The organism is Streptomyces sp. cg35 (assembly GCF_050410835.1).
In the GTDB taxonomy this organism is placed as follows: Bacteria; Actinomycetota; Actinomycetes; order Streptomycetales; family Streptomycetaceae; genus Streptomyces.
Genome location: NZ_CP191268.1, coordinates 3,458,884 through 3,514,784, shown reverse-complemented (window position 1 = coordinate 3,514,784; position 55,901 = coordinate 3,458,884). Strand labels below are relative to the sequence as shown.

The following is a 55,901-nucleotide window of genomic DNA, read 5'->3' as shown; positions in this document are numbered from 1 at the left end:
CCAGCGAGCGCAGTTCGTCAGGCAGTCCTGGCTCGTCATCGCGACGCCCGCCCATGCTTGTCACCTCCCTCCCTCAGCCGCTGTGCCGGTACCGATGCGGAATCCTGCCGTGCGGGAAGCAGCTGGCCGAGCTTGCGCAGCGCGCGATTGAGCCGGGATTTGACCGTGCCGCGCGGCCAGCCGAGCGCCTGCGCCGTCTCCGCCTCGTCCATCTCCAACAGATAGCGGTAGGTGACGACGAGCCGATGCTCCTCGCTCAGCAGCTCCAGCGCGGCGAGCAGCTCGGACCGGCGCTCTATCTCGATCGCCGCCACCGCGGGATCAGCCGATTCCGGTATCAGCGGCTCGGCCTCGACCATCGCGGCTTCCCGGCCGATGGCGGAGCGCTGCCGCCCTGCCGATCTCACTGTGTTCCTCGTCTCATTGGCGACGATCTTGAGCAGCCACGGCCTGAACGCCGAGCCGTCCTTGAACCGCCCCAAGCTGCGATACGCCTTGAAGAAGGACTGCTGCACCACATCTTCCGCGTCCGCGCCCGCGCCCAGTGCCACCGCTGCCCGCAGCGCGATCCCGGTGAAGGCGCGGACCAACTCCGCGTACGCCTCCGGCTCCCCGGCGCGCACGCGTGCGATCACCGCACCCTCGTCGACGACGCGGCCCCCCTCCAGGACTTCCCCCTGTGCCCTCACACCTTTGATACACCGGCCGACAGCGATCGGTTCCCACCCGTCACGCACGAGTTCTCACAGTCCGTCACGTCTCGGCCTGTGCCCGCGCGCACGTTCTTTTTTCACAGAGCGTGTCCGCGTGGTGCACCTGGGCCCGAGCAATGAGAGACACCTGAGAGAATGAGGGGCATGGCCTCTGATAGTCCCCGCGTGCTCTCCGGTATCCAGCCCACCGCAGGCTCGTTCCACCTCGGCAACTACCTCGGCGCCGTCCGCCAGTGGGTGGCGCTGCAGGAGTCTCACGACGCCTTCTACATGGTGGTGGACCTGCATGCGATCACCGTTCCGCAGGACCCGAAGGAACTGCGTGCGAACACTCGACTCGCCGCAGCCCAGCTCCTGGCCGCCGGCCTCGACCCGGACCGCTGCACGCTGTTCGTCCAGAGCCATGTCCCCGAGCACGCTCAGCTCGGCTGGGTCATGAACTGCCTCACGGGATTCGGCGAGGCGAGCCGCATGACGCAGTTCAAGGACAAGTCCGCCAAGCAGGGCGCCGACCGCGCCACGGTGGGCCTCTTCACGTACCCGATCCTTCAGGTCGCGGACATCCTCCTGTACCAGGCCAACCAGGTTCCGGTGGGCGAGGACCAGCGCCAGCACATCGAGCTCACGCGTGACCTGGCCGAGCGCTTCAACGGCCGTTTCGGGGAGACCTTCACGATCCCGGCGCCGTACATCCTGAAGGAGACGGCCAAGATCTACGATCTTCAGGACCCGTCGATCAAGATGAGCAAGTCGGCATCGACCCCCAAGGGCCTCATCAACCTCCTCGACGAGCCGAAGGTCACCGCGAAGAAGGTCAAGAGCGCGGTCACCGACACCGACACCGTGATCCGCTACGACGCGGAGAACAAGCCGGGCGTGAGCAACCTCCTCACCATCTACTCCACCCTCACCGGCACCGGTATTCCGGAACTGGAGCAGAAGTACGAGGGCAAGATGTACGGTGCGCTCAAGACGGACCTGGCTGAGGTCATGGTGGACTTCGTGACGCCGTTCCGGACCCGCACCCAGGAGTACCTGGACGACCCGGAGACGCTCGACTCGATCCTGGCCAAGGGCGCGGAGAAGGCGCGAACCGTCGCCGCCGAGACCCTTTCCCAGGCGTACGAGAAGGTCGGCTTCCTGCCCGCCAAGCACTGAGACCGGACCGGCCGCACCTCGCGCCCGCACGCCCACCACACGACGACAGGAGTATGACGTGGGGACCGTAACGATCGGTGTTTCGATCGCGGTCCCGGAGCCTCATGGCAGCCTGCTCCAGGAGCGGCGTGCGGGCTTCGGTGACCCCGCGGCGCACGGCATTCCCACGCACATCACCCTGCTTCCGCCCACCGAGGTGGAAGCAGGGGACCTGCCGGCGATCGAGGTGCACCTGACGGAGGTCGCGGGCTCCGGCCGTCCCTTCGCGATGCGCCTCTCGGGGACGGGAACGTTCCGTCCGCTGTCACCCGTTGTGTTCGTGCAGGTCGTCGAGGGCGCGGAGGCCTGCACCTGGCTGCAGAAGCAGGTGCGCGACGCGTCAGGGCCCGTCGCGCGTGAGCTGCAGTTCCCGTACCACCCGCATGTCACCGTGGCGCACGGCATCGCCGAGGAGGCGATGGACCAAGCCTTCGACGAACTCGCCGACTACGAAGCGGCGTGGCCGTGCAACGGCTTCGCTCTCTACGAGCAGGGTGCGGACGGCATCTGGCGGAAGCTGCGGGACTTCACGTTCGGTAAGCCCAAGCTCCCTGCCCAGGCACCGGACCGCTCGACGCGCGGACGCCGTCTGCCCGCGCGCTGATCGGGCCCGGCCACCGCGTCAGGCGGCGGCACCGACCTTGATCTCAGGGAGCACCGCCTCCCGACGCAGGTCTCACCGGAACTGCACCGCTCAGCGCGTCCCGCGCGGGAGCGTCAGACCGGGAGCCTGCGGAACACCGGCCTCGGCACGTGGCGCAGCGCCGACATGACCACCCGCAGCGTCCCCGGCACCCACACCATCTCCGACCTGCGCCGCAGCCCTGTCTCGATGGCCTGGGCCACGGCCTCCGGAGTCGTGGCCAGCGGAGCTTCGGCCAGGCCCGCCGTCATCTTCGACCGTACAAATCCGGGGCGCACCACCATGACGTGGACCCCCGTGCCGTGCAGCGCGTCACCCAGCCCCTGCGCGAAGGCGTCGAGACCCGCCTTGCTCGACCCGTAGATGAAATTGGCGCGGCGGGCCCGCTCGCCCGCGACCGACGACAGCACGACCAACGAACCATGGCCCTGCGCCTGCAACGCCCGAGCACAGACCAGGCCGGCCGAGACGGCGCCGGTGTAGTTGGTCTGGGCGACGCGTACCGCCGACATCGGCTCGCCCTCGTCGCGGGCCTGGTCGCCGAGAACTCCGAAAGCCAGCAGCACCATGTCGATGTCGCCGTCGGCGAAGACCTTGCCGAGAGTCTCCTCGTGGGACTCCGAGTCCAGGGCGTCGAAGGGGACGGTGCGGGCGTCGGCACCCATGTCGCGCAGCTGCTTCGCAGCACTGTCGAGCGCAGGGGACGGCCGGCCCGCGAGCCACACCGTGCGAGTGCGCCGGGCGACGAGCCGGCGCGCTGTCGCGAGCGCGATCTCGGACGTGCCGCCGAGGATGAGCAGGGACTGGGGGGCGCCGAAAGCGTCCTTCATGAAAACCGAACTCCAATGGGGCGGGGCTGGTTGGCGGTGTGCCGGGCGGGAGTGAGCCGATCAGGTGCCGGGTGCCGGGTGCCGGGTGCCGGATACGGAAATCGGGGATCGAGATCGGGAACCCGGTCGGCTCGAGCGGTGTATCAAAAGTGACGAGGGCGCGGAGAGCCGCGCAGGGAACGGAGCAAAGGGGGAAACGACGGTGCGAGTGGGTGAGTCGAGCGAAGCGCAAGCGGTCCGAATGACGGAATGGAGCGGAGAGCCGCGCCGACGCGCTCGCGTGTGGATAGGGGGAGCGGCCCGTGTTGCTTCTGAGCGCTCAGAGATCCAGCCGCCGCGAAAGATCCGAGCGGAATACGCCTCGCGGGTCCAATCGCGCCCGCAGGGAGCGGAATTCCTCCAGCTGCGGATACATGGTGGAGAGGAGTTCGGGGCGCAGTCGGGAGTCTTTGGCGAGGTAGATGCGCCCGTCGGCAGCGGCCACCTCCTCATCGAGTTCATCGAGGAACGCGCCGAGTTCCGGAAGGTTCGCGGGGATGTCGAGCGCCAGGGTCCAGCCCGGCATGGGAAAGGACAGCCAGCCGGGATCCCCTTCACCGAAGCGCTTGAGCACGGCCAGGAAGGACGGGCAGCCGCGCTCCGAGATGCGCTGCACAATCCGGCGCAGCGCTTCTTCCTTCCCATATCCGACGACGAATTGGTACTGCACGAAGCCGCTGCGGCCATAAATGCGGTTCCAGTGCGGGACACCGTCGAGGGGGTGGAAGAACGTCGACAGTTTCTGAATCTCGCCGACGCGGGAGCGAGGCGCTTTGCGATACCAGAGCTCGTTGAAGAGGCCGACGGTGGTCCGGCCCAGTAGGCCTTCGGGCAGGAAGGAAGGGGCGGAGGGCAGCCGGCCCGGGCGGAAGGCCAGCGGAGCCCGGCGTGCGCGGACGGGCAGCGCGTCCAAGGGAGCGTGGTCTCCACGGGTGAGAACTGAGCGGCCCATCGCGGCACCACGGGCCAGCAGATCGATCCAGGCGACCGAGTAGCGGTAGCGGTGATCGGTGGCGGTGAGGCGGGCCATCAAGTCATCGAGATCCACGGCGCGTTCGGTGTCGACGGACATCAGCGAGGTCTCGACGCGCTGCAGTTGGACGGTGGCCGTGAGGATGATCCCTGTCAGTCCCATGCCGCCGGCCGTGGCGTCGAAGAGCTCGGTGCCGCGCTCGACCATACGGACTTCGCCGTCGGCCGTGAGGAGTTCCAGCGCGAGGACGTGGCGGGCGAAGGACCCGGAGACGTGGTGGTTCTTGCCGTGGATGTCGGCACCGATCGCGCCGCCGACCGTGACATAGCGCGTGCCCGGGGTCACCGGGACGAACCAGCCGAGAGGAAGGAGGACTTCCATCAGCCGATGCAGGGAGACGCCCGCGTCGCACAGCACGGTGCCGCCGTTGGCATCGAAGGCGTGGATCCGGTTCAGACCGGTCATGTCCAGCACGGCGCCGCCCGCGTTCTGTGCCGCGTCGCCATAGGCCCGTCCCAGGCCACGGGCGATGCCGCCCCGGCGGCCGGGGGCAGCGCATTCCCGCACCGCCGCCACCGCCTCCTCGTAGGAACGGGGGCGAACCAGATGCGCGGACGTGGGAGCCGTGCGGCCCCAGCCGGTGACGGGCACGGTGTCGTAACCCGGGGCAGTCGGGTGCGGTGATGCACTGGGTGAGGAGCCGGCAGCAGATGCGGAGGACTCCTGTGCTGGAGCGGGAGTTGGCGCCGAGTTCGAGGGTGAGGCCGGAGGAGTCGCAGTCGTGGCCGTGGACTCGCGTGCGGATGCGGAGGTGGGGCCGGACAAGGGGGCGGCGACAGGTGTGGGTACGGAAGTGGGGGTGGAGACAGGGTCGGCAGCCATGTGCGCGACCGTATCGCCCGACAAAGGGGGCTTTGCACCAAATATAGCGATCTCTCACCGAAATGGGTGATTGAGGGAGTTTCACGCTAAATTGCGCAAGCTGTGCGTCTTGTGGCATTCAGAGTGAGCCACATGGACGACATGGACCGCCGACTGCTGTCGGCACTGCGCGACTGTGGCACCGACCGGCGCATTGCCACGGCTGCGCGTGCGCTGTCCTGGGCCGGTGAGCACGGGGCGTTGTGGCTGGCCGCAGGCCTCGCCGGGGCTGCGGTCGACCGTGAGCGGCGCACAGCGTGGCTGCGCGGTACGGCTCTCACCGCTGGGGCCCATCTGGCCAGCATGGGGGTGAAGCGGGTGGTGCGCAGGCCCAGGCCCAGCGCGGAGACGGGCGTCGAGCCACTGGTGCGGACCGCGGGGAAGCACTCGTTCCCCAGCTCGCATGCGACATCGGCGGCAGCCGCAGCCGTCGCCTACGGGGCGCTGAGGCCGGTGGGCGCGCGTCTGGTGCCGCCCGTGGCCGCTGCGATGTGTGTCTCGCGGATGGTTGTCGGCGTGCACTACCCCTCCGATGTCGCGGCGGGAGCGGTCTTGGGTGCGCTGACGGCGAGGCTGGGGGCGCGCTGGATGAACGGGGGTGAGGTGCGGTGACAGAGCGCATGGAGAGGGCGGAACAGCAGCGCGGGGGAGTGGACGGCGCAGGCGAGGCAGGCGAGTTGGGTGTTCGCGGGGTGCTCGGCGACGGACCGGACGGACGGGGTGGGCTCGATGGTCATCGAGGGCAAGGGGGTGAGGAAGAGATGGTGAGCGGGAGCGGAGCTCGGCTCGTCGGGTCGGCACGGGGCGGCGGCGCTGCCACGGCGGTGCTGGAGCGGCCACGCGAACCGATGTCGATGGCGAAGGCGGTGACACCACTCGGGTTGCCCGCAGGGCTGTTGCGGACGGCGCGGCCCAGACAGTGGGTGAAGAACGTCCTGGTGGTGGCCGCGCCTGCGGCGGCGGGAGTGTTGTTCTCGCGGCATGCGCTGGTTCAACTGGCGCTTGTCTTCATCCTGTTCACGGCGGCCGCCTCGGCGGTGTACTTGATCAATGACGCGCGGGACGCCGAAGCGGATCGGGCGCACCCGGTGAAGCGGAACCGGCCCGTGGCGGCCGGGCTCGTTCCCGTACCGGTCGCCTATGCCGTCGGGGGGACGCTGGCCGTGCTCGCGCCGGCTGCGGCGGCGGTGCTGTGCAATCCGGCGACCGCGGCGCTGCTGACCGCCTATGTCGGCATGCAGTTGGCGTACTGCGTCAGCCTCAAGCACGTCTTGGTCGTCGACCTGGTCGTGGTGACCACCGGCTTCTTGATGCGGGCGATGATCGGCGGGCTGGCGCTCGGGATTCCGCTCTCGCGATGGTTCCTGATCACGACGGGATTCGGCGCGCTGTTCATGGTCTCGGCCAAGCGGTACTCCGAGGCGGTGCAGATGGCTGGCAAGGCGGGCGCCACGCGGGCTCTCCTGAACGAGTACACGACGGGATATCTGCGGTTCGTCTGGCAGCTGGCGGCGGGGGTGGCCGTGCTCGCGTACTGCCTATGGGCGATGGAGGAGGGGGGTGTCGCGCGCAGCAGTCTGTTGCCGTGGCGGCAGTTGTCGATGGTGGCGTTCATTCTCGCGGTCCTCAGATATGCGGTGTTCGCCGACCGGGGCACGGCGGGTGAGCCGGAGGACGTGGTGTTGAGGGATCGCGCGTTGGCGGTGATCGGGCTCGTGTGGCTGGCGATGTACGGGCTCGCGGTCGCGGACTGGTGAGAAGCAGGGGCAGGGGCGACGCGGGAAGAGCGGCGGAAGGCGCCGAGGGAGCGGGAGGCGACGTGGGGGAAGCAGCGGGGGCTCGGCGTGGAGTGGGCGCGCGGGTAAGGGAGTTGGGGCCCGAGTTGGTGGGTTTTGCGGTGGCCGGGTTGTGCGCGTACGCCGTCGACCTGGGGCTGTTCGTCTGGCTGCGGGGGACGGTCGGGCTGGATCCGATCTCCGCGAAGGCATTGTCGTTCGTGGCCGGTTGCTCGGTGGCCTACCTGGGGAACACGCTGGGGACGTACCGCAGGAGAGCGGCCGGGGTGTCGCGACTGCGGCAGTACGGGGTGTTCTTCGCGGTGAACGTGGCGGGGGCACTGGTCCAGCTGATGTGCATCGTGGTGTCCCACTATGCGTTGGGATTCACCTCGCCTCGGGCGGACACGATCTCGGGCGCAGGGGTGGGGATGGCCTTGGCCACGGTGTTGCGGTTCTGGGGTACCCGGACTCTGGTATTCGGTGCGAGGCCGAGTCGGAGGTCGGTCGGCGAGAGATCGGTCGGAGCAAGACCGGTCGAACCGGTCAACTAGGGCAGGCTGAGATCATGGACTGGCTGAAGAAACTACCCGTTGTCGGGCCGTTGGTCGCTTGGTTGATGCGCACCCATGCCTGGCAGGCGTACGAACGGCTCGACGAGGTGGTGTGGGCGCGGCTCGCGGCAGCGATGACGTTCATCAGCTTCCTGGCGTTGTTCCCGCTGCTCACCGTGGCGGCGGCGATCGCGGCCGGCACGCTCGGCGCCGATCAGCAGAAGACACTCGAGTCCAAGATCAGCGATCAGGTTCCCGGGATCGCCGATCAGCTGGATCTCGGAGCGCTGATCGACAATGCAGGCACGGTCGGGCTGGTGGCCGGAGCGTTGCTGCTGTTCACCGGTGTCGGGTGGGTCGGGTCGATGCGGGACTGTCTGCGGACCGTGTGGGAGCTGCCGGACACCGAGGAGAACCCGGTCCTGCGCAAGCTCAAGGACGCCGGGGTGCTGGTGGGGCTCGGGGGTGCGGGGCTCGCATCGTTGGTGGCGTCGACGGTGGCGTCCACGGCGGTGGGGTGGACCGCGGATCAGCTGGGACTCGACCGGGCGGGATGGGGCGGGGCGCTGTTGCAGGCCCTGGCATTCGGGATCGCGGTCCTGGCGGACTTCCTGTTGCTGTTGTACGTGCTGACGTTGCTGCCCGGGGTGCAGCCGCCGCGGCGGGACCTGATCACGGCGGCGTTGATCGGAGCGGCCGGGTTCGAGCTGCTGAAGCTGCTGCTCGGCGGCTATATGAAAGGCGTCGCGGCGAAGAGCATGTACGGGGCGTTCGGTACGCCCGTCGCGTTGCTGCTGTGGATCAACTTCACGGCGAAGCTGCTGCTGTTCTGTGCGGCGTGGACCGCGACGGGGCGGGCCACGGCGGAAGCGCAGGAGGAGGGGGATGCAGAGTCTGGTGAGGTCGGGGCGGACAGGGCCGACGGGTCGACTGGTGTCGGTGCCGGAGAAGCCGCTTCAGGTGGGGCTATTGCGGGTGGATCCACTGTCGCGGGGGCTGCGGGCGGGGATGCCGGGCCTGTGGCCGAGGCTGACAGGCCCTCTGGGAAGGGGAGTTGACGGGCTGCGCCGGTTGCTCGCCGGGGTGCGGGGCGGCGGACGGGCACCGTCCCCGGGAGCATCGGGCTGACAGGCCTGAGCAGCTGGTGCGAGCGCGGATCCAGTCGGGCAGCCCCTGCTGGTAACTCGGCGATAGCCCCGGCTCGGCGGCTCGGGTAGCCCCGACACGGCGACTCGGGGTAGCCCTGGCTTGGCGGCTCGGGCAGTCTCGCCGCGGGACTCAGCGGCAGCCCCCGCCCGGCAATTCGGCGGTAGCCCTGGCTCGGCGGCTCGGGCAACCCTCGCCCGGTAACTCGGCGATAGCCCCGTCTCTGCGGCTCGGGTAGCCCCAGCCCGGCAGCTCGGCGGCAGCCCCGGATCGGCGACGCGGGGAGTCCCAGCCTGGGACTCAGCCGCAGACCCGGCCCGACGGCTCGGGTAGCCGCAGGACAGCTCAGCCCCGTCCGGCGCGGGGCATCGCAGGACAGCTCAACCCCGTCCGGCACGAGGCGGCGCAGGAAAGCTCAGCTCGTTGCGGCTCCGGCCGGCCCGCGACAGTTGGGCCGGCCCGCGTCGCGGTTCAGCCCTTCGTACGGAGGGGCCACTTCTTGCGGACGGCGAAGGCCGCGGCGGCGAGGACGACCAGGACGCCGCCGGTGATGGCGAGGGCGATGCCCATGCCGCTGGAGCCGCTCGTGGAGACCGCGGCGTGGGCGGCGGGCTTGGCGGGACCGGCGTCGCCCTGGGGGCTGGCCGCGCCGGAGGCGTCGGAGCCGGGGGAGGCGGCGCTCTTCGGAGGGACGAGCGTGCCGACGGGGGTGACCTTGCCGTCGGCCTGGAAGCCCCAGTCGAGGAGGCGGGCGGTCTCCTTGTAGACCGCGTGGCTCTCCTTCGAGTCGGGGTTCATGACGGTGACGAGGAGGACTCTGTTGTTGCGTTCGGCGACGCCGGTGAAGGTGGCGCCGGCGTTGGTGGTGTTGCCGTTCTTGACGCCCGCGATGCCCTTGTAGGCGTCGAGGCCCACGTCACCGGTGAGGAGGCGGTTGGTGTTCTGGATCGCGAAGCGTTCGGTGGTCTTCCCCTTCTTCTGCTTCATGGGGAACTTGGCGGTGGCCGTGGCGGCGTACTCGCGGAAGTCGCTCTTCTGCAGGCCGGAGCGGGCGAAGAGGGTGAGGTCGTAGGCGGAGGAGTGCTGGCCGGGGGCGTCGTATCCGTCGGGGCTGACGACGTTCGTGTCGTAGGCCTGGAGTTCCTGGGCGTGGGCCTGCATGTCCTTGACGGTCTGCGGGACGCCGTGGTTCATCGCGGACAGGACGTGCACCGCGTCGTTGCCGGAGCGCAGGAAGACGCCGAGCCACAGGTCGTGGACGGTGTAGGTGAAGTTCTCCTTGACGCCGACGAGGCTGGAGCCCGCGCCCATGCCGGCGAGGTCGGAGGGGACGACCTTGTGTGTCGTGGTCTTGGGGAACTTGGGGAGGAGGGTGTCCGCGAAGAGCATCTTGAGGGTGCTGGCGGGGGGCAGTTTCCAGTGCGCGTTGTGCGAGGCGAGTACGTCGCCCGACTCGGCGTCCGTGACGATCCAGGACTTGGCGGTCAGGTCCTTCGGCAGGACGGGGGCGCCGGCCCCCAGATTCACCTGGGTGCCCGACTTCCCGAGGAGGGGGCCGCCGATCTTCGACATGTCGGCCGGGGGCTCGGCCTTGTTGGCGGCGCTCTTGGTCGGCTTGTTGTCCGGCTTGTCCGCGGCGGACGCGGGGAGCGCGGCCGTCAGGGACAGAGCGGAGGCCGTGAGCAGGACCACGGAAGTCGTGAGCAGCGTGGAGCGCAGCGGGCCGGTCGCGCGCGCGGACTGTGTGGACTTCTTCTCGTACGACATGTACGACGCAGGGGAGGCAGACACGGTCGAGAACGTACATGTACCCGGCCCGTAAGTCTCCGCCGAGGTGTTCTGTGTCTCTCCGGCCCCACCCCGGCGGCGGTGCGTGAAGGCGCTTGGCGATACTGAACGCATGAAGCTCAGCCGCCCCGTCTCCTGGTTCCTGCTCGCCTTCGGGGTGTGGAGCTGGATCATCTGGATCACTTTCGTCAAGAACCTGTGGAAGGACGGCAGCGGCCTCGCCTTCGACGACGCCGAGGATCCGACGGCGTACTTCTGGGTGCACCTGACGCTCGCCGTCGTCTCCTTTGTCTTGGGGACGGTGGTCGGAGGCATCGGGTTCCGCGGAGTACGTGCTCTGCGGCGGACTTCATAAGCGGAATCCGTAGGCGGAATCCGTAGGCGGAATCCATAGTCAGAACGGGCGAACGGGCGTACGGGGTCATGGTCGTTGTCTTTGTGCTGATCGCCCTGGCCGTGCTCGCGGCCCTCGCGGGGCTGCATTACTACGCGTGGCGCCGTCTCGTGCGGGACACGACGGCGGGGCCGGGGTGGCCGAGACGCGTGGGCACGGTGGTGTTCGTGGCGGGCCCGGTGCTGATGTTCGCGGCGGTGGCCGCGGAGCGGGCCGGGGCGCCGTTCCTGGTGCAGCGGATCCTGGCGTGGCCGGGGTTCCTGTGGATGGCGTTCGCGCTCTATCTGGTGCTCGCGTTGCTGGTGGGGGAGGTCGTGCGGCCGCTGCTGCGGCGGGTGCTGGACCGAAAGGCGGTCCCGAGCCCGGCCGCTGCCGAAGCCCCTGGCAGCGCTGTCGACCCTGCCAGCGCTGCCGGCGCTGCCGCCCCCGCTGAGACCACGGCCAGTACCCGAGCCTCCGCCCCAGCAGACCCCGCAGCACCCATCTCACCCCAAGAGACCTCACCCCAAGAGACCTCACCCCAAGAGACCTCACCCCAAGAGACCCCACCCCAAGAGACCTCACCCCAAGAGACCTCATCCCAGGACCCGGCACCCCAGAACACCGCCCCCACCCGCCGTCTCCTCCTCGCCCGCACTGTCGGGGTCGCCGCCATCGTCGCCGCCGCGGGCATCGTGGGCCATGGTGCGTACGGGGTGTTGCGGGGGCCGAAGGTGAAGCGGGTGACCGTTCCGCTGGCCAGGCTTCCGCGCGCGGCCCATGGGTTCAGGATCGCCGTGGTCAGCGACATCCACCTCGGCCCTGTGCTCGGGCGGGGCTTCGCCGAGCGCGTCGTCGACACGATCAACGCCACGCAGCCCGACCTGATCGCGGTCGTCGGTGACCTGGTCGACGGGAGCGTGGAGGACCTCGCTCCCGCGGTCGCCCCGCTCGCCCGGCTCCGCGCCCGGCACGGCACGTTCTTCGTCACCGGCAACCACGAGTACTTCTCCGGCGCGGACCCGTGGGTCGCGCACGTCCGCGAGATCGGTCTGCGCCCGCTGGAGAACGCCCGCGTCGAGATGGGCGCCTTTGACCTCGCGGGTGTCAACGACATCAGCGGGGAGAACTACGGCGAGGGGCCCGACTACGCGAAGGCGCTCGGCGACCGGGACCGGTCCCGCGCTGCCGTCCTCCTCGCCCACCAGCCGGTGATGATCCACGAGGCGGTGCGGCACGGCGTGGATCTCCAGCTGTCCGGGCACACCCACGGCGGCCAGTTGTGGCCCGGGAACTTCATCGCCGATGCGGCCAATCCGACCCTCGCGGGCCTGGAGCGTTACGGCGACACCCAGCTCTACGTCAGCCGGGGCGCGGGCGCCTGGGGCCCGCCGGTCCGGGTGGGCGCGCCGTCCGACATCACGGTGGTCGAGCTGGCCTCGAAGCAGGCCTGAACCCCTCCGTGCCCGCCCTGGTCCACCCGGGGCGGGTCCGCGCCGCGCGACGGCTCGTCTCACGCCTCGGATACCTCACGGACCTCTCTTCCCACGGCTCAAACTCCTGTGGTTCAGTGACCTTCGTCACTGGGGAGTGACGTGGGGAGGGACGCCGAATGCGCACGGTTCGCATACGGATCATCGCGACGCTCATGGTGCTCGTCGCGGCGGGGGTCGGCGGCTGGCAGCTGCTGCCGCAGAAGGACGACCCGGGGCGCACGGTCACGGTCGGCACGACGGACGTCATCACCTCGCTCGATCCGGCGGGGGCGTACGACGCGGGGTCATGGGCGCTGTACAGCAATGTGTTCCAGTCGCTGCTGACCTTCGAGCCGGGCAGCACCACGCCCGTGCCGGACGCGGCGCGCGGCTGCCGCTTCCTGGACGCGGGGCTGCGCACGTACCGCTGCGAGGTGCGCGCGGGCATCCGGTTCCCCAGTGGCCGGGCGATGACCGCGCAGGATGTGAAGTACTCCTTCGACCGGGTCAGGGAGATCCACGCGCGGGTCGGCCCGTCCTCGCTGTTCGACACGCTCCGCACCGTCGAGGCGCGCGGCCGCACGGTCACTTTCCACCTCTCCTCGCCCGATGCCACCTTCCCGTTCAAGGTCGCCACGGGCGCGGGTTCCATCGTCGACCGCAACGTCTACCCGGCGGACACGCTGCGCGCCGGCGGCAGCGCGAGTGCGGGCGACAGCGGCGTGGACGGCACGGGCCCGTACACGCTGAAGGTGTACAAGCCCGGCAGTCAGGCCGCGCTGGTCCCCAACTCCCGTTACAAGGGCGCCGCGAAGGTCCCCGACCACCCCACGACCCTGCGCTACTACAAGGACTCCGCCGCGCTGGAGACGGCCTGGAAGCGGCACGCCGTCGATGTCGCGGCGCGCCAGCTGCCGCCGTCGCTCCTCGCGACGCTGTCCACGAGCGACCCCGATCAGCGGCTGACGGAGGTCGACGGGGCGGAGACCCGCAACCTCGTCCTGAACGTTCGCGACGGCAAACCGCTGCATGATCGACGGGTGCGGCAGGCGCTCGCGTCGTTGATCGACCGGGACGAACTGGTCGAGTCGGCGTACCGGGGGACGGTCGACTCGCTGTTCTCCCTCGTTCCGCGCGGCATCACCGGGCACACGACCGCGTTCTTCGACGCGTATCCGAAGCCGGACCCGGCGCGGGCGCGCGAGTTGCTGCGCGGGGCCGGGGTGAAGGTGCCGGTCAGGTTCGAGTTCGCGTACTCGCGCGGGGCCGCGTCCAAGGCCGAGGCGGCGGAGATCGAGCGGCAGTTGGAGCGGTCGAAACTGTTCGAGGTGACGACCAAGTACTACGACTGGGAGGAGTTCCAGGAGCGGTACGCGGCGGGGAAGCTGGACGCGTACGCGGTGGGGTGGCTGCCCGACTTCCCGGATCCGGACACGTTCACCGCGCAGCTCGTACGTACCGGCTCCGGGATGCACAACGGGTACAGCAGCAAATCCGTGGACCAGTTGATCATGGCGAGTCAACAGTACGAGGATCGCAGCCGCACACTTAAGGACTTTCGCAGGCTGCAGGAGCTCGTGGCCCGTGACGTGCCGATCGTGCCGCTGTGGCAGCGCAAGGAGTACGTGCTCGGCACGGAGGACATCACGGGCGGCCAGTATTTGTCCGACGGGACCGGTGTGTTCCGGCTCTGGGAACTCGACTGGATCTGACCGGATTGCGGCGGGGGGACAGTGTTCGCAGTGACACACAGAGTGGCCGTAGCGCTACATCATGTGTCGAATCTGTGTTCATGAAGGTGGGGGAGGTGGCTACGTGTGTTGCGGCGCAGTGCGTTCAGACTGCCCCGACACCCGGCCTCGGTGGGGGTGGCGCGGCTGCGCGTGCGCGATCACCTGGCTGTCTGGGGTCACACGGGACCGGCCGACGCGCTCGACACCGCCGTCCTGCTCGTCTCCGAGCTGGCGACCAACGCGGTGCGGCACGGTCCGGCACGTGAGCGGGAGTTCGAGATCGCGGTGACGGTCCTGGCGGACGGCTCGTGCTTCATCGAGGTGTCCGACGAGTCGACGGCCGACCCCGAGATGAGACCTCCTCGCACGACCAACGACGAGAACGGACGCGGTCTGCACCTGGTCGACGCGCTCGCCGAGGCGTGGGGGGTGTGGCACCGGGGTCGCTACGGCAAAACGGTCTGGGCGTTGGTGCGTTCCTGATCCCGACCCTGATCTTGCCCTTGCCCTTGCCCCCGCCCCACCGAGCCGGGCCCTGCCCCCGCCCTCTCCGACTCCGACTCCGACTCCGGCTCCGGCTCCGGCTCCGACTCCGCGGACGATGCCTTCGTGGACGGCCCCCGCGTGGACAGCCCCCGCGTCGACGACCCCTCCGCGCACGAGTCCTCCAAGCCCACGGCCCTCCCCGCGCGGGCCGTCGGCTGATCCACCGGCGGACTCACCGGCGGATCCGTCGGTGGATCCACCGGCAGAGCCACCGTCACGGTCAGCCCCGCCCCCGGCCGGGTCCGCACCGACACCTCGCCCCCGTGGGCCGTCACCACCCCTTGCACGATGGCCAGGCCGAGCCCGCTGCCCGCGCCCCCGCCGGCGCGGAAGAAGCGGTCGAAGGCGCGGGCCGCGTCCTGGGGCGCGAGCCCGGGCCCCTCGTCGGCGACGGCGAGCCGCACCACCCCCGCCGCACGCGTCACGGACAGCGCGACCGGCGCGTCGCCGGGCGTGTGGACGCGTACGTTGCCGAGGAGGTTGCCCAGCACCTGCCGCAGCCCGGACTCGTCGGCGCGGACCAGGACCGCCCCGTCGGCGGCCACCGTCACCGGCCGTTCGGGCTGCTGCACCCGCAGATCGTCCGCCGCGTCGCGGACCAGGCGGCTCAGGTCGACGTTGCGCAGCCGCAGTTCGGGCCGCTGGTCCAGGCGGGCCAGGGTGAGAAGCTCGTCGACGAGCCGCTGCATGCGGTCGGCCTCGGCGTTCACCCGCTGCCAGGCGCGGGCCCGTTCGTCCGGGTCGCGCAGCATCCCCTTGTCGTAGAGCTGGAGGTAGCCGCGGATCGCCGACAGAGGGGTGCGTAGTTCGTGGGAGGCGTCGGCGACGAACCGGCGGAGCTGGGACGCGCTGCGCTCGCGTGTCTCGAAGGCCGACTCGACCTGGTGGAGCATCGAGTTGAGGGCGAGGCGCAGCTGCTCGGTCTCCTGGACGGGCGCGCGGCGCGAGGGCACACGCCGGGTCAGATCACCCTCGGCGATCGCGGACGCCGTCTCCACCATGTCCTCCAGGGGACGCAGACGGTGGTGGGTGCCGAGCATCGTGACGACGGCGAGCAGCAGCAACAGTCCGATACCGAGCGCCAGATCGAGCCGGAGCGCCTTGCGGATGCCGGACTGCACGGCGCTGGTGGAGGTCGCCATCAGGATGGTGGTGTCGTCGGCGAGGCGGGCGCCGACCAGGCGGTACGGGTCGCCGCCGACCGTCAGGTCGTGGACGGACGTGGCGCGTGCGAGGGCGGCCGGATCGTCGACGGCGGCGGCCAGTTCGCGCTGCCGTCCGGTCGGCCGCAGTGTGCCGACGGCGACCGGCTCACCGTTCTCGCCGACGGCGACGAACACCGACTCGGACCGCGGCAGCGACCCCACGTGCCCGGCTCCGCCCGGCGACATCTTGTCGAGGGCGATCCCCAGCTGGCTGAGCGCCTGCACCTGTTTGAGGGTGATCCCGGTGCGCTGGATGGAGGTGCGGGAGGCGCGCAGCTCCTGGTCGATGTTGTCGAGGAGGTAGTGCCGCATACCGATCAGGCTGACCGCGGTGGCGGCGGCGATGCCGAGGGCGAGCAGCGCCACGTTCGCGAGGGTCAGCTTGGCGCGCAGCGAACTCATGCCGCGCCGACGCCGCTTCATATCGCCGCCAGCCCGTATCCGACCCCGCGCCGCGTCATGATCAGCGGCGGTCCCAGCGCGTCGAGCTTGCGCCGCAGGTAGCTGATGTAGGTCTCGACGACGGTCGACTCGGCGGTGTGCTCGTACTGCCACACATGGCGCAGGAGCTGCTCCTTGGGCACGATCCGCCCGCCGTTGCGCACGAGGAACCGCAGCAGCGCGTACTCGGTCGGTGTCAACTGCACGGCGGTGCCTGCCCGGTGCGCCGTGTACGTCGCCTCGTCCAGTTCCAGGTCGCCGTACGTCAGCGGGGGCCGCTGCGGCAGGACGTCCTGGGGGCGAGTGCGGCGCAGTACGGCGTGGAGCCGGGCGACGACCTCGTCGATGTTGAACGGCTTGGTGATGTAGTCGTCGCCGAAGCCGAGGGCGCCGACGACCTCGGCGGGCGCGTCCCGCGCGGTCAGGAAGACCAGCGCCAGCTCGGGCCGGCGCACGCGCAGTTCACGGCCCAGGCTGCGGCCGTCGCCGTCCGGCAGCATGATGTCGAGCAGCGCCGCGTCCGGCCTGGTCCGCTCGGTGAGGGCGAGGGCCTGGCGCACGGTGCCGGCCGTCATCACCTCGAAGTGGTGGTAGCGCAGTGCGATCGCGAGGACGTCGGCGATGCTCGGCTCGTCCTCGACGACGAGCACCGTCGCGGGACTTCCGCCGTTGACAGTCATGGCCCCAGTATCGGCGCGCGCCCCGTGGCAACGGCCGCGGGACTTCTTGGAGTTCCTTGAGAGTCATGGCCGCGTCGCGGAAATCGGGCGGCCCGCCGTCGGATGCTCGGAGCCCGGGGGACGACCACCGGCGCGAGAGGAGCACCGGCGCGAGAGACGCACCGGCGCAGGAGACGCACCGACGGCGGCGACGCATCGACAAGGAGCGAGCACGTGACGGCATTGGCACGGTGGTGCTATCGGCACCGTCTTGTGGTCCTCGTGCTGTGGCTGGGGGCGCTGTTCGGCCTCGGGGCCGCGGGCACGACGGCGGGCACCGACTACGCGAACGTCTTCTCCCTCCCGGACACCGACTCCAAGACCGCCCACGACCAGCTGACGAAGGCGTTCCCGGAGCGCTCGGGCGACACCGACACCGTGGTCTGGAAGACGGACGAGGGGTCCGTACGGGACCCGGCGGTCCGGTCCCGGATCGAACCCGCGCTGAAGGACATCGCCGCGATGAAGGGCGTCGGCGCGGTCACCGGCCCCTACGGCGGCGGCGCGCAGGGCGGGATCAGCGAGGACGGCACCATCGCCTACGCCCAGGTGACCTTCACCGCGCAGGCCAACGAGGTGCCGAAGCAGCTCGTCCAGGACGTCGTCGACCGCGCGCAGGACGCCGGGCGGAGCGGGCTCCGGGTCGACCTGGGCGGTCAGGCCATCACCCGGATCCAGGAGCCGCCGCAGGGCCTGTCCGAGGCCGTCGGTGTCGCGGCCGCCGCGGTCGTCCTGTTCCTGGCGTTCGGCTCGCTGTTCGCGATGGCGCTGCCGATCGTCGTCGCGATCATGGGCGTGGGCACGGGCCTGATGTCGACGGCGCTGCTCAGCCATGTCACCGACGTGCCCGAAGTGGCGCCGCTGCTCGGCTCGTTGATCGGACTCGGCGTCGGCATCGACTACGCCCTGTTCATCGTCACCCGGCACCGCAGGGGCATCCAACGCGGCCTGAAGCCCGAGGAGTCGGCCGTCCAAGCGCTCAACACCTCGGGCCGCGCGGTGCTGTTCGCGGGCGGCACCGTGTGCATCGCCCTCGCCGGGATGCTGGTGATGAACATGCGCTTCCTCGACGGCGTCGTCATCGCCACGTCCCTGACCGTCGTGCTCTCCGTCCTCGCCGCGATCACCCTGCTGCCCGCGCTGCTCGGCCTCCTCGGCCCGCGCGTGCTCAGCAGCCGCCAGCGCCGCCGGCTCGCCGCGCAGGGCCCCGACCCGGCCGAACCGAGCGGGCTCGCGGCGCGCTGGGCGTCGTACGTGCAGAAGCGGCCGCGCACGATCGGCGCGGCGGCGGTCGTCGTCATGCTGGTCCTCGCGATCCCGGTGCTCTCGCTGCGCCTGGGCGCCACCGACCAGGGCAACCACAAGGAGTCGACGACCACCCGGCAGGCCTACGACCTGCTCGCCGAGGGCTTCGGACCCGGCTTCAACGGACCGCTGCAGGTGGTGGTGCCGGGCGGCGCCGACGCGACGGACCTGGTGGCGAGGATCCGGACGACCGAGGGCGTCGCGCAGGTCGCGGCGGCGCCGCCCGCGCACGGCGTCTCCGTCGTCCAGGTGGTCCCGACGACCTCGCCGCAGTCGGTGCGGACGGACGAGCTGATCGACCGGCTGCGCGACGACGTGATCCCCCGGTCCGGGGTCACGGCCCATGTCGGCGGCGTGACCGCGGTCTTCAAGGACTTCGCGTCGGTGACGGGCGACCGGCTCCCGTACTTCGTCGGCACGATCATCGCCCTCGGCTTCCTGCTGCTGCTCATCGCGTTCCGCTCGCTGGTCGTGCCGCTGACGGCGGCGCTGATGAACCTGATCGCCGCCGCGGCCTCCTTCGGCGTCCTCGTCGCGATCTTCCAGTGGGGCTGGGGCGCGGAGGCGCTCGGCCTCGGCAAGGAGGGGCCCATCACGGCCTTCCTCCCCGTCATCATGCTGTCGCTCCTCTTCGGCCTGTCCATGGACTACCAGGTGTTCCTCGTGAGCCGGATGCACGAGGAGTGGGTGCACACGAAGGACAACGCGCGGGCCGTGCGCGTCGGACTCGCCGAGACCAGCCGGGTCATCAACTGCGCGGCGCTGATCATGGTGTGCGTGTTCTCGGCGTTCGTCCTCAGCGGCGACATGGAGGGCGCGATGGCGGGCATCGGGCTCGCGGCGGCGGTCGCCCTCGACGCGTTCGTGCTGCGTACGGCGCTGGTGCCGGCGGCGATGCATCTGCTCGGCCGCGCCAACTGGTGGCTGCCGGCCGGCCTGGAGCGCAGGCTGCCGCACCTCGCGGTGGAGCCGCATGAGGCCCCGCCAACAGCGGAGCCGGTGGCGAAGGTGCCGGTGGCGAAGGTGCCGGAGCAGTCCGGCGGGGCCACGGTGGTCCACGGCTTCCTGCGCACCCCGGACGGCGACCCGCCGGCCGAGGCCACGGTCACGCTGATCTCGCGGGGCGGCCGCCAGCTGGACCGGGTCCGGTCGCTCGCCGACGGGGCGTACATCGTGTCGGCCCCCGCGCCCGGGTCGTACGTCCTCGTGGTGACGGACCGCCGACTGGCCCCGCTGGCCCGGCACATCACGGTGGGGGACCGGCCCCTGGTGTACGACGTCGAGCTGCCGGACGACGTGGATGCGGCGCCTCGGGGAGGGGGCTGAGCCGCCGGCCCCTCAGGCGCGCCGCCTCCCGGTCGGCCTCGCCCGGCGCCGCAGGGCCAGCAGGCCGCCGCCCGCCACCGCCGCCACCGCGGCGGAACCGCCCAGCGCCCAGCCCTCGCCGTGCCGGGCGGTGCCCGAGGAGACGACGGCCGGGGCGCCCGCCGCCGGGGACGCCGACTTCTTCGGCTGCTCGCTCAGCGGCGTGACCAGCTCGCCGACCGCGCTCACGGTGGAACCCGCCGCGAACCCCCAGTCCAGCAGCGCGGCCGTCTCCTCGTACACCGCCTCGTAGCCGGACGCGGGGTGCATCACGGTGACCAGGAGGGTGCGGCCCTTCCTGGTCGCGGCGCCGGTGAAGGTGTTCCCGGCGTGCGAGGTGTAGCCGTTCTTCACGCCGATGAGGCCCTGGTACGCGGCGACGCCCTGCCCGGTGAGCAGGCGGTCGGTGTTCTGGATCTGGAACGTCTTGCCGCCGCCCGCCGGGAAGTCGGCGACCTTCGTGGCGCAGTAGCCGCGGAAGTCGTCGTTCTTCAGGCCCGCCCGGGCGAAGAGCGTCAGGTCGTACGCCGACGAGACCTGCCCCTTGTGGTCGAAGCCGTCCGGGCTGACCACATGGGTGTCGCCGGCCTGGAGGTCCTCGGCGCGGGCCTGCATCGCCGCGACCGCCTTGTCGACACCGCCGTACATCGAGGCGAGCACGTGCACCGCGTCGTTCCCGGAGCGCAGGAAGACGCCCTGCCACAGCTGATGGACGGTGTACGTCGTCCCGGCCTGGATGCCGACGAGGCTGGAGCCCGCCGGGATCCCGGCCAGGTCCTCGGCCGTCACCTTGTGCTCCAGGCCGTGCGCGAACTCCGGCAGCACCGTGTCCGCGAACAGCATCTTCAGCGTCGAGGCGGGCGGCAGCGCGCGATGCGCGTCGAACGAGGCGAGCACCTCGCCGCTGTCGTGATCGGCGACCAGCCAGGCCTTCGCGTTCAGCTTCGGCAGCTTCGGCGCCCCCGCGCCGCGCGCCACCTGCACCCCGGGCGCCGCGAGCCGGGCGCCGCCGACGGCCGTCGCGGCGGACGCGCGCTGCGCGGGCAGGGCGAGGGCGGCCGCGGCGCCGAGGCCCATGCCGAGGGCGGTGCGGCGGCTGAACTGGGGGGACGGCGAGGGTGTGGGGTTCCCGGGCATCCCGTGACCGTACCGGTCCGATCTGAGGCCGAGGTAAGAGGGGCCCACGCCAGCCCCTACGGCCTGGACCGCGTCATCCCCGGCAGGAAGTCGATGAACAGCTCGTGCACCTCGAGCACCAGCGGCCGCAGCACCCGGAACCGGGCGAGTGCCACGCCCCGTGTGGTCAGCCGGGCCCCGCGGTCGGCGAGCCGCCGGCTGCGCTCCCGCCCCTCCGAGCTGTCGAAGACCCAGTACAGGACGAGCCCCATCTGGGACAGCCACATCAACTCGGGCAGGATCTGGGCCAGTTCGGCCGGGACCTTCGCCTTCGACCCTGCGAGCACCTCGCGGTGCAGATTGATCGCGGCCTCCCGGGCCCGTTCCGACTCGGCGGAGAACGGGCTGAGCGGCGAGTCCGGGTCGGCCGCGTTCTTGAAGAACTGGGCCGCGAACTCGTGGTACGGCTCGGCGATCTCCAGCCACGCCCGCAGCACGCCCGCGAGCCGCGCCTGGAGATCGGTCTCCGTGTCGAGGACGGACCGGACCGCCGCCTCGTGCTCGGCGGTGATCCGGTCGTAGAACCCCTGGATGAGGTGTTCCTTGCCCGCGAAGTAGTAGTACGCGTTGCCGACGGAGACGCCGGCCTCCTGCGCGATGGCCCGCATCGTGGTCCTGTCGTAGCCCCGCTCCCGGAACAGCCGCATCGCGGTCTCCAGGATCAGCGCCCGCGTCTGCTCGCTCTTGGCGGGCTTCTCGGCGGGTTTCCCGGCGGACGTGTCCGCGCTGCTCTTCTTCACGGCTTTCTCTGCTGCCACGGTCCCCGAGCCTAATCGGCCGCGCAGCGTCCGCTGTCACAGGACGGCGGCCCGCCCCCGTATCCGTACGCCTCCTGGAACCAGCCGCTCCCGGGGTCGTACGTCCACCCGTCCTTCGGGTCGTACCGCCAGCCGTCCTGCCGCCGGTACGCCCCGCCGCCGGCCTGCCGCCGCTGGTAGAGCTCCCGGTACTTGGCGGCGCCGAGCACCACCTGCTTGGCGACCTTCATCCCGGCGGGGGTGGCCATCCGGTGGGCGGTCGGCCGGTGCTCGCGCAGCGCCCACATGCACACGATCCAGGCGGCGGACCCGCGGTAGATCTGGCCGCTGTCGCCGATCACCGTGATGTCGCCGAGCGTCGCCGCGTGGTCGAGGTCCGGGAAGAGGGCCCGGGCCCGGGAGTGCCCCGCCGGCACCAGGTCGAGCGGCACCAGCTGGCGCTGCTTCACCAGCCAGTTCCGTACGAAGGTGCACAGCGGGCACTCCGCGTCGTACAGCACGGTGAGCCGGCGGACCGGGACGTCCCCCCGGGCGTCCCGGTCCACGGCCTTCCCCGTGCTTCCCACCGCTGTCACGCCCCGGCCACCGGAGCGGCCCACCCCTGCGGCGGGACCGGCGGCTGCTGTTCGCGCTCCATGACGCCGCGCCGCCGGATCTTGTTGAGGACGAAGACGTTGCCCAGGTGCATCACGCCGAGCACGAGCAGCACCACGCCGAGCTTGGTCGACAGGGCCTCGAAGACCTCGCGGGCGGTCCCGATGGTCTCGTCGCCGCTCAGGTAGAGGGCGACGAAGCCGAGGTTCACGAGGTAGAAGCCGACCACCAGGAGGTGGTTGACGGCGTCGGCCAGCTTCTCGTTCCCGTGCAGCACGTCGGAGAGGAAGACCCGTCCGTTACGGCTCAGGGTGCGCGCCACCCAGATGGTCAGCCCGATGCTGACGACGAGGTAGACGATGTAGGCGACAACTGTGAGGTCCATGCCCCACCCTCCTTGAACGCGTTCAAAAACGCTGACAGGCATGAATGTAGACCTGTTTTTGAACACGTTCAAGCGAGAGTTGTCGGACGTGACGCGGGTCTCAGGCGGTGCCTCGGGAGGCGGCCCGGGAGGGCCCGGGCGGAACGCTCAATTCCGCGCCAGCTCGGGGCGCTTGAGGTAGTCGGTGAACCCGATGACGTTGCCCCACGGGTCGGCGATCTCGACGACGTACCCGGTGGAGGTGGAGAAGGGCGGGTCGAGCGGCTCGATGCCCTCGGCGGTCAGCGCCCGGGCCGCGGCCCGGGCGTCGGGCACCTCCAGCCACAGCCGCGCCGCGGGCCACGGCGCCGGGCGGTGCCCGAAGCCGTCCTCGGCGCGCAGCAGCAGGCCGGGCGTCTCCTTGCCGACGGCGAGCAGCGCGATGCCGGCCTCGTCGAGGCGGAACTTCACGGGGAATCCGGCGCGCTCGTAGAAGGCGACGGCCTCGGGCAGGTCGCCGACGGGGAGCAGGGCGTTGTCGAACCCGAGGATCTGCAGGCCAGCTTCTTGTGACATACCGTCAGATTAGCCATGGATCGGGCAAATGCCGCTGAAGTGCTCAGCGGCGGATCCGTGGCGCCCCGGTCACGGCGGTCATCAGGGAGTACGCCGACGTCGAACCGGATGTTGTCGAACCGGCCGAGCCCCTCTCCCGCCTCGGCGAACACCTTGCCGTCGGAGAGGGTCCCGTCGTCGCGCACCTCGAAGACGCGCAGGGCGCCGCCGCGGGTGTCGGACACGTACAGCCGCGTCTCGTCGAGCGAGAAGACGAGCCCGTTCGGCGCGCCGAACCCGTCGGCCACGAGCCGCGCCTCACCGCTGTCGGGGTCGATCCGGTAGACGTTGTCCGCGCCGATCTCGGACTCGGCGCGGAACCTCCTCGTAGTCGCTGGTGATCCCGAAGTCCGGGTCGGAGAACCACACCGAGCCGTCCGAGCGCACCACCGCGTCGTTCGGACTGTTGAGCCGCTTGCCCTGCCAGCGGTCGGCGAGGACGGTGATCCGGCCGTCGTGCTCGGTCCGGGTCACCCGCCGGTTGCCCTGCTCGCAGCTGATGAGGCGGCCCTCACGGTCCAGCGTGTTGCCGTTGCTGTGTCCGGCGGTGGAGCGAAAGACGACGGAGCAACTCCAGTACGTACTGCGGCGGTTGTACGCGATCGAGGGCGTGAGCGGGACGCAGGCGACGGTCGCGCTGGAGACGTTCTTCGAGCGGCCGGTGGCCGTCGTGACGGACTGATTGTCAGTGGTGCCTCGTAGCGTTCCTGGGCATGGGAACGGTGACGTTCGTCGACGAGACGACATCAGGGGACAGGGGCGCGGCCTTCGGGCTGGAGATCGCCGAGGAGCGGCTCACCGTACGTGAGTTGATCAGCCGGCGGGTCTTCCAGGAGGTCGCGGAGCACAACGCGCGGTCCGCCCCGCGCGTGTTCCAGGGGCTGGTGCAGCCGAAGGACACGGAGCGCGTGCTGAACGGGTACGCGCTGCGCACCCCGCGCCGCATCGACCCCGAGGCCCAGACGGAGCGCGCGCTGGCCGCGTTCGCGGGGAACGGGTTCCTGGTGCTGGTCGGCGACCGCCAGATCACCGAGCCGGACGAGGAGATAGAGCTGGCGCTCGGCGCCGAGGTCACCTTCCTGAAGCTCGTGCCGCTGGTGGGTGGCTGATGGTGCATCTGCAGAGCCACATCGACAAGCTGCGCAACCATGTGGTGGCGCGGGACCCGCACCGCCTGGCGCGCGAGGCGCTCAAGTCGGCCGTGGGCAACGACGGTTACCGGGGCCCCGGCCGGGACCGGATCATCGGGACGCTCCGGGAGCTCGACCCCGCCCTGCGCGCGCGGGTCGCGGACGAGCTGGCCCGGCAGTACGCGGAGCTGGACGCCGACGCGCCCGCCCGGCTGAACGTCCTGGTGCTGCTCGTCGTCGTCGGCGCGGACCTGCCCGGCGACCCGCTGGCCGCCGAGCGCGCGGCGGAGCTGGCCAAGCTCGGCCGGGAGTCCTCGGTCTGGCGCGGCAGTTACGCGCAGGTCGTCGTGGAGGCCGAGCGGGCGGCGGGCCGTCCGCTGCCCGCCCCGGTCGTCGCGTTCTTCCGCAGATGCGCCCTGGAGGCGTACCGCGACCCGGAGTCGGTCGCCCTGGCCAAGACGATGCGGGAGCCCGTGCTGAACGTCGGGGAGGAGTGGGCCGAGCGCGCCCTCGCGGCCCTCTGCGGCGACCCGGACGACCCGTGGCGCGCCCTGCTCGCGCACGCCGCGACCGCCACCTCCGCGAAGCCCTCCGCCAAGTGGGACAAGGCCGCGCACGCCCTGATCGGGGCGCTCGGCCCGGACCGGGTGCGCGAGGCCGTCCTGCCCTGGCTCGCCCTGGTCGGCCGGCCCCGCACCTTCCCCCTTCGGGTCCTGCGGTACGGGCCCGACGCCAACCTCTGCTACGACCCGTTCAACGCGAACGCGCTGCGCGGTCTGACCTGGGTGCTGTCCCTGCTGCCCGCCCACCCGGACACCGCACGCGCCCTCGGCGCCCTCGTCGAGACCTCGCTCAAGAAGGTGGCCGGCCTCGGCCCGCGCAACCCCAAGGTCGCCAACGCGGGCGTGTTCGCCCTCGCCCGCATCGACAGCGAGGCCGCCCTCGCCGAGCTGGCCCGCCTGGCCACGCGGATCACGTACAAGGCGACGGCCAAGCTGCTCGACACCGCCCTCGAAGCCCGTGCCGAGGCCCTCGGCCTCACCCGCGAGGAGATCGAGGAACTGGCCGTCCCCGCCTACGGGCTGACCGAGGTGGGCCGCGCGGAGGTCCGGCTCGGAGACATCACCGCACTGCTGGAGGTCCAGGGCGCCAGGGCCGTCCTGCGCTGGCGCGGCGCGGCCGGCAAGGAGGCCAAGTCCGTCCCCGCCGCCGTGAAGCGCGACCACCCCGACGAGCTCAAGGAACTCAAGGCCGCCGCCAAGGACATCGACAAGATGCTCGGCGCCCAGGCCGAGCGCCTCGACCGGCAGTTCCTCGCCCGCCGCACCTGGTCGTACGGCACATGGCGCGAGCGCTACCTCGACCACCCGCTCGTCGGAACCCTCGCCCGCCGCCTGCTGTGGATCGTGGACGGCACACCGGTCGGCTTCGCGGACGGCGCGCCGCGCACCCTCACCGACGACCCGGTGACCACGGGCAGCGAGGTGACGCTCTGGCACCCCGTCGACCGCGAGCCCGCCGAGGTCGTCGCCTGGCGCGACTGGCTGGAGCGGCACGCGGTCACCCAGCCGTTCAAGCAGGCCCACCGCGAGGTGTACCTGCTCACCGACGCCGAGCGGACCACGGGCACGTACTCGAACCGGTTCGCGGCGCACATCGTCCGCCAGCACCAGTTCCACTCCCTCGCCGCGGTCCGAGGCTGGCGCAACAAGCTGCGGCTGTGCGTCGACGACGAGGCGCCGCCCGCCACCCGCGAACTCCCGCAGTGGGGCCTGCGCGCCGAGTACTGGATCGAGGGCGAAGGCGAGGAGTACGGCGTCGACACCACCGAGTCGGGCAGCTATCTGCGGCTGCGCACCGACCAGGTCCGCTTCTACCCGATCGACGCCCCGGGGAACTCGGCCCACTGCCACGGCGGCGAGTACCGCATGTGGCTGAGCGACGGCGCGGACCCGGTCGAGCCGCTCCCGCTCACGGAGATACCGCCGCTGGTCCTGTCCGAAGTCCTGCGCGACGTCGACCTGTTCGTCGGCGTGGCCAGCGTCGGCAACGACCCGACGTGGCAGGACGGCGGCCCCGGCGGCCGGTTCCGCGCTTACTGGACGTCCTACGGCTTCGGCGAGCTGAACCAGAGCGCCGAGACCCGCCGCGTCCTCCTGGAGCGGCTCGTGCCGCGCCTCGCGATCGCCGACCGCTGCACCATCGAGGGCCGGTTCCTGCACGTCAAGGGCGAGCTGCGCACGTACAAGATCCACCTGGGGTCGGGGAACATCCTGATGACGCCCAACGACCAGTACCTGTGCATCGTCCCCAGGTCGAGCGCCGGCACCTCCGCGCAGACCGGCTATCTGCCCTTCGAGGGCGACCGGACCCTGGCCGTCGTGCTCAGCAAGGCGATGATGCTCGCGGACGACACGAAGATCACCGATCCGACGATCACCAGCCAGATACGCCGGTGATCTGCCGCTGAACGGCCGCGGGCCCCGCTCCCATCGAGGAAGCGGGGCCCACGGACCGGGACGACCCGGAAGATCAGTAGCGGCGCGTGATCAGCGCGCGCTTCACTTCCTGGATCGCCTTGGTGACCTCGATGCCACGCGGGCAGGCGTCCGTGCAGTTGAAGGTCGTGCGGCAACGCCACACACCGTCACGGTCGTTGAGGATCTCCAGGCGCTGCTCCCCGGCCTCGTCACGCGAGTCGAAGATGAAGCGGTGGGCGTTCACGATGGCGGCCGGACCGAAGTACTGGCCGTCGTTCCAGAACACCGGGCAGGACGACGTGCACGCGGCGCACAGGATGCACTTGGTGGTGTCGTCGAACCGCTCGCGGTCCTCGGCGGACTGCAGACGCTCACGCGTCGGCTCGTTGCCCTTGGTGACCAGGAACGGCATGACGTCCCGGTACGCCTGGAAGAACGGGTCCATGTCGACCACGAGGTCCTTCAGCACGGTGAGGCCCTTGATGGCCTCGACCGTGATCGGCTTCTCGGGGTTGATGTCCTTGATGAGCGTCTTGCAGGCAAGGCGGTTCTTGCCGTTGATGCGCATCGCGTCGGACCCGCAGATGCCGTGCGCGCAGGAGCGACGGAACGTCAGCGAACCGTCCTGCTCCCACTTGATCTTGTGGAGGGCGTCGAGGACGCGCTCCTTCGGGTCGATGTCCAGCTGGAAGTCGACCCAGTTCGACTCCGCGGAGACCTCCGGGTTGAACCGGCGGATCCGGAAGGTGACCGTGATGAGGTGCGAGCCGTTGTCCGCCTCGAGCGCCTCGAGCTTGTCCATGGTCGGAGTAGCCATCAGTACTTACGCTCCATCGGCTGGTAGCGGGTCTGGACGACCGGCTTGTAGTCGAGACGGATCGTCTCCGTGCCGTCGTCGCCGACCTCGCGGTACGCCATGGTGTGGCGCATGAAGTTGACGTCGTCGCGGTTCGGGAAGTCCTCGCGGTAGTGACCGCCGCGGGACTCCTTGCGGGCCAGCGCGGAGGTCGCCATGACCTCGGCCAGGTCGAGCAGGTTGCCCAGCTCGATGGCCTCGAGCAGGTCGGTGTTGAACCGCTTGCCCTTGTCCTGGATCGACACGTTGAGGTAGCGCTCGCGCAGCTCGGCGATCTTCTCGACGGCCGTCTTGATCGTCTGCTCGGTGCGGAACACCATCACGTTGGCGTCCATGCACTCCTGCAGCTCGTTGCGCAGGACCGCGACGCGCTCGGTGCCCGTCGAGTTCCGCAGGCGCTCGACCTGCTCCTCGACCAGCGACGCCGGGTTCTCCGGGAGCTCGACGAAGGACGCCGTGTGGGAGTACTCGGCGGCCGCGATGCCCGCACGACGCCCGAAGACGTTGATGTCGAGCAGCGAGTTCGTACCGAGGCGGTTGGCGCCGTGCACGGACACGCAGGCGACCTCACCGGCGGCGTACAGACCGGGAACGACGGTGGTGTTGTCCGCGAGGACCTCACCCTCGACGTTCGTCGGGATGCCGCCCATGGCGTAGTGCGCGGTCGGCTGGATCGGGATCGGGTCCGTGTAGGGCTCGATACCGAGGTACGTGCGCGCGAACTCGGTGATGTCCGGCAGCTTGGCGTCCAGCTGCTCCGGCGGCAGGTGCGTGAGGTCGAGGTAGACGTGGTCGCCCTCGGGACCGCAGCCGCGGCCCTCACGGATCTCCGTGTAGATGGAGCGGGACACGACGTCACGGGACGCGAGGTCCTTCATGACCGGCGCGTACTTCTCCATGAAGCGCTCGCCGTCCTTGTTGCGGAGGATGCCGCCCTCACCGCGGGCGCCCTCCGTCAGCAGGATGCCCATGCGCCAGATGCCGGTCGGGTGGAACTGGAAGAACTCCATGTCCTCCAGCGGCAGCCCGCGCCGGTAGCAGGCGGCCTGGCCGTCACCGGTCAGCGTGTGCGCGTTCGACGTCACCTTGAAGAACTTGCCGGTGCCGCCGGACGCGTAGATGACCGACTTCGCCTGGAAGACGTGGATCTCACCGGTCGCGAGCTCGTAGGCCACGACACCGGCGGACTTCTTGACGCCGTCTTCCTCGACGATCAGCTGGTCCAGGACGTAGAACTCGTTGAAGAACTCCACGCCCTCCTTCACGCAGTTCTGGTACAGCGTCTGGAGGATCATGTGGCCCGTGCGGTCCGCGGCGTAGCAGGACCGGCGCACGGGCGCCTCACCGTGGTTACGGGAGTGACCGCCGAAGCGGCGCTGGTCGATCGTGCCGTCCGGGGTGCGGTTGAACGGCAGGCCCATCTTCTCCAGGTCGAGGACCGAGTCGATGGCCTCCTTCGCCAGGATCTCGGCGGCGTCCTGGTCGACCAGGTAGTCGCCGCCCTTGATCGTGTCGAAGGTGTGCCACTCCCAGTTGTCCTCCTCCACGTTGGCCAGCGCGGCGGCCATGCCGCCCTGCGCCGCGCCCGTGTGGGAGCGGGTGGGGTAGAGCTTGGTCAGCACGGCGGTGCGGCTGCGCTTGGTCGACTCGATGGCCGCGCGCATGCCCGCGCCACCGGCGCCGACGATGACGGTGTCGTACTTGTGAATCTTCACGGGTTCGCTCGCCTCGGCTTTAACGGATGTTCGGGTCGAAGGTGAAGATCACCAGCGTGCCCAGCAGGACGGTGAAGACCGTCGCGGCGTACAGCAGGCCCTTCAGCCACAGGCGGGTCTGGGGGCGCTCGGCGTAGTCGTTGATCACGGTACGCAGGCCGTTGGCGCCGTGCAGCATCGCGAGCCACAGCATCAGCAGGTCCCAGCCCTGCCAGAACGGGGACGCCCAGCGGCCCGCGACGAACGCGAAGCCGATCTTGGAGACGCCGCCGTCGAGCACGAGCTGGATCAGCAGGTGGCCGAGGACGAGAACGACCAGGACGACGCCGGACAGACGCATGAAGAGCCACGCGGCCATCTCGAAGTTGCCGCGGCTGCCCTTGCCGGTCTTCGAGGTGCGCTTGCGCGGCGCCTCGATGTACGGCGCGGGGTTGTCGACGTCGTAGAGCGAGACGCCCTCGACGGGACCGACGCCGGACGTGCCGTCCGTCTTGGTGAGGGTGGTGTCAGACATGTCTGGCCTCAGCTCCCGAAGAGTTCACGGACGGCGTGGCCGAGGACGGGGTACAGCGCCCCGACCATCAGGACGACCCAGATGCCCACGACGGTCCAGAGCATCTGCTTCTGGTAGCGCGGGCCCTTCGACCAGAAGTCGACGGCGATGACACGCAGGCCGTTGAGCGCGTGGAAGAGGATGGCGGCGACGAGGCCGTACTCAAGGAGCGCGACGATCGGCGTCTTGTAGGTGGAAACGACGTCGTCGTACGACTCCGGGGAGACGCGGACGAGAGCGGTGTCCAGCACGTGTACGAACAGGAAGAAGAAAATGAGGACACCGGTGACTCGATGAGCCACCCACGACCACATGCCTTCCCGGCCGCGGTACAGCGTTCCAGCCGGCACGGAAGAACCCTCCGGGAGCGGGGACTAGGGGCCGGCCGGCTTCGGTGTCGGACGAGCCCGGCCGGGTACGGTCCACCGGCCGCTCGTCATCGTATCGACGAGTTGTCGGCTCGTTCGCCCGGGGGCCACTGGTGTGATCAAACAGGCAATCAAACAGGCACGTACGGGCTATTGCCGATGCTTTCCCGTCGTGTGGTGCCCGGGGTCCCGGGCCGGGCGAGCGGGAGATCCGGCAGATCCGGCAGATCGCGGACAAGACGGGCGATGCGGCCCCGGGCGAGTCGGCGCAGCTCTTCCGCGGCGACCACCCGCTCCTCCTCCTTGTCGTTGCCGAGACGGTCCCGCAGCCCGGCGAGGAGGTGGTCGAGGGCCTCGGCGGGAGCGATGTCGTCCAGGCAGATCACGAAGGCGTGCCCGAAGCGGCTCTCGTAGGCGCAGTGCGCCGCGGCGAGCGCCGTGTGCGCGGCCGTGTAGCCGGCGGCGCCCGGCACGTGCGGCAGTTCCTCGCAGGCCAGAGCCTCGGCGAGGTCGTCGCGGGCGAGGTCGTACGCCGCCTCGTCGGCCGCGGCGAGCAGCGCGTCGAGGTCCGGGTACGGGCGGTGCGCGGCGACCCGGCGCGCCCACGCGCGGCTTCCGCAGCAGACGCGCAGGGCGTCCTCGGCGGCGTGCTGCGCCAGCGCGTTGAAGTCGGTGAGGCCCCCCGATGACGCGGCCCGTGCCGGTATGGGCAGACGGCCGGGATCGTGAGGGGCGCGGTGCGCGGCCAGCGGAAGCCTCCGGCGGGGACAGGTGGGGGGCGTGCGGTGCGTGTGTTTGTGGCGTAACGCTAGCGATGGCTGATTGCGGGTGTCCGACGGATGCGCGAATTTCACCCGGACGGGAGAGTTTGAGGGCCTGGGGTGGACTCTCGCCGGGCGCCGACTCGTCGTGACCGGTCGCGCGGGTCCCCGCGCCCCTCGGGGGCGGCGGTTACGGTCGGTCGGAGACAAGATCGTGAACGGAGGCGGGCGTGGAGCGAGAGCGGAAGGCTCTGTTGGCCGGGGGCGGGATCGTCGTGGCCGGGGCCGTGGTGGTCGCGGCGGTGCTCTGGCCGGACGGCGGCGACTCCTCCGCGGGCCAGGCCCCCTCCGACGGCAGGACCGGGCAGTCGAGCGCCTCGGCCACGCCGTCGCCCAGCCGGTCGTACCCGCTGTCCACGCCCCCGCGCACGATCCCCTCGGTGCGCGACTTCACCCCGGCGCGCGGCCCCGGCTGGAAGCCGGACGGCGGCCGGGTCGTCGTGCGGGACAAGGACCTGGCCGACGAGGGAGCGCTGATCGCCGGCGAGCTGGGGCTCGACTACGGGGGCGAGGGCGCCGAGGCCGGGCCCGGGGACGTCGAGCTGGCGCTCGGCGGGGCCGGCGGCGCGCAGGCGGAGTCGTACCGGATGACCGTGCGGGACGGGCGCGTGCGCATCGTCGGGCCGAGCGACACCGGCGTGTTCTACGGCACGCGCACCCTCAAGCAGGAGGTGCACGGCGGCGCCACCGCGCCCGAGGGCGTGGTCGCCGACGAACCGGCGAAGCCGCAGCGCGGATTCATGATGGACATCGCGCGCAAGAACTTCTCCGCCGACTGGATCAAGGACCGGATCCGGGAGATCGGCGACCTGAAGTTCAATCAACTGGGGCTGCACTTCTCCGACGACCAGGCGTTCCGGATCGAGTCCGACACGCACCCGGAGATCGTGTCCGCCGAGCACCTGAGCAAGGCGCAGGTCCGGGACATCCTGGCGCTGGCCGCCGAGCGGCATGTGACGGTCGTGCCCGAGATCGACTCGCCCGGTCACCTCGGCGCCGTCATCAAGGCGCACCCCGACCTCCAGCTGCGCGATGCGGGCGGGGCGGCGACGCGCGGCGCCGTCGACATCTCCAAGCCGGGCTCCGCGAAGATCGTGGACGATCTGCTGAAGGAGTACGCGGGCCTCTTCAAGGGCGCGTACTGGCACCTGGGCGCCGACGAGTACCAGGCCCTGACGCGGAGCAACCCGGAGGCGTCGTTCCCGCAGCTGGCCGCCGCCGCGCGGCAGAAGTACGGGGCGAACGCACGGGTCAAGGACCTCGCCCAGGGCTGGCTCAACGACCGGGCGAAGACCATGGCCCCCTTCGACCGGAACCTGAAGGCCTGGAACGACGGGTTCTACACGGGCGGTGTCGTCGAGGCCGACAAGGACCTGGAGGTCGCGTACTGGACCGGCAAGGAGATCGGGGCGCGCGAGCCCGTCTCGTACCTGAGCCAGGGCCGGAAGCTGACCAACTACAACGACGAGTTCCTGTACTACGTCCTCGGCCAGCCCAACACCTTCGTCTACCCGACCGGGCAGCGGATCTACGAGAGCTGGACGCCGCTCGTCGTGCGCGGCACGACCCCCGTGCCCGCGAAGTACGACGACCAGATCCTCGGCGGCACCTTCGCCGTCTGGTGCGACCTCGCGCAGGCCCAGACCCAGGAGCAGGTCGCGCGGGGCATCCGGATGCCGCTGCGGGCGACGGTGCAGAAGCTGTGGGATCCGGACAAGCCGGAGCTGACGTGGCCGCAGTTCGTCGAGCTGGCGGGCCGGCTCAACGGCTGACCTGCGGATACGAGTGGACACTGCGGGCCGGTGGAACGTATGTTCCGCTGGCCGCGCGGCCGGGGGGCCGGAGTGTCAGCGGCGGTTCCCCGGGGAGGGCGCGCAGCCGTGCTGTGCAAGAGATGCGGGAAGAACAACGCGCTGGTCGAGGACGGGCTGTGCGCGCGCTGCGCGGACGAGGCGTTCGGGACGCTGACGGCCGCGCCGGGGCCCGACCCGGTGCCCGACGAGCCGGGGCCGCCCCGGCCGGTGCCGGGCCCGGGGTGGGGCGTGCCGTTGTCGCCGAACGGGCTCGCCGCGGCGGTGACCGTGCTGCTCGGCGTGGTGATCGCGGCCGATCTGTTCGCCGTGGTGACGGGCGTCCTGGAGTACCGGTTCGCGGCGGATCTGCTGGCGGACGGCTGGAAGGGCCGCAGCGAGGCGGATCTGGACCGGCTCGACGACCTGTACGCGCTGGCCGGCGCGGCGCAGCTGTTCACGTACGTCGCCGCGGGCATCGCGTTCGTCGTGTGGTTCTCCCGCGTGCGGCACAACGGTGAGGTCTTCGCGCCGGACGGGCACAGCAAGGCGCGGCCCTGGGTGCTCTTCGGTTTCGTGGTGCCGATCGCCAACCTGTGGTTCCCGCGGCGGATCGCACTCGACATCGCGCAGGCCAGCGCCGTGGAGGGGCGCGGGGTGCGCCGGCAGATCGAGTGCTGGTGGTTCCTGTGGCTGGCGAACCAGACCGTGACCTGGTTCATGGAGGCCTGGTACGAGAGCGCCGAGCGGCTCCCCGACATCAAGGACGCCACCGGCGCCGTGGTCCTGGCCGACCTCCTCGACATCGTCAGCGCCGTCTTCGCGATCGCCTTCGTGCGGGCCCTGACCGGGCTGCAGAACCGCAAGGTGGCTCACGCGCACGCCTAGTTCGCCTTTCCGGTGGCGAAGTCACGTATCGCTGTGGTGTATTCGGCCCGAGCCGTGAAGTACATCGGGACGGGGGCACGGGGTATGGGCTACTGGGGCTACTACGTGGTGGCCAGGAGCGAGCGTCCGCTGAAGGAACTCGAGGCCCTGAGCGGGGTGCGGGACGAGCTGACGCTGCTGGAGGAGCGGGCCGGGGCCTGGCAGGTGTGGGAGTGCCCCGGCGGGGGCGGCGAGCAGCCCAGGGACGTGGGCAGCATGAACGCCCTGGCCGCGGAGACGGGTTCGCCCGCTCTGTTCGCGTACGTCATGGACAGCCGCTGCGCCGTGGTCGAGGCGGCGGCGCCGCAGAGCGGGGCGTGGACGACGTGTCTGGGGCGCACCGCGATGACGGGGTACATCGGCGGGGACGAGCGGTCCCTGGAGGACTACTTCCTGCCGCCGCGGGACGCCGCCGAGCGGGCGGTCGCCTGGGCCGCGGAGGGCGGGCGGACGGTGGTGGCGCAGCCGCTGTCGGACGTGCTGCGGGCGGACGCGGAGCCGTCGGCGGAGGAGCTGTTCTTCCGGTTCCTGGACCGGCTCGGCGTGGCGGCGCGGTGACGCCGATGTGACGTTCCCGGCGGTCCAGGCGCAGTAAGTCCCAGTAGTCCCCAAGGGGAGCGGCGGGTCCGGGAGGCATACGTCCATGAGCCTGGTGGAACTGATCGCGCGGGCCGACGCACGGGCGCTCGCCGTGAGCGGCCTCGGCTGTCTCGACCGGTGTGTGCCGCTGCTCGGCGCCGACCCGGCCCACGACGAGGCGCTGCGGCCGCTGTGGACCTGCCTCGCGGGGGACCGCGCGGGCTGGGACGAGCGGCTCGTGGCGGCGCGGGCCGCGCTGGACGGCGGCGATGCGACGGGGGAGGCCGCGCAGGAGGTGCGGCGGATGCTGGCGACGGCGCCGCGGCAGACGGCGTCCGACGGCTGGCACGAGTGGGCCGACGCCTGCTCGGTGGCCGCGTTGCAGGCGCACCTGACGCTGGACGCGGCCGGGGCCCCGGTGACCGCCGCGGCGGCCTGGCGGGAGGGGCGTACGGAGGGCATGTCGCCGTTGCTCGCGGCCGAACTGCAACGCCAGACACGGATCTTGAGGCTGCTGGCCGAGAGCGGCGCGGGCGGGCTGCGCGAGGCGCTGGACGTGGCGACGGAGGGGCGCCGGGTGGTGCGTGCCGTGCTGTCGCGGCGGGCCCGCAGCGGCGCCTGACGTACCGGCCGGGCCGGCCCGCGGCGGACAGCCGCGGGCACGGACCCGGCCGCCCCCTCCTGCGGTCGGGGCCGTGCCCGTGGGGTGTAGTGATTAACCCAAGTTGCGTGTGTGACGCAAGCGTTGGCACAAATCGGGCGGCCTTTCGGCGCCGGGCCGTGGGGACCGAACGGCCCCCACGGCCCGGCGTGACGACCCGACCGCTACGGCGCCAGGTTGGTGCCCAGGCGGGCACCGTTCGGGGTACCGAGCGTCGCGTTGTTGAAGGTCTTCGCCGAGCTCAGACCCGGACCGCTGCTGTTGCTCGGCACGTACATCAGGGTGCCGTTGCCCGTGTCCTCGCCCGCCGTGCCGATGACCAGGTCGGCGCGGCCGTAGCCGGAGAAGTCGCCGAGGGCGACCGCCGAGCCGAGGTTGTCGTTCGTCTCGGTCGAGCCGGGAATGCCTTCGGTGTCCTGCGAGACGGCGATCGCCCCGGTGCCGGTCAGACCGGTCGACGAGCCCTTCAGGAGCAGCGACGTACCGGCGTTGGAGCGGTTCGAGGTACGGGTGATGTCCTCGTTCGGGGCGCCGGTCAGGACGTCCGCGTAGCCGTCGAGGTCGTAGTCGCCGACCGCGACCGACCAGCCCATCGCGTCGCCGGACTCGGCGGCGCCGGGCACGCCGGACGTGGACTGGCTGACCGACTTGGCGCCGGTGGCGGTCAGGCCGGTGCCGGCCACGCCCTTGACGAAGGTGACCTGGCCGCCGGCCGTCGCGCCGGACTCGGCGGTGTAGGGCTGGCCGATGGCGATGTCGTCGACGCCGTCGCCGTTGATGTCGCCGGCGCCGATGGAGCGGCCGCCCTTCACGGTCAGCGTGGCCGCCTTGCGCAGGCCGCCGGAGCCGCCCTTGTACCAGGTGACGCGGCCGATGCCGGTGGCGTCGCGGTAGTTGAGGGCGACGTCCGCGTAGCCGTCCTGGTCGAAGTCGCCGGACGCGGCGTCCGCGTAGGCCAGGTTCCCCTCGCTGCCGGTGATGGTGGAGTCGGTCTCCCAGCCCTCGCCGTAGCGGGCCGTCCAGGTGCCGCCGAGGCCGGTGGAGGCCGCGAACACGTCGGCGGTGCCGTCCGCGTTGAAGTCGCCGACGGCCACGGCCGAACCGAACCGGGCGCCGGTCAGCGCGTAGCTCGCGTCCAGGTTGATGCCGAAGCCCGAGGTGAAGTCCGGCCCGTACACGACGGTGGCGGCGCCGCGGTCCGCGTGGCCCGAGGTGTCGTCCTCGCCGGGCTGGCCGACCACGAGGTCGGTGTAGCCGTCGCCGTTGATGTCGCCGGTCGCGGTGGACGCGCCGAACTCGTCGCCGGACTCGGCCGCGCCGGGTACGTCCCCGGCCTGCGAGACGACCTTCTTGCCGGTGGCGCTCGGGCCGGACGCGGTGCCCGGCACGACGACGACCTGGCCGCCGCTCGCGCCCTTGGGCAGCCCGGTGACGATGTCCGCGGTGGCGTCGCCGACCACGTTCTGGGAAACCAGGGCGTGCGAGATGCCCGGGGTCGCGGCGAGGGTGCGGATGCGGGACAGCTTCGGGTACAGGTTCGCGCCGGGGCAGGCGGTGGCGTTGGTGTCCTTGTGGCCGAAGACGCGCGGCAGGGTCTTCGTCGTGCCCTTGGGGACGAGGTTGCCGTCGACGTTCAGGTCACCGTTGGAGGTCATCGTGACGGTGCCGGTCGGCGAGATGCCGTACTGGCCGAACTTCCAGGCGACGACCCGGGCTATCGCGTCGAGCGCGGCCTTGGTGGGCTTGGCCGTCTCGAAGTTGCCTATGTAGGAGATGCCGACGGTGTCCGTGTTGAAGCCGTAGTCGTGGGCCCCGTGCACCGGCAGGTCCACGCCACCGGTACGGCCCTCGAATATCTGGCCGCAGCGGTCGACGACGAAGTTGTAGCCGATGTCGTAGTAGCCCTTGCCGACGTGGTCCTGCTGGATCTGGCGCAGGCGCTCGGCGGACCTGGCACAGGGGACCTGGTTGTCCGCGTCGACACCGGTGTGGTGGACGACGGCGGCCTTGATCTCCGTGTCGTAGGCGGGTGTTCCGTCGTGCGAGAGTCCCGGGCCCCACACCGACTGCGGGATGATCTGCGGCTCGGCGACCGTCGACGGGAGGGGCTCGGGGACGGTCTCGGTCGGATCCGGTGTCGGGGCGGCCGTCGTGGACGTGCTGTCCGAGGGGGCCGGGGACGTGGACGCCGGGGGCGTCGCGGTGTCGGTCGCGGCGGGCGTGGGGCTGTCCGTCGCCGTCGGGCCGGGCGTCGGCGTGGCCGTGTCCTCGCGGTACGCGGCCGGCTCGGCGAGGTCCGCGGCGGAGGGGCCGGTGCCGGGGTCGATCAGCTTGACGTCCATGCCGGCGGGCAGGCCGGAGGCGGTGCCGTCGGCGGCGATCACCCGGACCTCGACGCCGTTCGAGTCGTCCTCGGTCGGCACCGACGCGGTGCCGCCGCGGATCGCGGAGTGCTCGCGCTCGGCGCCGTCGGCGTCGTTCGTCTCCTGGGGCAGCGTCGTCCAGGCGCCCCAGGTGCCGCTCTCGGCGTCGCGGGCCCGGAACTGGGCCTTGCCGTCGATCTCGGCGTCGGGGTCCTTCCAGGTCACCGACACGGCACTGAACGTCCGGGTGGACTTCTGCGGCACGACCTTGCGGTCGCCCTTCGTCTCCAGCTTCAGCGTGTGGACCGCCGCGGCCCGGTGCTCGGCGCCCTTGGCCGAGGTGACCGGATCGGCCGCCATGGCGTACGTCGCCGCACCGGCGCCGCCGAGCACGACCGCGCCGACCGTGATCCACGCCCTGCGCCGCAGACTCAGCGGCTTGTACGCGTGCGAACTGTGCGCATTCTGGTGCCTGGCGCGCGAATGTCGCGGGCTCAAATGCCCCACCCCTTGAAGAAGTTCACAGAATTCCCGCGAGTACCGCGGGCAGATGTTCTATTCAGCGAAAGACAGTCGACGAGCGTCACAGGTTGCACACGTGTGTCGTGCGTCACGGCGGGACCGGAGGCGCCGCATGTGCGCCGGCAACTCACCTTCTTCTTTTGGCCAGTTGGCGGAATCCTTCGCTCGCGGAGTCCTCCGCGACCGATGAGACGGGCGAAGGGTTGTAGGCCCGCGGCGAATCTCCTGTGTGAGAAGCGACATGTGAGAAACCTGTGACGTCTCCGTGCGTCCGGGCGCTGGGGGAGTGCGGGAAGAGCCGGAACCGCGCTCACCGCACGACCGGACCAAGGGGTGCACACCATGCCTGAGGGCGACAAACGGGCCGCTGAGATGCGGCGGTACGCGGCGGGCTTCGTCACGCGGATCGCCTCGCAGCGGCTGCCGCTCGACTACTCCGTCGCCAGCCTGCGGGTCGTCGACTTCCTCATCGACGGCCTGCGCAGGGGGAGTTCGGACCGGGCCCGGGCCGACACGGTCCTCACCGGGCTCGGCGCGTACGTCGGCGAGGTGCTCGTGCGGCGGGCCGGCGCCGTGTGGGTGGACCTGGACGAGGCGCAGCGCGCGTACTTCGGGCAGAGCGTCGGTGTGCGGATGCCGGACGGGCGGGTGTGGAACCCGCTGGGCAAGGTCGTCAACCGGTACGAGGCCGGGCCCGAGGAGTCCCTCGCGACCTTCTATCTGACCCTGCCGGGGCGGAGCCGCGCGTGCGCCGCCCTGTGATCACCGGTGTGTTCGTCGTCGCGCTCGCCGCGGGCGGCGCGGTCTTCCGGCCCGTCGTACCGTCCGCGACCGTGACGGCGCTCGCCGAACCGCCCGCGAGCACCCGCCCGGCCGCCGACGCCGACGCCACGGAAGCGCCCAGGCCGGTCGACCAGGTGCGCGGGGAGAAGCTGTTGAAGGAGTCGGGCACGCTGCTGCGGGACGCGCCCTCCGTGCGGATGGTCAGTGACGTCGCCAAGGGCACGACCCACGTGCACAGCGACATGCGCATGGACCACGACGGGAACTGCGCGGGCACCGTCGCCGTCGAATCCGGCATCCGCGCCGAGATCGTCTTCCTCGCGGGCGACGGAGACGACGGGGACGACGGAGACGACGGGGACGACGGGGACGACGGAGACGACGGGGGCAAGGGCGGTTCGGCGGCCGAGGCGTACCTGAAGTACACCGACGCCTCCCTCGACGTGCTGCGGCGCAGGGCCGAGACGCAAGGCCCTGAAGTGGCCGAGCGGATGCGGCAGTTCGCCCTCCGGGCGCGCGGCAAGTACGTGAAGGCGATGCCGGGTCCGAAGGGCGCGAAGGCGATCGGCGCGCAGTGCGGCCTCGGCCGGTCCCTGGCCACGCTGATGACGGCGAACGCCGAGGGCACCCGGGCACGGCCCGTCGTGCGGCGCGCCGGGCACCGGATGGTCCCGCTCGTTCCGCCGGCCCGCGACGGCGAGAGCGGCGCGGTGTACGTCGAGGCGGACGGCGCCCCGTACCTGCGCTCCATCAAGGGGAAGGCCGGCGGCATGGAGGTCGACGTCGCGTTCTCCGCCTACGGCGCCCCGGTGCGTGTCCAGCGCCCCGACCCCGCGCAGGTCGTGGAGCCCCCGACGGACGGCGGCGCGGTGTTCGAGGTCTGACGCGCCCACCGGTGCCTGTGACGTTTCCGTACGGGCGGGCGCTGATCGGTACAAGGGGTCGCGGGCGGACGGGGATCCGCCCTCGAGGACGATCCGTCCCCGAAGACGTACGAAGAGGAAAGCGGTTGGGCCAGGGAGGGCAGCCCCGGCGTACACAGGCGTACGACGAGGAGTTGGGCGCGGCCGTCGAGCGGGCCCAGGCAGGTGACGAGGCGGCGTTCGCCGTGGCCTACCGGCTCGTGCAGCCGGGTCTGCTCGGCTATCTGCGCGGCCTCGTCGGCGACGAGGCCGAGGACGTCGCCGCCGACGCCTGGCTGGAGATCGCCCGGGACCTGGGGCGCTTTCGCGGGGACGGGGCGGGCTTTCGCGGCTGGACCGCGACCATCGCCCGGCACCGCGCACTCGACCTGCTGCGCCGTCAGAAGGCGCGGCCGCGGCCGTCCGCGCTGGAACAGGACGTCCTCGAACTGCCCGCCGCGCACAACACCGCCGAGCAGGCCCTGGAGACCATCTCCACGGAACGCGCCTTCGCCCTCCTCGCCGCTCTCCCGCCCGACCAGGGCGAGGCGGTCCTGCTGCGGATCGTCGTCGGGCTCGACGCGGCGGCCGCCGCGCGCGTCCTCGGCAAACGGCCCGGCGCCGTGCGCACCGCCGCGTACCGGGGGCTGCGACGGCTGGCGAAACAACTCGGTGTGACGGATGACGGGCCGCACACGCTGGGGGAGTCGAGATGACTGACAACACCCCGTCACCGGTCGGCCCGGGCCCCGCCGTGCCGGTGTCACTGGGCGACCTGCTGGCCGGCGCGGTCCGGCCGGACGCGCCCGGCGCGGAGGGCGAGCGGGCGGCGCTCGCCGCGTTCCGCGCCGCGCGCGACTCCGGTGCGCACACGGCGCAGGGGCGGACCCGGCGCCGCGACGACTGGCGGCCGCGCCGCCGGGCGCGCTGGTCGCTGCGCGCCGCCGCCGGGGTCCTGCTCGCGAGCGTCGCGGTCGTCGGGGGCGTCGCGGTCGCCGGGATCGGGACGGGCGGGAGCGCACCGTCGTCGGGCGGCCCGGAGCGTGCGCCGCGGCCCGCCCCCACCGTGACGGGCCCGCCCGCGCGGACCTCGCCCCCCGCGGCGTCGCCGTCGCGGCGGACCCCGCTCCCCGCCGCGTCGCCGTCGCAGCGGACCTCGCCCCTGGCGGTGTCGTCGTCCGAGCGGCCGGCGCACGGCCGCGACCGCGCGGCGCGCTGCACGTCCTACGAGAAGGGGCGCGGCCTCGACCGCTCGGAGCGGGCCTTCGAGGCATGCGGAACGCCGACGGCCGGCCCGCCCGGCAAGGGCGAAGGGCGCGACAACGGCCACAAGCACCAGGGCGAGAAGTAGCCACGCCGGCAACGGGCGCCACGGTGGCCACAGCGGTGACGCGGCGGACCGGAATCGGCCACGACGCCCACCCGGGCCGGGATCGGCGGGGCCGGAGGCCGCCACGGCGGACCGGATCCGGAAGGCGCCCGCACGGGGGCCGGAAATACGGGACGGCCGAGGTCGCCACCCCCCACAGGAGAGACCCCGGCCGCCGCGCGGTACGGGTCGCGAGCGGCCCGTACTCTCTTCAGCGCCACGGGTGCGTTTTCTGTCACACCCCGCTGGGTGACCCACTAGTTGCCCGTTGTACAAACATGGACGTGGGGGATTTCAGGCCGTAGCGTGCTGATTCGCGCTGGGGGCGCACGACGCCGAGTGGGCAGGCAGGGACTGGGAGTGCTGGGGGACGACGCGGAGCTGACCGCCGCGGTGCTTGCGGCACAGGACGGGGACGAGACCGCGTTCCGGACTGTGTACCGCGCCGTGCACCCACGGCTGCTCGGGTACATACGCACACTCGTCGGCGACCCGGACGCCGAGGACGTCGCCTCCGAGTCCTGGCTGCAGATCGCCCGGGACCTGGAGCGGTTCGAGGGCGACGCCGACCGGTTCCGCGGCTGGGCCGCCCGGATCGCCCGCAACCGGGCCCTGGACCACATACGCATGCGGGGGCGCCGGCCCGCCATCGGCGGCGACGAGACCGAACTCACCGGCAAACCCGCGCTCTCCGACACCGCCGACGAGGCGATGGAGTCCCTCGCCACCGGCACCGCCATGAACCTGATCGCCCAACTCCCGCAGGACCAGGCCGAAGCCGTCGTCCTGCGCGTCGTCGTCGGCCTCGACGCGAAGAGCGCCGCGCAGACCCTCGGCAAGCGGCCCGGAGCCGTCCGCACCGCCGCGCACCGCGGACTGAAGCGGCTGGCCGAACTGCTCGACAAGGACCCGAAGACCGCCGGCAGCCTCGGCGCCGTACCGCCTCCGAGGCAGCCGAGCACCCGCACGGTGACGTCCGCCGGTGTGACGCAATCGCGTACGCGGACGCAGAAGGACATGTGATGGCCGACGAGCACGACAAGTGGCTGGACCGCGACGCGGCGGAACGCCTGCTGCGCGGGGAGCCGCTGAAGGCCGTCACCGACGACGACATCCGGCAGGCCGAGCGGATCATCACGGCGCTCGACGCGCTGACCGTGCTTCCGGCCGGGCCCGAGGGCGAACTCCCCGGTGAGGACGCCGCGTTGAAGGCGTTCCGGGAGGCCCGCGCCGTCCGTGCCGTGGACGACGCCGTGGACCGGGTGGTGATCGGCGCCGACCGCCCCGCCCGGGCCGGGCGGCACCGCGCGGGCGCGTCCGGAGCGCCGGCGCCGGCCGGTCCGGGGCGCGAGGCCGGGGACGGTCCGCGCTGGGGACGGCCGGTGCGGTTCGGGATGGCCGCCGCGCTCGCCGCGTGCATGGTCGGCGGCGTCGCCGTCGCCGCCGGGACCGGGGTGCTGCCCTCGCCGTTCGGCGGCGGGAATCCGACACCGGCCGCCTCCGTGTCGGGTGCGGCCAGCCCCGACCGGCCGCTCGTCTCGTCCTCGCCCTCGCCGAGCGACACGGACCGCGACGAGGTGCTGCCCGACGGCTCGGCGACACCCGACGGCTCCGGCGCGCCGAGCGCGGATCGCCGCGAGGAGAGACCCGAGCGCAAGAGCACGACCCGCGCACCCGCCCCGCGCACCGGCGACAGCGGCCGGACGGCCGAGGGAGTGCGCCGCCGCCTGGTCGAGGCCTGCCTCAGATACCGCGGCGGACAGCTCGGCTCGGACGAACAGCAGCGACTGCGCGACTCCGCGAGGAAGTACGGCAGGAGCGCGGCCGACCTCAACCGGTTCTGCGACCGCGTGCTCGGCCGCTCCGACGGCACCTACGGCTTCGGCGGGTCGAACGGCTCGGGCGGCTCCGACGGCTCGGGCGGCTCGGGCGGCTCGGACGGCCACAACGGTGGCCAGGACGGCGACGAGGACGACGACGCCGGCGGCGACGACGGACAGCACGCCGGGAACACCCCTGCCCCGCCCGCCCCCGAACCCTCACCGGGCCTCTCCTACAGCGCCGCGCCCGGCCTCCCCACAGCGACGGCCACGCCCTCCCCGTCCGTCTCGTCAGCCCCGTAAAAGCGGCCCCTGACCTGCGCAGATGCAGTTGTCCAAAAAAGAGTCGCGACAGGTGTGACGTTTTTGGCGGGGGAGACGCAGTACTGAGTGAGCCGACTGGTCATCGGCCGGCGCGCGAGCCGGGGTTCCCCCCGTACCTACGGCTCAGTGCCACCGGCGTGGGTGGGACACGTTCCCCCGGTCCCACCCACGCCCCCAACATCCAGGAGCCGGAGCCGTGGTCGGCACCGCCCTCACCAGTAGATGACGACCTTGTCGCCGTTGCGCACCTGAGCGAACAGGCTCGCGATCTTCCCTTCGTCCCGTACGTTCACGCAGCCGTGCGAAGCGCCGGCGTAGCCGCGGGCCGCGAAGTCCGACGAGTAGTGCACCGCCTGGCCCCCGCTGAAGAACATCGCGTACGGCATGGGCGAGTCGTAGAGCGTCGAGACGTGGTGCCGGGACTTCCAGTACACCTGGAAGACGCCCTCGCGGGTGGGCGTGTACTGCGCGCCGAACCGCACGTCCGTCGTCATCAGCCGCTTGCCGTCCACCATCCACGACAGCGTCCGGCTCGTCTTGCTGATGCACAGCACGCGCCCCGTCATACAGCGCGGGTCCGGCTTCGCCGGGGGCCGGCCGCCCGACGCGTACAGCTCGTCGCGGGTCGGCTCGTGCGTCATCGCGAGCAGTCGCTGCCAGGTGACGGTGTCGGTGGTGCCGGTGCGCGGCAGGCCGCGCTTGCCCTGGAACCCCTTGACCGCCGCGGTCGTCGACGCCCCGTACGTGCCTGTCGGCCCGTCGAACAGCCACGCCACCTGACGCAGCCGCGCCTGCAGCGCGCGCACGTCCTTGCCCTGGTCACCGGGGGCGAACAGGACCTTGGGCGCGGGAGTCGCCGACGCCCGGGGCGTGCCGGACGGCTTGGCGTCGACCGGGTCCGGGGCCCGCGACGGGGCGGAAGCGGAAGGCGCGGACGCACTCGGCGCGGCCGGCTGCCTGCCGCCCGTGCCGGCCGCCTGCGCCGTGCATCCGCCGACCAGGGCCAGTACCCCGGTGGCGGCGAGTGTTCTCCGTATGACAGCTGTCCGCATGACGTCCCCCGCCTGCCGCGCCCATCTCTCTTGTCACCTCAGATGCTGCCCGCGCCCGAATGGTTGCGAACAGAGGGCCCGGCAGCGGGTACAACCCTGATGCGGCTCTGTGAGGAAGGTCCCAGCGCGGTCCTCTCCACTCGCCGCACGCCCGCCGCTACAGTCCGTCGCGAGAGCCGCGACTACTGACGAGTAACACGTGCGGGCGTCGCAGGCACACACGATCAATCGGCAGATCGCTGGAGGCACAACCATGGCGCGCGAATCCGAGTCCGGACTGCCCATCGAGCCGGTGTACGGCCCGTCGGCCCTGGACGGCTGGGACCCGGAGCGGAAGCTGGGGGAGCCGGGCGCCTATCCGTTCACGCGGGGTGTCTATCCCTCCATGTACACGGGCCGTCCGTGGACGATGCGCCAGTACGCCGGATTCGGCACGGCCACCGAGTCCAACGCCCGCTACAAGCAGCTGATCGCGAACGGCACGATGGGCCTGTCGGTCGCCTTCGACCTGCCGACCCAGATGGGCCACGACTCCGACGCCCCCATCGCCTCCGGCGAGGTCGGCAAGGTCGGTGTCGCCATCGACTCGATCGACGACATGCGCGTCCTGTTCGGCGGGATCCCGCTGGACAAGGTCTCCACGTCGATGACGATCAACGCCCCCGCCGCGCTGCTGCTGCTCATGTACCAGCTCGTGGGCGAGGAACAGGGCGTACCGGCGGACCGGCTCACCGGCACGATCCAGAACGACGTGCTCAAGGAGTACATCGCCCGCGGCACCTACATCTTCCCGCCCAAGCCCTCCCTCCGGCTGATTGCGGACATCTTCAAGTACTGCCGGGCCGAGATCCCGAAGTGGAACACCATCTCGATCTCCGGCTACCACATGGCCGAGGCGGGGGCCTCGCCCGCGCAGGAGATCGCCTTCACGCTCGCCGACGGCATCGAGTACGTGCGCACCGCGGTGGCGGCCGGCATGGACGTGGACGACTTCGCGCCGCGGCTGTCCTTCTTCTTCGTGGCCCGCACCACGATCCTGGAGGAGGTCGCCAAGTTCCGTGCCGCGCGCCGGATCTGGGCGCGGGTGATGAAGGAGGAGTTCGGCGCGCAGAACCCCAAGTCGCTGATGCTGCGCTTCCACACCCAGACGGCCGGGGTGCAGCTGACCGCGCAGCAGCCGGAGGTGAACCTGGTCCGCGTCGCCGTCCAGGGCCTGGGCGCGGTGCTGGGCGGCACCCAGTCCCTGCACACCAACTCCTTCGACGAGGCCATCGCGCTGCCCACCGACAAGTCCGCCCGCCTGGCCCTGCGCACCCAGCAGGTCCTGGCCTACGAGACGGACGTGACGGCCACCGTCGATCCGTTCGCCGGGTCCTACGTCGTCGAGAAGATGACCGACGACGTCGAGGCCGCCGCCCTCGCCCTCATGGAACGCGTCGAGGACCTGGGCGGCGCGGTGAACGCCATCGAGCACGGCTTCCAGAAGTCCGAGATCGAGCGCTCCGCCTACCGCATCGCCCAGGAGACCGACTCCGGCGAGCGCGTCGTGGTCGGCGTCAACCGCTACCAGCTCGACGCGGAGGAGCCCTACGAGCCGCTGCGCGTCGACCCCGCCATCGAGGCCCAGCAGGCCGAACGGCTGGCGGCCCTGCGCGCCGAACGCGACCAGGCCGCCGTCGACGCGGCCCTCGCCGCCCTGCAGAAGGCCGCCGAGGGCGACGACAACGTCCTCTACCCGATGAAGGACGCCCTGCGCGCCCGTGCCACCGTCGGCGAGGTCTGCGACGCCCTGCGCGAGGTGTGGGGCACCTACATCCCCTCCGACGCGTTCTGACCGGCGAACTCCCCGCTGACCTGTGATCTTCCGCCAGCTGGAACCCCTGGGCGGAGTGTCGAGCAGCTGTGCGACACTCCGCTCATGCTGGGTGTCATCGATCTTCCGACCTATCTCGCGGGTCTCGTCCTCATCGTCCTCCTCCCCGGACCGAACTCGCTGTACGTGCTCTCCGTCGCCGCCCGCCGCGGCATACGCACCGGCTACAAGGCCGCCGCCGGAGTCTGGTGCGGCGACACCGTTCTGATGACGCTGTCCGCCGCCGGTGTCGCCTCCCTCCTCCAGGCCAACGCCGTGCTCTTCGGGATCGTGAAGTACGCGGGCGCCGGATATCTGACCTGGCTCGCGGTCGGGATGCTGCGCGCCGCGTGGGGGATGTGGCGGACCCGCCGCGAGCGGATCGCCGCCGCCGAGGCCGGCACCTCCGAGGTCCCTGCGGCCCAGGAGCGGCCCTTCCGCCGGGCCTTCGTCATCAGCCTCCTCAACCCGAAGGCGATCCTGTTCTTCATCGCCTTCTTCGTGCAGTTCGTGGACAGGTCCTACGCCTATCCCGCCCTCTCCTTCGTCGTGCTCGGCGCCTTCGCCCAGCTCGCGAGCGTGCTGTACCTGTCGGCCCTGATCTTCAGCGGCACCCGGCTGTCCGCCGCCTTCCGCCGCCGCAAGCGGCTGTCGGCCGGTGCGACCTCGGCCGCCGGGGTGCTGTTCCTGGGCTTCGCGGTGAAGCTGTCGCTGGCCAGCGCATAGCCCCTCCGGCAGCCGGACCCCGCTCGGGGTGAGCCCGGCCGGAGCGACCCCCGCCGGGTCGACCCCGGCCGGGGCGAGCGCCCGGCGCCCGCGTGCGGGGACGTCACTCAGGAGCGGCCTCACCGCGTCCCGGCACCACCCCGACCTCCGCCAGGTACTCCCGTACCCCCTCCGCCGTCTCGCCGGCCCACCCCACATATCCGTCCGGCCGCACCAGGAACACCCCGGTGCCATAGGCCTCGTACGCCGGGATGCGCACCGCCCGTATGCGCTCGCCGTCCACCGGCGGCAGCTCGGCGTCCGTGCCGACCGCCAGCAGCGTCCAGTGCGGCCCGCGGAAGGCGTCGAACAGCCGGACCCCGCCGCGCCGCCCGTCCGGCGCCCGGTCCCCGGCCCGCAGCGCGCCCTCCGGAAGGCCCGTCCGGGTCTCCCGGGTCAGCGCCGACTCCCGGTACCCGATGCCCAGTTGCTGCACTTCCTTGCCGCGCTGCACGGCCCTGCTGTCCGCGCCCGCGCGGTGGATACGGGTACTGATGCCGAGGATGTCCTCCGCGATCGGCACCCGCTCCTCCTCGTACGTGTCCAGGAGCCGGGCGGGGGCGCCGCCGAGCACCGCGGCCAGCTTCCACGCCAGGTTGTAGGCGTCCTGCACGCTCGTGTTCAGCCCCTGTCCGCCTGCGGGGGAGTGGACGTGTGCCGCGTCGCCCGCCAGGAAGATCCGGCCCTCGCGGAAGCGGTCGGCCAGTGCCGCGCGCGCCCGGAAGTCCGAGGCCCAGATCACCTCCGCGACGTGCTCCTCCCGCAGCGGCGTACGGGTCGCGAGGAGCTTGGCCACCGCGCCCGGTGAGGTGTCGGGGACCGCCGCCTCGTCCGCGTACTGCGCGGCCAGCTGGAAGACGCGGCCCTCGTCCGACGGCAGCGGGCAGAAGGCCACGCCGCCCTCCGGCGCCTTCGGCCACACGTGCCAGTGCGTGTCCGGGACCGGCGCGTCCTCGGCGATCCGCACGTCCGCCACCAGCATCGGCTTGGGGTCGACGGTCTCGCCGGTCATGCCGATGCCGAGCGCCCGGCGCACCGTGGAACGGCCGCCGTCCGCCGCCACCGCGTACCGCGCGCGCACCGTCGAGCCGTCGTCGAGCGTCGCCGTCACCCCCTCGGCGTCCTGCTCCAGGCCCGTCAGGCCGGCGCCGAAGCGGACCTCGCCGCCCAGCTCCCGCAGCCGCGCGTACAGCACCGCCTGCGTGCGGGCCTGCGGTATCAGCCAGCCGTTCGCGAACGGAACCTGCTCGGTCGGCTCGGTGCGCTCGAGCATGTCCCACTCCTGGCCCGGCTCGTCGCCCTCCCAGATCAGCATCGTCGGGTACTCCGTGCCCGCCGCGCGGACCGCGTCCAGCACCCCGAGGTCGAACAGCACCTCCTGCGTGCGCGGCTGCAGGCCCTTGCCGCGCGAGCCGGGGAACAGGCTCTCCGCGCGCTCCACCAGCAGCGCCCCGACCCCGCGCCGCGCCAGGTCCGCCGCCAGCACCAGGCCGGTCGGGCCCGCGCCCACGATCAGGACATCCGTCGTCACCGCACCCGCAGCAGCCATCACCGTCTCCTTAACGTCGTTAAGTCGGCCGTTCGCCGAGCATGGGCTTAACGGCGTTAAACTGTCAAGCGTGGCTGAGCAGACGAACCCGAAAGAGCAGAAGAAGGCCAAGCCGGAGAAGGCCAAGCTCGACAAGGCGTACGTGGCCGACACCGCGCTCGACCTGCTGAACGACGTGGGTCTGGAGGGCCTGACGCTGCGCGCCATCGCCAAGGAGCTGAACGTCCAGGCGCCCGCCCTGTACTGGCACTTCAAGAACAAGCAGGCGCTGCTCGACGAGATGGCGACGGTGATGTTCCGGCGGATGACCGGCGCCGGCCGGGCGGGCGCCGGGGAGGTCGCGTACGAGCCCTCCGGCAGCTGGCAGGAGTGGCTGATGCGGGGCAACCGGCAGCTGCGCGCCACGCTGCTGCGCTACCGCGACGGCGCGAAGGTCTTCAGCGGATCGCGGTTCACCGGGACCGACCACGGGCCCGAGATGGAGGCGAACCTGAGGTTCCTCGTGGCCGCCGGATTCGAGCCGGACCAGGCCGCGTGGGCGAGCTCCACCGCGTACATGTACACGCTCGGCTTCGTCACGGAGGAGCAGGGCATGCGGCCCTACGCCGAAGGGGAACCGCCGGCCGTCGATGTCGCCGAGCGGGCCCGGACGCTGGCCGACTACCCGCTCGCCGCCGCCGCGGGCGGTCAGCTGTTCGCGGCGTACGACGAGCGGTTCGAGGAGGGGCTGCGGCTGATCGTGGCGGGGATCGAGGTGCGCTACGGGGTGAGTTGAGGCTGGGGCCGGCGGTTCAGCACCCGGCGCAGCAGCGGCGTCGCCCACTCCTCCACGTAACGGTTCAGCAGCCAGGCCAGCGTCAGCATCACGCCGATCGTCGCCCCGAACGTGACCCACGACGGCAGGCCGGCGTGCCGGTGCAGGGCCTCGATCGCCACCCAGCCCAAGTGCTCGTGCACCAGATAGAACGGGTACGTCAGCGCGCCCGCGACGGTCAGCCAGCGCCAGTTCGCCCGCGCCGTCCAGCCGAGCGCGATCGCCGCCACCGCCGCGAAGCCCACGGTGACGACCGCGATGATGCCGACCGAGGTGCGGTACGAGAAGAAGTCCGGGTTCGGGGCGTGCCACAGCCGGTCGACGGCGAAGTGCTGCCCGATCAGCCAGCTGACCGCGACGATGCCCCAGGCCGTCACGTCGCGCCGGTCGCGGTGCACCAGGTACAGGCCGATGCCGCCGATGAAGAACGGGGCGTACTCCGGCATCAGCGCCAGGGTCAGCAGGGGTTCGCCGGTGGCCTCCGCGAGCGCCGCGGCCAGCGTCCACACCGCGCAGAACAGCACGACGCGGTGCCGGGTCGCGCCCGGCAGGACGACACACAGGGCGAACAGCGCGTAGAAGCGGAGCTCCGCCCACAGGGTCCAGCACACGCCCAGCACCCGGTCCGCGCCCAGGGGCTGCTGGAGCATCGTGAGGTTCACCAGGGCGTCGCTGGGCGAGACCGTCCGATACACCACCACGGGCAGCGCGAAGACCGCGGTGACCAGCGCGATCGCCACCCAGTACGACGGCAGCAGGCGGGACGCGCGGGAGGCGAAGAAGGAGCGCAGGGGCCTGCCCCAGCCGCTCATGCAGATCACGAAGCCGCTGATGACGAAGAAGATCTGCACCCCGAGACAGCCGTACGCGAACCAGCCGTGCAGGGACGGGAACTGGACGCGCGGCGAGGTGCCCCAGGCGTGGGACACCTCGCCGTCGCGGCCGCCGTAGTGGTACGCCGCCACCATCAGCGCGGCGATCAGCCGCAGCCCGTCGAGGGCGTACAGGCGCGGTGCGGCGCGCCTGGCCCGTGGGGGCGGGGCGGCCGCCGACCCGGGTGCGGCCTCGGGGAGCGCGGTCGTGCCGGTGACGGTCATCCGAGTGCGGCCCGTTTGAAGGAGCGGGCCCGTCGCGCGACTCTGCGCACCGCCGCGTTGCGCGGGATGAACGCGAGCTGCGTCGGGATGGCGCCGGGCAGACCGAGGGAGGTCAGCCGGCGGCGCTTGAAGTACCGCCAGGTGTGATCGTTCAGCCGGGTCGAGAGGAAACGCTCGGCCGCGGGCCGCAGCTCCGGGTAGATCTTGGCCTGCATCGCGAAGCCGACCGCCCGCAGGAGATCGGTCAACTCGGCCACGGACAGGGGCTGTTCCTGCGAGGCGACGCCCGGCCGGTCCGTCAGTTCGGGCAGCAGCGCGTCGACGATCGTGACGGGGACCCGGTTGCTGTTCTGGTACGGGGCGAGGCGGTCCAGCAGTATGGACGTGCCGACCCGGGCCACCGGGATCCCGTACAGCGCCGACGCGGTGAGCAGTGCCGTGGAGAAGCAGCCGACGACCAGCGCCGGGCGCATCCGCTGGTACAGCACCTCGGCGAGGACCGGTGTGGTCAGGACGGTCAGCTCGATGCCGAGTCGCTCGGCCTCCTTCTCCAGCGTGCGCGACCAGCGGGCCGGTGCCGTGGGGTGCGGCTTGAACACGATGTGCCGGTGCCCGAGTTCGGACGCCCCGCGCATCATCCGTACGTGCAGGTCCTCTTCCTCCTCGGCCGTGAGGATGTCGAGGGCGGAGAGGTACTGGCCGAGAAGGAGCGCCGGTTCACCTTCTACGTGCGGCAACTCGCCCGCCGTGTCGCCTAGTTCGGCGAGCACCTTGACGAAGGCCTCTGTCGGGACGATCTCGGGCTCGACGTCGAACTCCGTGAGCAGCAGCGGCTTCAGGCCCGGCACGAGGTCGAGGTGGAGCAGACGCCGTACGCGCGTGCCGACCAGCGGGTCGATCTTGTTCCGGGTCGGTCCGTAGCTCATCAGGCCGTCCGCGTACACGTCGACCGGCGCGCCCGTGAAGATCTGCGCGACCGCCATCGCCGGGTTCACCTGGATGGACTCGACGGCCAGCTCGACCTCGTCGTCCCCGAGGCCCCAGAGCAGCCGCAAGTGCCGCTCCCACAAGGGGAGATCGTCCGAGCGCGGTGTCCAGCCGCCCGGGTGGAACGGGGAGATCGCCTCGTTCCAGGACAGGACGTCGTCGAAGCGGCCGCGCAGCAGCTCGAAGCCGGGCATCTCGTCGACGGCCGGGGTGGTCTCGGGCGTCGCCGCGTTGTTGGCGACCAGCAGGATCGTGCGGTCCGCCGGGGCGAAGCGGTCCGTGTCCAGTGCGGCCGCGAGCGTCGCGGTGCCGTACAGGGTCGAGGCGAGGAGAATGCGCGTCGTCATGCGGCGGCCTCCGCGCTCACCGGACGACGGCGCAGCCGGCGCAGCCGGGTGGCGCGCTCGACGTCCATCGAGTCGAGCGCCTCGTCGAGCACCTGTTGGGGCATGCGCTTGAGCGCCGCCGCGCTGAGGGACTTCAATTTGCGCGCCACGGCCGGTTCGAACCTTTCGATGGATCCCAAGTGATGGGAAATGATGGCGCAGTACGTGCGCACGGCTTTCGGGAGAAGCTGATCCGCGTCCCGGTCCTCGGCTGTTTCCCGTACGACCTGGTCGAATGCGCGAATGAAATCGAGCTGGCGTACGTCGCCGATCTGGGTGAGCGAGGACGCGACACCGCGCCGATAGAAGACGCCCAACAGACTCACCGCGGCAAAGGATTTGGCCTCGCGGTGCAGCCGCCAGATCCACGGCCGGTCCTCCGCCGTGCGCAGCCCGTCGGTGAAGTGCAGCAGCCCCTCGTCGGCGAGACGCCGGTGGTACATGCCGGCCCACGCGTACGCGTAGTCGACGGACGTCGAGCGGTCCGCCGGCAGGATCGCCCGCCGCGGATCGAGGACGACGCCGCGCAGTCCGTGCGGCACCCGGTGGATCGTGCGGGCCCGGGCCGTGCACTGCACATGGTCCGCGCGGACGAAGTCGCAGCCCAGCCCCTCCATGGCGGCCAGGAGCCGCGGGTAGTAGCCCGGCGCGAGCCAGTCGTCGCCGTCCAGGAACGTGAGGTACTCGCCGCGCGCCGCGTCCAGGCCGGTGTTGCGGGCCGTGGCGAGTCCCCCGTTCTGTTCGTGTCGCACGACGACCGCGCCGGGCAGCTCGCGCTCGGCGCGCGCGAGAATGTCCGGTGTCCCGTCCTTGGAACAGTCGTCGACGAGAATGAATTCGAAGTCGTCACGTGCGTTCGCACGGAGACTTCTCAGAGTGTCGGGCGCGTATTGCTGCACGTTGTAGAACGGCACGATGACGGAGAGCTTGACCACGTCGGTGACGTTAGGCGGCGGCCCGGCATTCGTCTTGACCGGCGGCTTGATGTCAGGTGAACGACGTGTGGCGGGACCGTGAACCGGCCCCTCCGAAAGGCAATTCCCGGGCTGATTCGCCATTCGTCGGCATGCTGTTAACCGTTTGTTGCACTCCGGTTGGGCCGCGGCTCTCCATGCCTTCCTAACTTCTTCGACGTGCCAGCAAGTACAGCCGAGCAACGGCGGATCGCCGTACTCGCAGACTCCGACACCCGATGGAAATGGGGCGCGCTCACCGCGGCCCGCATCGCCTCCGACAACGTCGCGCTCGACGGATTCCTGCTGCGCGGCCGTGCCACCCCCACCGCCCGCCAGCTCACCGAGGTCGGCGTGAGCGCCGACTCGCTCCGCGAGGTCACCGCGGTCGAGTTCCTGCGGGAGATGGAGCGCTCCGGCCGGCAGGAGTCCGGATCGTACGACGTGGTCGTCCTCGCCCTCGTCGGCGGCGCCGTCCAGGCCGTACTGCACGGACTCGCCCACGCCTGGCAGGGGCGGGCCGAGCGCCCCGTCGTCGTCACCGGCTACGTCGGCGTCGTCTACGAGAAGCTCGCCGACGGGCTGCTGCTGCGCCACGGCGCGGACGTGGTGCTCGCCAACTCGGCCTACGACGCGGAGCGGTTCCGCGCCGTGTACGAGGGCGTGGGCGCCGACGCCTCGGCGGTCACCGAGTGCGCGCTGCCGTTCCTCGGCGGCGCCGCCTACCAGGACGTGCACGACCCGTACACGGTGGTCTTCGCCGCGCAGCCGTCCGTACCGGACACCCCGGCCGACCGGATGTACCTCCTGGAGCGACTGGTGCGGCACGCCCGCTCGCACCCGGAGCGCGAGGTCCTCCTGAAGCTGCGCAGCAAGCCCGGCGAGCACACCACGCACATCGAGGAAGTGCCCTACCAAAAGCTCGTCCAGCGGCTGGATCCGCCGCCCAACTTCCGTCTCGTGTACGGGAACATGGGCGAGGTCCTCGACCGTACGGACCTGCTCGTCACGGTCAGCTCCACGGCCGCGCTGGAGGCACTGCACCGGCGCATCCCCACCGCGCTGCTCACCGACCTCGGGGTGCGCGAGGCGCTCGGCAACCACCACTTCACCGGCTCCGGCTGCCTGCTCTCCTGGGACCGGCTGGACGCCGGGGAGCTGCCCGCGCCGGACCCCGCGTGGGTGGCCCGGCAGGGCGTCGCCGCCGACGGGTCGTACGAGAGCGCCTTCGACGGGGCCCGCGCCAGGGTCGCCGCGCTGCTCTGCCGGGACCGCCCGGCCCTCGCCCCGTACTACAGCCGCACCACCGCCCCCGGCTATCTGCCGCGCATCCTGGCCCGCCACCACCTGGCGCCCGACGGCAGCCCGCTGCCCGGGGCGCCCGCCGCCGACCGGGAGCCCGGCGCCGTCCGGCAGATCGTCCGGCGGGCCGCCCGTGGCGCCTACCGGCACGGCGTGCAGCGCGTCGCCCCCGTGATCCGGCGGATGGGGGAGCTGTGACCCCGCGCGCCGGCCGATCCCCCGAACTCCCCGAGCTCCCCGAACTCCGCGAAGGAGAACCCCACATGACCGACCCGGAAGCGGGACAGGCGGCCCCGGTCCGCCGCGTCCTCGCCGTGATCCCCGCCCGCGGCGGCTCCAAGGGAGTACCGGCCAAGAACCTCGCCCCGGTCGGCGGCGTGCCCCTGGTGGTCCGCGCCGTGCGCGAGTGCCTCGCCACCCGGCAGGTGACGGACGTGGTGGTCTCCACCGACGACGCGGCCATCGCGGCCGCCGCGCGGGAAGCCGGCGCGGAGGTCGTCACCCGGCCCGCCGCGATCGCCGGCGACAAGGCCACCTCCGAGGCCGCCGTGCTGCACGCCATGGACGCGCACGAGGCGCTGCAGGGCGCTGCCGTGGACGTGGTGCTGCTCGTGCAGTGCACCAGCCCCTTCATCGTCCGCGAGGACATCGACGGGGTGGTCGCCGCCGTCGTCGAGGGCGGGGCCGACAGCGCCCTGACCGTCGCCCCCTTCCACGGCTTCGTGTGGCGGGACGGATGGGACGCTGTCGATGAGCCGCGGGCGATCGCCGGCGAACGGGCCGCGTCCGTGGGCGGCACCGGCACCCTCCTCACCGAGGCGCCCGCGACCGGCGGCGGCTACGGCGTCAACCACGACAAGTCCTTCCGGCCCCGCCGCCAGGACCGCCCCCAGGACCTCCTGGAGACCGGCGCCGTCTACGCGATGGAGGCCACCGGCTTCCGCCGCCACGAGCACCGCTTCTTCGGCCGTACGGAACTCGTCCGCACCGACCCCGCGCGGGTCCTGGAGATCGACGACCCGCACGACCTGGCCCGCGCCCGCGCGCTGGCCCCCCTCTTCGACCAGCGCGCCCTCCCCACCCGGGAGGACATCGACGCGGTCGTCCTCGACTTCGACGGCACCCAGACCGACGACAAGGTGCTGATCGACTCCGACGGACGGGAGTTCGTCACCGTGCACCGCGGTGACGGTCTCGGCATCGCGGCCCTCCGCAGGAGCGGCCTGTCGATGCTGATCCTGTCCACGGAACAGAACCCGGTGGTCGCCGCCCGGGCCCGGAAGCTCAAGATCCCGGTCCTGCACGGCATCGACCGCAAGGACCTCGCACTGAAGCAGTGGTGCGAGGAGCAGGGCATCGCGCCGGAGCGCGTGCTCTACGTCGGCAACGACGTCAACGACCTCCCGTGCTTCGCCGTCGCCGGCTGGCCCGTGGCGGTCGCGAGCGCCCATGACGTCGTGCGCGGCGCCGCACGCGCGGTCACCACCGTCCCCGGTGGCGACGGCGCGATCCGAGAGATCGCCAGCTGGATCCTCGGCCCTTCTCTCGACTCCCTCGACAAGTAAGGAACGTATTCCCCATGTCTGCCCAGTCCGCCCAGTCCTCGCCCTTCGGTCTCAACTCCCGCCTCCGCACCTTCGGTTCGCGCACCGCGGGCCCCGGTCACCCCGTCTACATCACCGGTGAGATCGGCATCAACCACAACGGTGACCTGGAGAACGCGTTCAAGCTGATCGACGTCGCCGCCGAGGCCGGCTGCGACGCCGTCAAGTTCCAGAAGCGCACCCCCGAGATCTGCACCCCGCGCGACCAGTGGGACATCGAGCGGGACACCCCCTGGGGCCGGATGACGTACATCGACTACCGCCACCGCGTCGAGTTCGGCGAGGACGAGTACCGCCAGATCGACGAGCACTGCAAGAAGCGCGGCATC

General features: G+C 71.5%; 51 protein-coding genes and 3 pseudogenes (2 of these 54 only partly in view). 30 read left to right on the top strand and 24 right to left on the bottom strand.

The features are described from left to right. Both ACQUQD_RS16020 and ACQUQD_RS16015 read right to left on the bottom strand, forming a co-directional pair. Positions 1-55: the 5' end (the start) of a hypothetical protein gene (locus ACQUQD_RS16020; RefSeq protein ID WP_428952753.1), read on the bottom strand. The gene continues 755 nt to the left of window position 1, outside the view; the window shows 55 of its 810 coding nt (coding positions 1-55); it begins with the start codon at positions 53-55; its stop codon lies beyond the left edge, outside the window. Further along, positions 36-635, bottom strand: coding sequence for an RNA polymerase sigma factor (locus tag ACQUQD_RS16015; RefSeq protein ID WP_428952752.1), 600 nt, complete (start codon positions 633-635; stop codon positions 36-38). The genes ACQUQD_RS16020 and ACQUQD_RS16015 overlap by 20 nt, the downstream gene beginning before the upstream one ends. Before the next feature lie 222 nt (positions 636-857). Here ACQUQD_RS16015 and trpS point away from each other — a divergent pair, with 222 nt between their 5' ends. Then, a complete protein-coding gene (gene trpS / locus ACQUQD_RS16010; RefSeq protein WP_428952751.1) occupies positions 858-1,871 on the top strand; it encodes a tryptophan--tRNA ligase in 1,014 nt (337 codons plus the stop codon). Between the two features lie 58 nt (positions 1,872-1,929). Continuing rightward, complete coding sequence (locus ACQUQD_RS16005; protein WP_428952750.1) at positions 1,930-2,514, top strand: 2'-5' RNA ligase family protein; 585 nt, start codon at positions 1,930-1,932, stop codon at positions 2,512-2,514. 113 nt (positions 2,515-2,627) lie between these two features. Here the strand turns inward: ACQUQD_RS16005 and ACQUQD_RS16000 are convergent, their stop codons facing one another. Continuing rightward, a complete protein-coding gene (locus ACQUQD_RS16000) occupies positions 2,628-3,383 on the bottom strand; it encodes a decaprenylphospho-beta-D-erythro-pentofuranosid-2-ulose 2-reductase (RefSeq protein ID WP_428952749.1) in 756 nt (251 codons plus the stop codon). Positions 3,384-3,702: 319 nt separating this feature from the next. Continuing rightward, positions 3,703-5,046 (bottom strand): FAD-binding protein, encoded by a 1,344-nt coding sequence (locus ACQUQD_RS15995; RefSeq protein ID WP_428952748.1) that lies wholly within the window; start codon positions 5,044-5,046, stop codon positions 3,703-3,705. Between the two features lie 363 nt (positions 5,047-5,409). On the opposite strand from ACQUQD_RS15995, the gene ACQUQD_RS15990 reads away from it, so the two are divergent. The 4 genes from ACQUQD_RS15990 to ACQUQD_RS15975 all read left to right on the top strand — a co-directional run bounded on the left by ACQUQD_RS15990 (position 5,410) and on the right by ACQUQD_RS15975 (position 8,703). Continuing rightward, positions 5,410-5,928, top strand: coding sequence for a phosphatase PAP2 family protein (locus ACQUQD_RS15990; RefSeq protein WP_428952747.1), 519 nt, complete (start codon positions 5,410-5,412; stop codon positions 5,926-5,928). A gap of 149 nt (positions 5,929-6,077) precedes the next feature. Continuing rightward, positions 6,078-7,073 (top strand): decaprenyl-phosphate phosphoribosyltransferase, encoded by a 996-nt coding sequence (locus ACQUQD_RS15985; RefSeq protein ID WP_428957574.1) that lies wholly within the window; start codon positions 6,078-6,080, stop codon positions 7,071-7,073. Positions 7,074-7,165: 92 nt separating this feature from the next. Continuing rightward, the gene (locus ACQUQD_RS15980; protein ID WP_428952746.1) at positions 7,166-7,645 is read left to right on the top strand and encodes a GtrA family protein; all 480 of its coding nucleotides are present in this window, start codon (positions 7,166-7,168) and stop codon (positions 7,643-7,645) included. 14 nt (positions 7,646-7,659) lie between these two features. Next, positions 7,660-8,703, top strand: a complete 1,044-nt coding sequence (locus ACQUQD_RS15975) for a YihY/virulence factor BrkB family protein (RefSeq protein WP_428952745.1) — start codon at positions 7,660-7,662, stop codon at positions 8,701-8,703. Positions 8,704-9,262: 559 nt separating this feature from the next. Here ACQUQD_RS15975 and ACQUQD_RS15970 read toward each other — a convergent pair. Then, the gene (locus ACQUQD_RS15970; protein ID WP_428957573.1) at positions 9,263-10,558 is read right to left on the bottom strand and encodes a D-alanyl-D-alanine carboxypeptidase family protein; all 1,296 of its coding nucleotides are present in this window, start codon (positions 10,556-10,558) and stop codon (positions 9,263-9,265) included. A 133-nt stretch (positions 10,559-10,691) separates the two neighbouring features. Here ACQUQD_RS15970 and ACQUQD_RS15965 point away from each other — a divergent pair, with 133 nt between their 5' ends. The 4 genes from ACQUQD_RS15965 (at position 10,692) to ACQUQD_RS15950 (ending at position 14,643) form a co-directional block, all read left to right on the top strand. Next, positions 10,692-10,934, top strand: a complete 243-nt coding sequence (locus tag ACQUQD_RS15965; RefSeq protein WP_428952744.1) for an SCO4848 family membrane protein — start codon at positions 10,692-10,694, stop codon at positions 10,932-10,934. A gap of 68 nt (positions 10,935-11,002) precedes the next feature. Further along, positions 11,003-12,406 (top strand): metallophosphoesterase, encoded by a 1,404-nt coding sequence (locus ACQUQD_RS15960; protein ID WP_428952743.1) that lies wholly within the window; start codon positions 11,003-11,005, stop codon positions 12,404-12,406. Between the two features lie 158 nt (positions 12,407-12,564). Then, complete coding sequence (locus tag ACQUQD_RS15955; RefSeq protein ID WP_428952742.1) at positions 12,565-14,139, top strand: ABC transporter substrate-binding protein; 1,575 nt, start codon at positions 12,565-12,567, stop codon at positions 14,137-14,139. Between the two features lie 105 nt (positions 14,140-14,244). Next, complete coding sequence (locus ACQUQD_RS15950; protein WP_428952741.1) at positions 14,245-14,643, top strand: ATP-binding protein; 399 nt, start codon at positions 14,245-14,247, stop codon at positions 14,641-14,643. Positions 14,644-14,903: 260 nt separating this feature from the next. Here the strand turns inward: ACQUQD_RS15950 and ACQUQD_RS15945 are convergent. Then, a pseudogene (locus ACQUQD_RS15945) lies at positions 14,904-16,334 on the bottom strand (sensor histidine kinase); the annotation flags it as partial. Further along, positions 16,331-17,032: a response regulator transcription factor gene (locus tag ACQUQD_RS15940; protein WP_428952740.1), complete on the bottom strand. Its 702-nt coding sequence runs from the start codon at positions 17,030-17,032 to the stop codon at positions 16,331-16,333. The pseudogene ACQUQD_RS15945 and the gene ACQUQD_RS15940, both read right to left, overlap by 4 nt. Positions 17,033-17,254: 222 nt before the next feature. On the opposite strand from ACQUQD_RS15940, the gene ACQUQD_RS15935 reads away from it, so the two are divergent. Beyond that, on the top strand, positions 17,255-19,702 hold the full coding sequence (locus ACQUQD_RS15935) for an MMPL family transporter (RefSeq protein WP_428957572.1): 2,448 nt from the start codon (positions 17,255-17,257) through the stop codon (positions 19,700-19,702). A gap of 12 nt (positions 19,703-19,714) precedes the next feature. Here the strand turns inward: ACQUQD_RS15935 and ACQUQD_RS15930 are convergent, their stop codons facing one another. The 6 genes and pseudogenes from ACQUQD_RS15930 to ACQUQD_RS15905 form a co-directional block, all read right to left on the bottom strand. Continuing rightward, on the bottom strand, positions 19,715-20,878 hold the full coding sequence (locus ACQUQD_RS15930) for a D-alanyl-D-alanine carboxypeptidase family protein (RefSeq protein WP_428952739.1): 1,164 nt from the start codon (positions 20,876-20,878) through the stop codon (positions 19,715-19,717). A gap of 56 nt (positions 20,879-20,934) precedes the next feature. Further along, the gene (locus ACQUQD_RS15925; protein ID WP_428957571.1) at positions 20,935-21,564 is read right to left on the bottom strand and encodes a TetR family transcriptional regulator; all 630 of its coding nucleotides are present in this window, start codon (positions 21,562-21,564) and stop codon (positions 20,935-20,937) included. Positions 21,565-21,686: 122 nt separating this feature from the next. Then, positions 21,687-22,250, bottom strand: coding sequence for a thiol-disulfide oxidoreductase DCC family protein (locus ACQUQD_RS15920; RefSeq protein WP_428952738.1), 564 nt, complete (start codon positions 22,248-22,250; stop codon positions 21,687-21,689). After that, positions 22,247-22,654 (bottom strand): hypothetical protein, encoded by a 408-nt coding sequence (locus tag ACQUQD_RS15915; RefSeq protein WP_428952737.1) that lies wholly within the window; start codon positions 22,652-22,654, stop codon positions 22,247-22,249. The genes ACQUQD_RS15920 and ACQUQD_RS15915 overlap by 4 nt, the downstream gene beginning before the upstream one ends. 147 nt (positions 22,655-22,801) lie before the next feature. Beyond that, the gene (locus tag ACQUQD_RS15910; RefSeq protein ID WP_428952736.1) at positions 22,802-23,209 is read right to left on the bottom strand and encodes a VOC family protein; all 408 of its coding nucleotides are present in this window, start codon (positions 23,207-23,209) and stop codon (positions 22,802-22,804) included. A gap of 98 nt (positions 23,210-23,307) precedes the next feature. After that, positions 23,308-23,809: pseudogene (locus ACQUQD_RS15905) on the bottom strand (SMP-30/gluconolactonase/LRE family protein); the annotation flags it as partial. Between ACQUQD_RS15905 and ACQUQD_RS15900 the strand changes: the two are divergent. From ACQUQD_RS15900 to ACQUQD_RS15890, 3 genes and pseudogenes are all read left to right on the top strand, one after another. Then, positions 23,796-23,930 (top strand): annotated as a pseudogene (locus ACQUQD_RS15900) (Lrp/AsnC family transcriptional regulator); the annotation flags it as partial. The pseudogenes ACQUQD_RS15905 and ACQUQD_RS15900 sit on opposite strands and share 14 nt — an antisense overlap. A 31-nt stretch (positions 23,931-23,961) precedes the next feature. Further along, complete coding sequence (locus ACQUQD_RS15895; RefSeq protein WP_428952735.1) at positions 23,962-24,357, top strand: hypothetical protein; 396 nt, start codon at positions 23,962-23,964, stop codon at positions 24,355-24,357. Continuing rightward, positions 24,357-26,837: a DUF4132 domain-containing protein gene (locus ACQUQD_RS15890; protein WP_428952734.1), complete on the top strand. Its 2,481-nt coding sequence runs from the start codon at positions 24,357-24,359 to the stop codon at positions 26,835-26,837. The genes ACQUQD_RS15895 and ACQUQD_RS15890 overlap by 1 nt, the downstream gene beginning before the upstream one ends. Before the next feature lie 73 nt (positions 26,838-26,910). On the opposite strand, the gene ACQUQD_RS15885 is transcribed toward ACQUQD_RS15890, so the two are convergent. The 5 genes from ACQUQD_RS15885 to ACQUQD_RS15865 all read right to left on the bottom strand — a co-directional run bounded on the left by ACQUQD_RS15885 (position 26,911) and on the right by ACQUQD_RS15865 (position 31,204). Then, a complete protein-coding gene (locus ACQUQD_RS15885) occupies positions 26,911-27,675 on the bottom strand; it encodes a succinate dehydrogenase iron-sulfur subunit (protein WP_428952733.1) in 765 nt (254 codons plus the stop codon). Further along, entirely contained in the window at positions 27,675-29,429 is a 1,755-nt protein-coding gene (gene sdhA / locus ACQUQD_RS15880; RefSeq protein WP_428952732.1) for a succinate dehydrogenase flavoprotein subunit, read from the bottom strand. The genes ACQUQD_RS15885 and sdhA overlap by 1 nt, the downstream gene beginning before the upstream one ends. 19 nt (positions 29,430-29,448) lie before the next feature. Continuing rightward, the gene (locus ACQUQD_RS15875; protein ID WP_428952731.1) at positions 29,449-29,943 is read right to left on the bottom strand and encodes a succinate dehydrogenase hydrophobic membrane anchor subunit; all 495 of its coding nucleotides are present in this window, start codon (positions 29,941-29,943) and stop codon (positions 29,449-29,451) included. Between the two features lie 8 nt (positions 29,944-29,951). Next, positions 29,952-30,332 carry a succinate dehydrogenase, cytochrome b556 subunit gene (gene sdhC, locus ACQUQD_RS15870; protein ID WP_100594758.1) on the bottom strand — a complete coding sequence of 127 codons (381 nt, stop codon included), beginning with the start codon at positions 30,330-30,332 and terminating at the stop codon, positions 29,952-29,954. Positions 30,333-30,481: 149 nt separating this feature from the next. Beyond that, positions 30,482-31,204: a 2-oxo-4-hydroxy-4-carboxy-5-ureidoimidazoline decarboxylase gene (locus ACQUQD_RS15865; RefSeq protein WP_428952730.1), complete on the bottom strand. Its 723-nt coding sequence runs from the start codon at positions 31,202-31,204 to the stop codon at positions 30,482-30,484. 137 nt (positions 31,205-31,341) lie between these two features. On the opposite strand from ACQUQD_RS15865, the gene ACQUQD_RS15860 reads away from it, so the two are divergent. The 4 genes from ACQUQD_RS15860 to ACQUQD_RS15845 all read left to right on the top strand — a co-directional run bounded on the left by ACQUQD_RS15860 (position 31,342) and on the right by ACQUQD_RS15845 (position 35,089). After that, on the top strand, positions 31,342-32,943 hold the full coding sequence (locus ACQUQD_RS15860; protein WP_428952729.1) for a beta-N-acetylhexosaminidase: 1,602 nt from the start codon (positions 31,342-31,344) through the stop codon (positions 32,941-32,943). A gap of 108 nt (positions 32,944-33,051) precedes the next feature. Beyond that, on the top strand, positions 33,052-33,849 hold the full coding sequence (locus ACQUQD_RS15855; RefSeq protein ID WP_428952728.1) for a DUF4328 domain-containing protein: 798 nt from the start codon (positions 33,052-33,054) through the stop codon (positions 33,847-33,849). A gap of 84 nt (positions 33,850-33,933) precedes the next feature. Then, the gene (locus tag ACQUQD_RS15850) at positions 33,934-34,446 is read left to right on the top strand and encodes a hypothetical protein (RefSeq protein ID WP_428957570.1); all 513 of its coding nucleotides are present in this window, start codon (positions 33,934-33,936) and stop codon (positions 34,444-34,446) included. An 85-nt stretch (positions 34,447-34,531) separates the two neighbouring features. Then, complete coding sequence (locus ACQUQD_RS15845; RefSeq protein WP_428952727.1) at positions 34,532-35,089, top strand: hypothetical protein; 558 nt, start codon at positions 34,532-34,534, stop codon at positions 35,087-35,089. Positions 35,090-35,292: 203 nt separating this feature from the next. Here the strand turns inward: ACQUQD_RS15845 and ACQUQD_RS15840 are convergent, their stop codons facing one another. After that, positions 35,293-37,989 carry an N-acetylmuramoyl-L-alanine amidase gene (locus tag ACQUQD_RS15840; RefSeq protein ID WP_428952726.1) on the bottom strand — a complete coding sequence of 899 codons (2,697 nt, stop codon included), beginning with the start codon at positions 37,987-37,989 and terminating at the stop codon, positions 35,293-35,295. Positions 37,990-38,355: 366 nt separating this feature from the next. Between ACQUQD_RS15840 and ACQUQD_RS15835 the strand changes: the two genes are divergently transcribed. The 6 genes from ACQUQD_RS15835 (at position 38,356) to ACQUQD_RS15810 (ending at position 43,190) form a co-directional block, all read left to right on the top strand. Beyond that, positions 38,356-38,775 (top strand): hypothetical protein, encoded by a 420-nt coding sequence (locus ACQUQD_RS15835; RefSeq protein WP_428952725.1) that lies wholly within the window; start codon positions 38,356-38,358, stop codon positions 38,773-38,775. Beyond that, positions 38,760-39,680 (top strand): hypothetical protein, encoded by a 921-nt coding sequence (locus ACQUQD_RS15830; RefSeq protein ID WP_428952724.1) that lies wholly within the window; start codon positions 38,760-38,762, stop codon positions 39,678-39,680. Before ACQUQD_RS15835 ends, ACQUQD_RS15830 begins: the two co-directional genes overlap by 16 nt. Positions 39,681-39,805: 125 nt before the next feature. Further along, the gene (locus tag ACQUQD_RS15825; RefSeq protein ID WP_428952723.1) at positions 39,806-40,414 is read left to right on the top strand and encodes an RNA polymerase sigma factor; all 609 of its coding nucleotides are present in this window, start codon (positions 39,806-39,808) and stop codon (positions 40,412-40,414) included. Then, a complete protein-coding gene (locus ACQUQD_RS15820; RefSeq protein WP_428952722.1) occupies positions 40,411-41,049 on the top strand; it encodes a hypothetical protein in 639 nt (212 codons plus the stop codon). The genes ACQUQD_RS15825 and ACQUQD_RS15820 overlap by 4 nt, the downstream gene beginning before the upstream one ends. Positions 41,050-41,427: 378 nt before the next feature. Next, on the top strand, positions 41,428-42,090 hold the full coding sequence (locus tag ACQUQD_RS15815; protein WP_428952721.1) for an RNA polymerase sigma factor: 663 nt from the start codon (positions 41,428-41,430) through the stop codon (positions 42,088-42,090). Next, positions 42,090-43,190, top strand: a complete 1,101-nt coding sequence (locus ACQUQD_RS15810; RefSeq protein WP_428952720.1) for a hypothetical protein — start codon at positions 42,090-42,092, stop codon at positions 43,188-43,190. The genes ACQUQD_RS15815 and ACQUQD_RS15810 overlap by 1 nt, the downstream gene beginning before the upstream one ends. A gap of 233 nt (positions 43,191-43,423) precedes the next feature. Here the strand turns inward: ACQUQD_RS15810 and ACQUQD_RS15805 are convergent, their stop codons facing one another. After that, a complete protein-coding gene (locus tag ACQUQD_RS15805; protein ID WP_428952719.1) occupies positions 43,424-44,263 on the bottom strand; it encodes a L,D-transpeptidase family protein in 840 nt (279 codons plus the stop codon). A gap of 253 nt (positions 44,264-44,516) precedes the next feature. Here ACQUQD_RS15805 and ACQUQD_RS15800 point away from each other — a divergent pair, with 253 nt between their 5' ends. Then, positions 44,517-46,097, top strand: coding sequence for an acyl-CoA mutase large subunit family protein (locus tag ACQUQD_RS15800; RefSeq protein WP_428952718.1), 1,581 nt, complete (start codon positions 44,517-44,519; stop codon positions 46,095-46,097). Positions 46,098-46,181: 84 nt separating this feature from the next. Continuing rightward, a complete protein-coding gene (gene leuE / locus ACQUQD_RS15795; protein WP_428952717.1) occupies positions 46,182-46,841 on the top strand; it encodes a leucine efflux protein LeuE in 660 nt (219 codons plus the stop codon). A 103-nt stretch (positions 46,842-46,944) separates the two neighbouring features. On the opposite strand, the gene ACQUQD_RS15790 is transcribed toward leuE, so the two are convergent. Continuing rightward, complete coding sequence (locus ACQUQD_RS15790; RefSeq protein WP_428952716.1) at positions 46,945-48,429, bottom strand: FAD-dependent monooxygenase; 1,485 nt, start codon at positions 48,427-48,429, stop codon at positions 46,945-46,947. A 70-nt stretch (positions 48,430-48,499) separates the two neighbouring features. Here ACQUQD_RS15790 and ACQUQD_RS15785 point away from each other — a divergent pair, with 70 nt between their 5' ends. Beyond that, positions 48,500-49,204: a TetR/AcrR family transcriptional regulator C-terminal domain-containing protein gene (locus tag ACQUQD_RS15785; protein WP_428952715.1), complete on the top strand. Its 705-nt coding sequence runs from the start codon at positions 48,500-48,502 to the stop codon at positions 49,202-49,204. On the opposite strand, the gene ACQUQD_RS15780 is transcribed toward ACQUQD_RS15785, so the two are convergent. Genes ACQUQD_RS15780 through ACQUQD_RS15770 form a run of 3 tightly spaced genes read right to left on the bottom strand, consistent with a single transcriptional unit; the run spans position 49,189 to position 52,648 of the window. Beyond that, positions 49,189-50,340: an acyltransferase family protein gene (locus ACQUQD_RS15780; RefSeq protein WP_428952714.1), complete on the bottom strand. Its 1,152-nt coding sequence runs from the start codon at positions 50,338-50,340 to the stop codon at positions 49,189-49,191. The two genes, ACQUQD_RS15785 and ACQUQD_RS15780, sit on opposite strands and share 16 nt — an antisense overlap. Further along, on the bottom strand, positions 50,337-51,674 hold the full coding sequence (locus tag ACQUQD_RS15775) for a polysialyltransferase family glycosyltransferase (protein WP_428952713.1): 1,338 nt from the start codon (positions 51,672-51,674) through the stop codon (positions 50,337-50,339). The genes ACQUQD_RS15780 and ACQUQD_RS15775 overlap by 4 nt, the downstream gene beginning before the upstream one ends. Next, a complete protein-coding gene (locus tag ACQUQD_RS15770) occupies positions 51,671-52,648 on the bottom strand; it encodes a glycosyltransferase family 2 protein (RefSeq protein ID WP_428952712.1) in 978 nt (325 codons plus the stop codon). The genes ACQUQD_RS15775 and ACQUQD_RS15770 overlap by 4 nt, the downstream gene beginning before the upstream one ends. 198 nt (positions 52,649-52,846) lie before the next feature. Between ACQUQD_RS15770 and ACQUQD_RS15765 the strand changes: the two genes are divergently transcribed. The 3 genes from ACQUQD_RS15765 to ACQUQD_RS15755 all read left to right on the top strand — a co-directional run. Continuing rightward, a complete protein-coding gene (locus ACQUQD_RS15765; RefSeq protein WP_428952711.1) occupies positions 52,847-54,166 on the top strand; it encodes a DUF6716 putative glycosyltransferase in 1,320 nt (439 codons plus the stop codon). 65 nt (positions 54,167-54,231) lie between these two features. Then, positions 54,232-55,533 carry a cytidylyltransferase domain-containing protein gene (locus tag ACQUQD_RS15760; protein WP_428952710.1) on the top strand — a complete coding sequence of 434 codons (1,302 nt, stop codon included), beginning with the start codon at positions 54,232-54,234 and terminating at the stop codon, positions 55,531-55,533. Positions 55,534-55,547: 14 nt separating this feature from the next. After that, positions 55,548-55,901, top strand: partial view of an N-acetylneuraminate synthase family protein gene (locus ACQUQD_RS15755; protein WP_428952709.1) — the 5' end (the start) only. 615 nt of this gene lie beyond the right edge of the window; 354 of the gene's 969 nt are visible here — the first part of the coding sequence; the start codon lies at positions 55,548-55,550; its stop codon lies beyond the right edge, outside the window.

Excerpts from the sequence above, each read along its gene's own strand:
- trpS (WP_428952751.1), top strand. The coding sequence starts at position 858 with ATGGCCTCTGATAGTCCCCGCGTGCTCTCCGGTATCCAGCCCACCGCA.
- ACQUQD_RS16000 (WP_428952749.1), bottom strand. The coding sequence starts at position 3,383 with ATGAAGGACGCTTTCGGCGCCCCCCAGTCCCTGCTCATCCTCGGCGGC.
- ACQUQD_RS15990 (WP_428952747.1), top strand. The coding sequence starts at position 5,410 with ATGGACGACATGGACCGCCGACTGCTGTCGGCACTGCGCGACTGTGGC.
- ACQUQD_RS15985 (WP_428957574.1), top strand. The coding sequence starts at position 6,078 with ATGGTGAGCGGGAGCGGAGCTCGGCTCGTCGGGTCGGCACGGGGCGGC.
- ACQUQD_RS15975 (WP_428952745.1), top strand. The coding sequence starts at position 7,660 with ATGGACTGGCTGAAGAAACTACCCGTTGTCGGGCCGTTGGTCGCTTGG.
- ACQUQD_RS15970 (WP_428957573.1), bottom strand. The coding sequence starts at position 10,558 with ATGTCGTACGAGAAGAAGTCCACACAGTCCGCGCGCGCGACCGGCCCG.
- ACQUQD_RS15965 (WP_428952744.1), top strand. The coding sequence starts at position 10,692 with ATGAAGCTCAGCCGCCCCGTCTCCTGGTTCCTGCTCGCCTTCGGGGTG.
- ACQUQD_RS15960 (WP_428952743.1), top strand. The coding sequence starts at position 11,003 with ATGGTCGTTGTCTTTGTGCTGATCGCCCTGGCCGTGCTCGCGGCCCTC.
- ACQUQD_RS15955 (WP_428952742.1), top strand. The coding sequence starts at position 12,565 with ATGCGCACGGTTCGCATACGGATCATCGCGACGCTCATGGTGCTCGTC.
- ACQUQD_RS15940 (WP_428952740.1), bottom strand. The coding sequence starts at position 17,032 with ATGACTGTCAACGGCGGAAGTCCCGCGACGGTGCTCGTCGTCGAGGAC.
- ACQUQD_RS15930 (WP_428952739.1), bottom strand. The coding sequence starts at position 20,878 with ATGCCCGGGAACCCCACACCCTCGCCGTCCCCCCAGTTCAGCCGCCGC.
- ACQUQD_RS15925 (WP_428957571.1), bottom strand. The coding sequence starts at position 21,564 with ATGCGGCTGTTCCGGGAGCGGGGCTACGACAGGACCACGATGCGGGCC.
- ACQUQD_RS15915 (WP_428952737.1), bottom strand. The coding sequence starts at position 22,654 with ATGGACCTCACAGTTGTCGCCTACATCGTCTACCTCGTCGTCAGCATC.
- ACQUQD_RS15910 (WP_428952736.1), bottom strand. The coding sequence starts at position 23,209 with ATGTCACAAGAAGCTGGCCTGCAGATCCTCGGGTTCGACAACGCCCTG.
- ACQUQD_RS15895 (WP_428952735.1), top strand. The coding sequence starts at position 23,962 with ATGGGAACGGTGACGTTCGTCGACGAGACGACATCAGGGGACAGGGGC.
- ACQUQD_RS15890 (WP_428952734.1), top strand. The coding sequence starts at position 24,357 with ATGGTGCATCTGCAGAGCCACATCGACAAGCTGCGCAACCATGTGGTG.
- ACQUQD_RS15885 (WP_428952733.1), bottom strand. The coding sequence starts at position 27,675 with ATGGCTACTCCGACCATGGACAAGCTCGAGGCGCTCGAGGCGGACAAC.
- ACQUQD_RS15875 (WP_428952731.1), bottom strand. The coding sequence starts at position 29,943 with ATGTCTGACACCACCCTCACCAAGACGGACGGCACGTCCGGCGTCGGT.
- ACQUQD_RS15850 (WP_428957570.1), top strand. The coding sequence starts at position 33,934 with ATGGGCTACTGGGGCTACTACGTGGTGGCCAGGAGCGAGCGTCCGCTG.
- ACQUQD_RS15845 (WP_428952727.1), top strand. The coding sequence starts at position 34,532 with ATGAGCCTGGTGGAACTGATCGCGCGGGCCGACGCACGGGCGCTCGCC.
- ACQUQD_RS15835 (WP_428952725.1), top strand. The coding sequence starts at position 38,356 with ATGCCTGAGGGCGACAAACGGGCCGCTGAGATGCGGCGGTACGCGGCG.
- ACQUQD_RS15820 (WP_428952722.1), top strand. The coding sequence starts at position 40,411 with ATGACTGACAACACCCCGTCACCGGTCGGCCCGGGCCCCGCCGTGCCG.
- ACQUQD_RS15810 (WP_428952720.1), top strand. The coding sequence starts at position 42,090 with ATGGCCGACGAGCACGACAAGTGGCTGGACCGCGACGCGGCGGAACGC.
- ACQUQD_RS15805 (WP_428952719.1), bottom strand. The coding sequence starts at position 44,263 with ATGCGGACAGCTGTCATACGGAGAACACTCGCCGCCACCGGGGTACTG.
- ACQUQD_RS15800 (WP_428952718.1), top strand. The coding sequence starts at position 44,517 with ATGGCGCGCGAATCCGAGTCCGGACTGCCCATCGAGCCGGTGTACGGC.
- leuE (WP_428952717.1), top strand. The coding sequence starts at position 46,182 with ATGCTGGGTGTCATCGATCTTCCGACCTATCTCGCGGGTCTCGTCCTC.
- ACQUQD_RS15790 (WP_428952716.1), bottom strand. The coding sequence starts at position 48,429 with ATGGCTGCTGCGGGTGCGGTGACGACGGATGTCCTGATCGTGGGCGCG.
- ACQUQD_RS15780 (WP_428952714.1), bottom strand. The coding sequence starts at position 50,340 with ATGACCGTCACCGGCACGACCGCGCTCCCCGAGGCCGCACCCGGGTCG.
- ACQUQD_RS15775 (WP_428952713.1), bottom strand. The coding sequence starts at position 51,674 with ATGACGACGCGCATTCTCCTCGCCTCGACCCTGTACGGCACCGCGACG.
- ACQUQD_RS15760 (WP_428952710.1), top strand. The coding sequence starts at position 54,232 with ATGACCGACCCGGAAGCGGGACAGGCGGCCCCGGTCCGCCGCGTCCTC.